The 57,197-nt window shown below is 50.1% G+C and carries 57 protein-coding genes, 2 riboswitches and 1 other annotated feature (2 of these 60 only partly in view); of the genes, 44 read left to right on the forward strand and 13 right to left on the reverse strand.

The window, feature by feature from the left end:
* Positions 1-227, reverse strand: the 5' portion of a protein-coding gene (locus M1Q06_RS02285) for an alpha/beta hydrolase (protein ID WP_434401331.1). 517 nt of this gene lie to the left of the window's left edge; the window shows 227 of its 744 coding nt (coding positions 1-227); its start codon is at positions 225-227; its stop codon lies beyond the left edge, outside the window.
* A gap of 122 nt (positions 228-349) precedes the next feature.
* Here M1Q06_RS02285 and M1Q06_RS02290 point away from each other — a divergent pair, with 122 nt between their 5' ends.
* The 10 genes from M1Q06_RS02290 (at position 350) to M1Q06_RS02335 (ending at position 9,426) form a co-directional block, all read left to right on the forward strand.
* Positions 350-748 carry a PaaI family thioesterase gene (locus M1Q06_RS02290; RefSeq protein ID WP_121300874.1) on the forward strand — a complete coding sequence of 133 codons (399 nt, stop codon included), beginning with the start codon at positions 350-352 and terminating at the stop codon, positions 746-748.
* Positions 749-896: 148 nt separating this feature from the next.
* Positions 897-1,376 carry a MarR family winged helix-turn-helix transcriptional regulator gene (locus tag M1Q06_RS02295; protein ID WP_434401333.1) on the forward strand — a complete coding sequence of 160 codons (480 nt, stop codon included), beginning with the start codon at positions 897-899 and terminating at the stop codon, positions 1,374-1,376.
* Complete coding sequence (locus M1Q06_RS02300) at positions 1,373-2,356, forward strand: ring-cleaving dioxygenase (protein WP_434401335.1); 984 nt, start codon at positions 1,373-1,375, stop codon at positions 2,354-2,356. The genes M1Q06_RS02295 and M1Q06_RS02300 overlap by 4 nt, the downstream gene beginning before the upstream one ends.
* A gap of 149 nt (positions 2,357-2,505) precedes the next feature.
* Positions 2,506-2,805: a TIGR04104 family putative zinc finger protein gene (locus M1Q06_RS02305; RefSeq protein WP_434401337.1), complete on the forward strand. Its 300-nt coding sequence runs from the start codon at positions 2,506-2,508 to the stop codon at positions 2,803-2,805.
* Between the two features lie 112 nt (positions 2,806-2,917).
* A riboswitch (FMN riboswitch) is annotated at positions 2,918-3,048 on the forward strand.
* Positions 3,049-3,155: 107 nt separating this feature from the next.
* Positions 3,156-3,286: riboswitch (FMN riboswitch) on the forward strand.
* 99 nt (positions 3,287-3,385) lie between these two features.
* On the forward strand, positions 3,386-4,468 hold the full coding sequence (gene ribD / locus M1Q06_RS02310; protein WP_434401339.1) for a bifunctional diaminohydroxyphosphoribosylaminopyrimidine deaminase/5-amino-6-(5-phosphoribosylamino)uracil reductase RibD: 1,083 nt from the start codon (positions 3,386-3,388) through the stop codon (positions 4,466-4,468).
* A gap of 5 nt (positions 4,469-4,473) precedes the next feature.
* The gene (ribE, locus tag M1Q06_RS02315) at positions 4,474-5,109 is read left to right on the forward strand and encodes a riboflavin synthase (RefSeq protein ID WP_058381886.1); all 636 of its coding nucleotides are present in this window, start codon (positions 4,474-4,476) and stop codon (positions 5,107-5,109) included.
* Positions 5,110-5,121: 12 nt separating this feature from the next.
* A complete protein-coding gene (locus tag M1Q06_RS02320; RefSeq protein ID WP_121300879.1) occupies positions 5,122-6,312 on the forward strand; it encodes a bifunctional 3,4-dihydroxy-2-butanone-4-phosphate synthase/GTP cyclohydrolase II in 1,191 nt (396 codons plus the stop codon).
* 12 nt (positions 6,313-6,324) lie between these two features.
* Entirely contained in the window at positions 6,325-6,792 is a 468-nt protein-coding gene (ribH, locus tag M1Q06_RS02325; RefSeq protein WP_101189424.1) for a 6,7-dimethyl-8-ribityllumazine synthase, read from the forward strand.
* 611 nt (positions 6,793-7,403) lie between these two features.
* Positions 7,404-7,682, forward strand: coding sequence for a DUF4212 domain-containing protein (locus tag M1Q06_RS02330; RefSeq protein WP_058381882.1), 279 nt, complete (start codon positions 7,404-7,406; stop codon positions 7,680-7,682).
* A gap of 64 nt (positions 7,683-7,746) precedes the next feature.
* Entirely contained in the window at positions 7,747-9,426 is a 1,680-nt protein-coding gene (locus M1Q06_RS02335; protein ID WP_135449367.1) for a sodium:solute symporter family protein, read from the forward strand.
* 401 nt (positions 9,427-9,827) lie between these two features.
* On the opposite strand, the gene M1Q06_RS02340 is transcribed toward M1Q06_RS02335, so the two are convergent.
* Together M1Q06_RS02340 and M1Q06_RS02345 are read right to left on the reverse strand one after the other, a co-directional pair.
* A complete protein-coding gene (locus M1Q06_RS02340; protein WP_434401342.1) occupies positions 9,828-10,874 on the reverse strand; it encodes a glycosyltransferase in 1,047 nt (348 codons plus the stop codon).
* A 159-nt stretch (positions 10,875-11,033) separates the two neighbouring features.
* Positions 11,034-11,591, reverse strand: a complete 558-nt coding sequence (locus M1Q06_RS02345; protein ID WP_434401344.1) for a M15 family metallopeptidase — start codon at positions 11,589-11,591, stop codon at positions 11,034-11,036.
* Positions 11,592-11,694: 103 nt separating this feature from the next.
* On the opposite strand from M1Q06_RS02345, the gene nfsA reads away from it, so the two are divergent.
* Together nfsA and M1Q06_RS02355 are read left to right on the forward strand one after the other, a co-directional pair.
* Positions 11,695-12,426: an oxygen-insensitive NADPH nitroreductase gene (nfsA, locus tag M1Q06_RS02350; protein ID WP_058381878.1), complete on the forward strand. Its 732-nt coding sequence runs from the start codon at positions 11,695-11,697 to the stop codon at positions 12,424-12,426.
* Between the two features lie 47 nt (positions 12,427-12,473).
* Positions 12,474-13,088, forward strand: coding sequence for an NAD(P)-dependent oxidoreductase (locus M1Q06_RS02355; RefSeq protein WP_434401346.1), 615 nt, complete (start codon positions 12,474-12,476; stop codon positions 13,086-13,088).
* 49 nt (positions 13,089-13,137) lie between these two features.
* On the opposite strand, the gene M1Q06_RS02360 is transcribed toward M1Q06_RS02355, so the two are convergent.
* On the reverse strand, positions 13,138-14,079 hold the full coding sequence (locus M1Q06_RS02360; protein WP_121300886.1) for an ABC transporter permease: 942 nt from the start codon (positions 14,077-14,079) through the stop codon (positions 13,138-13,140).
* A complete protein-coding gene (locus tag M1Q06_RS02365; protein WP_434401348.1) occupies positions 14,057-14,980 on the reverse strand; it encodes an ABC transporter ATP-binding protein in 924 nt (307 codons plus the stop codon). Before M1Q06_RS02365 ends, M1Q06_RS02360 begins: the two co-directional genes overlap by 23 nt.
* A 146-nt stretch (positions 14,981-15,126) precedes the next feature.
* On the opposite strand from M1Q06_RS02365, the gene M1Q06_RS02370 reads away from it, so the two are divergent.
* Positions 15,127-15,546, forward strand: coding sequence for a hypothetical protein (locus M1Q06_RS02370; protein WP_434401351.1), 420 nt, complete (start codon positions 15,127-15,129; stop codon positions 15,544-15,546).
* An 826-nt stretch (positions 15,547-16,372) separates the two neighbouring features.
* Here the strand turns inward: M1Q06_RS02370 and M1Q06_RS02375 are convergent.
* Entirely contained in the window at positions 16,373-16,627 is a 255-nt protein-coding gene (locus M1Q06_RS02375; RefSeq protein WP_058381873.1) for a hypothetical protein, read from the reverse strand.
* Positions 16,624-17,781 (reverse strand): class I SAM-dependent methyltransferase, encoded by a 1,158-nt coding sequence (locus tag M1Q06_RS02380; RefSeq protein WP_434401355.1) that lies wholly within the window; start codon positions 17,779-17,781, stop codon positions 16,624-16,626. The genes M1Q06_RS02375 and M1Q06_RS02380 overlap by 4 nt, the downstream gene beginning before the upstream one ends.
* Positions 17,782-17,931: 150 nt before the next feature.
* On the opposite strand from M1Q06_RS02380, the gene M1Q06_RS02385 reads away from it, so the two are divergent.
* From M1Q06_RS02385 to cydC, 5 genes are all read left to right on the forward strand, one after another.
* Positions 17,932-19,572, forward strand: coding sequence for an AMP-binding protein (locus tag M1Q06_RS02385; protein WP_434401357.1), 1,641 nt, complete (start codon positions 17,932-17,934; stop codon positions 19,570-19,572).
* Positions 19,573-19,772: 200 nt separating this feature from the next.
* Positions 19,773-20,387: an NAD(P)H:quinone oxidoreductase gene (wrbA, locus tag M1Q06_RS02390; RefSeq protein WP_121300891.1), complete on the forward strand. Its 615-nt coding sequence runs from the start codon at positions 19,773-19,775 to the stop codon at positions 20,385-20,387.
* An 81-nt stretch (positions 20,388-20,468) separates the two neighbouring features.
* Positions 20,469-21,191: a hypothetical protein gene (locus M1Q06_RS02395; protein ID WP_434401359.1), complete on the forward strand. Its 723-nt coding sequence runs from the start codon at positions 20,469-20,471 to the stop codon at positions 21,189-21,191.
* A 452-nt stretch (positions 21,192-21,643) separates the two neighbouring features.
* Complete coding sequence (cydD, locus tag M1Q06_RS02400; RefSeq protein ID WP_434401362.1) at positions 21,644-23,374, forward strand: thiol reductant ABC exporter subunit CydD; 1,731 nt, start codon at positions 21,644-21,646, stop codon at positions 23,372-23,374.
* A complete protein-coding gene (gene cydC, locus M1Q06_RS02405; protein WP_434401364.1) occupies positions 23,362-25,065 on the forward strand; it encodes a thiol reductant ABC exporter subunit CydC in 1,704 nt (567 codons plus the stop codon). Before cydD ends, cydC begins: the two co-directional genes overlap by 13 nt.
* Positions 25,066-25,098: 33 nt before the next feature.
* On the opposite strand, the gene M1Q06_RS02410 is transcribed toward cydC, so the two are convergent.
* On the reverse strand, positions 25,099-25,350 hold the full coding sequence (locus M1Q06_RS02410; protein WP_101189439.1) for a hypothetical protein: 252 nt from the start codon (positions 25,348-25,350) through the stop codon (positions 25,099-25,101).
* A 210-nt stretch (positions 25,351-25,560) separates the two neighbouring features.
* On the opposite strand from M1Q06_RS02410, the gene M1Q06_RS02415 reads away from it, so the two are divergent.
* The 3 genes from M1Q06_RS02415 (at position 25,561) to M1Q06_RS02425 (ending at position 28,452) form a co-directional block, all read left to right on the forward strand.
* Entirely contained in the window at positions 25,561-26,580 is a 1,020-nt protein-coding gene (locus M1Q06_RS02415; RefSeq protein ID WP_121300895.1) for a fatty acid desaturase, read from the forward strand.
* 145 nt (positions 26,581-26,725) lie between these two features.
* On the forward strand, positions 26,726-27,865 hold the full coding sequence (locus tag M1Q06_RS02420) for a sensor histidine kinase (RefSeq protein WP_434401368.1): 1,140 nt from the start codon (positions 26,726-26,728) through the stop codon (positions 27,863-27,865).
* Complete coding sequence (locus tag M1Q06_RS02425; RefSeq protein ID WP_058381863.1) at positions 27,862-28,452, forward strand: response regulator transcription factor; 591 nt, start codon at positions 27,862-27,864, stop codon at positions 28,450-28,452. Before M1Q06_RS02420 ends, M1Q06_RS02425 begins: the two co-directional genes overlap by 4 nt.
* A 56-nt stretch (positions 28,453-28,508) precedes the next feature.
* Here the strand turns inward: M1Q06_RS02425 and M1Q06_RS02430 are convergent, their stop codons facing one another.
* Positions 28,509-28,871 (reverse strand): DUF2188 domain-containing protein, encoded by a 363-nt coding sequence (locus tag M1Q06_RS02430; protein WP_121300897.1) that lies wholly within the window; start codon positions 28,869-28,871, stop codon positions 28,509-28,511.
* A 109-nt stretch (positions 28,872-28,980) separates the two neighbouring features.
* On the opposite strand from M1Q06_RS02430, the gene putP reads away from it, so the two are divergent.
* Positions 28,981-30,504 (forward strand): sodium/proline symporter PutP, encoded by a 1,524-nt coding sequence (gene putP / locus M1Q06_RS02435; RefSeq protein WP_434401370.1) that lies wholly within the window; start codon positions 28,981-28,983, stop codon positions 30,502-30,504.
* An 88-nt stretch (positions 30,505-30,592) separates the two neighbouring features.
* Here the strand turns inward: putP and M1Q06_RS02440 are convergent, their stop codons facing one another.
* Positions 30,593-31,018, reverse strand: a complete 426-nt coding sequence (locus M1Q06_RS02440; protein ID WP_434401372.1) for a VOC family protein — start codon at positions 31,016-31,018, stop codon at positions 30,593-30,595.
* A 210-nt stretch (positions 31,019-31,228) separates the two neighbouring features.
* Positions 31,229-32,779 (reverse strand): BCCT family transporter, encoded by a 1,551-nt coding sequence (locus tag M1Q06_RS02445; protein ID WP_121300900.1) that lies wholly within the window; start codon positions 32,777-32,779, stop codon positions 31,229-31,231.
* A 203-nt stretch (positions 32,780-32,982) separates the two neighbouring features.
* On the opposite strand from M1Q06_RS02445, the gene M1Q06_RS02450 reads away from it, so the two are divergent.
* The 7 genes from M1Q06_RS02450 to M1Q06_RS02480 all read left to right on the forward strand — a co-directional run bounded on the left by M1Q06_RS02450 (position 32,983) and on the right by M1Q06_RS02480 (position 40,266).
* Positions 32,983-33,696, forward strand: coding sequence for a VOC family protein (locus M1Q06_RS02450; RefSeq protein ID WP_434401374.1), 714 nt, complete (start codon positions 32,983-32,985; stop codon positions 33,694-33,696).
* A 99-nt stretch (positions 33,697-33,795) separates the two neighbouring features.
* Positions 33,796-35,067, forward strand: coding sequence for a GTPase HflX (gene hflX / locus M1Q06_RS02455; protein ID WP_434401376.1), 1,272 nt, complete (start codon positions 33,796-33,798; stop codon positions 35,065-35,067).
* A 180-nt stretch (positions 35,068-35,247) separates the two neighbouring features.
* Positions 35,248-36,123: a DUF6612 family protein gene (locus M1Q06_RS02460; RefSeq protein ID WP_434401378.1), complete on the forward strand. Its 876-nt coding sequence runs from the start codon at positions 35,248-35,250 to the stop codon at positions 36,121-36,123.
* Between the two features lie 710 nt (positions 36,124-36,833).
* Positions 36,834-37,784 carry an ABC transporter permease gene (locus M1Q06_RS02465; protein ID WP_434401380.1) on the forward strand — a complete coding sequence of 317 codons (951 nt, stop codon included), beginning with the start codon at positions 36,834-36,836 and terminating at the stop codon, positions 37,782-37,784.
* Positions 37,777-38,727, forward strand: a complete 951-nt coding sequence (locus M1Q06_RS02470; RefSeq protein WP_434401382.1) for an iron chelate uptake ABC transporter family permease subunit — start codon at positions 37,777-37,779, stop codon at positions 38,725-38,727. The genes M1Q06_RS02465 and M1Q06_RS02470 overlap by 8 nt, the downstream gene beginning before the upstream one ends.
* On the forward strand, positions 38,724-39,485 hold the full coding sequence (locus tag M1Q06_RS02475; protein WP_058381852.1) for an iron ABC transporter ATP-binding protein: 762 nt from the start codon (positions 38,724-38,726) through the stop codon (positions 39,483-39,485). The genes M1Q06_RS02470 and M1Q06_RS02475 overlap by 4 nt, the downstream gene beginning before the upstream one ends.
* Positions 39,486-39,618: 133 nt before the next feature.
* Entirely contained in the window at positions 39,619-40,266 is a 648-nt protein-coding gene (locus tag M1Q06_RS02480) for a phosphatase PAP2 family protein (RefSeq protein ID WP_434401385.1), read from the forward strand.
* Positions 40,267-40,353: 87 nt separating this feature from the next.
* Here M1Q06_RS02480 and M1Q06_RS02485 read toward each other — a convergent pair whose 3' ends face one another.
* Both M1Q06_RS02485 and M1Q06_RS02490 read right to left on the reverse strand, forming a co-directional pair.
* Positions 40,354-41,637 (reverse strand): ammonium transporter, encoded by a 1,284-nt coding sequence (locus tag M1Q06_RS02485; protein WP_434401387.1) that lies wholly within the window; start codon positions 41,635-41,637, stop codon positions 40,354-40,356.
* Between the two features lie 12 nt (positions 41,638-41,649).
* Positions 41,650-41,991 carry a P-II family nitrogen regulator gene (locus M1Q06_RS02490; protein WP_101189453.1) on the reverse strand — a complete coding sequence of 114 codons (342 nt, stop codon included), beginning with the start codon at positions 41,989-41,991 and terminating at the stop codon, positions 41,650-41,652.
* 194 nt (positions 41,992-42,185) lie between these two features.
* On the opposite strand from M1Q06_RS02490, the gene M1Q06_RS02495 reads away from it, so the two are divergent.
* The 15 genes from M1Q06_RS02495 to trpB form a co-directional block, all read left to right on the forward strand.
* On the forward strand, positions 42,186-42,836 hold the full coding sequence (locus M1Q06_RS02495; protein WP_121300908.1) for a uracil-DNA glycosylase: 651 nt from the start codon (positions 42,186-42,188) through the stop codon (positions 42,834-42,836).
* A gap of 92 nt (positions 42,837-42,928) precedes the next feature.
* On the forward strand, positions 42,929-43,738 hold the full coding sequence (zupT, locus tag M1Q06_RS02500; RefSeq protein WP_121300909.1) for a zinc transporter ZupT: 810 nt from the start codon (positions 42,929-42,931) through the stop codon (positions 43,736-43,738).
* A gap of 53 nt (positions 43,739-43,791) precedes the next feature.
* A complete protein-coding gene (locus M1Q06_RS02505; RefSeq protein WP_434401390.1) occupies positions 43,792-44,736 on the forward strand; it encodes a DUF4003 family protein in 945 nt (314 codons plus the stop codon).
* A gap of 98 nt (positions 44,737-44,834) precedes the next feature.
* Entirely contained in the window at positions 44,835-46,052 is a 1,218-nt protein-coding gene (locus M1Q06_RS02510; RefSeq protein ID WP_121300911.1) for an MFS transporter, read from the forward strand.
* A 119-nt stretch (positions 46,053-46,171) separates the two neighbouring features.
* Positions 46,172-47,014 (forward strand): GNAT family N-acetyltransferase, encoded by an 843-nt coding sequence (locus M1Q06_RS02515; protein ID WP_434401393.1) that lies wholly within the window; start codon positions 46,172-46,174, stop codon positions 47,012-47,014.
* A 53-nt stretch (positions 47,015-47,067) separates the two neighbouring features.
* Positions 47,068-48,036 (forward strand): ABC transporter ATP-binding protein, encoded by a 969-nt coding sequence (locus M1Q06_RS02520; RefSeq protein ID WP_121300913.1) that lies wholly within the window; start codon positions 47,068-47,070, stop codon positions 48,034-48,036.
* Positions 48,033-48,671 carry an ABC transporter permease gene (locus tag M1Q06_RS02525; protein WP_434401395.1) on the forward strand — a complete coding sequence of 213 codons (639 nt, stop codon included), beginning with the start codon at positions 48,033-48,035 and terminating at the stop codon, positions 48,669-48,671. The genes M1Q06_RS02520 and M1Q06_RS02525 overlap by 4 nt, the downstream gene beginning before the upstream one ends.
* An 82-nt stretch (positions 48,672-48,753) precedes the next feature.
* On the forward strand, positions 48,754-49,647 hold the full coding sequence (locus M1Q06_RS02530; protein ID WP_434401397.1) for a glycine betaine ABC transporter substrate-binding protein: 894 nt from the start codon (positions 48,754-48,756) through the stop codon (positions 49,645-49,647).
* 175 nt (positions 49,648-49,822) lie between these two features.
* Entirely contained in the window at positions 49,823-50,974 is a 1,152-nt protein-coding gene (locus M1Q06_RS02535) for a thiolase family protein (RefSeq protein WP_434401399.1), read from the forward strand.
* A 33-nt stretch (positions 50,975-51,007) separates the two neighbouring features.
* Positions 51,008-51,778, forward strand: coding sequence for an SDR family NAD(P)-dependent oxidoreductase (locus M1Q06_RS02540; protein ID WP_121300916.1), 771 nt, complete (start codon positions 51,008-51,010; stop codon positions 51,776-51,778).
* A 22-nt stretch (positions 51,779-51,800) separates the two neighbouring features.
* Positions 51,801-52,949, forward strand: a complete 1,149-nt coding sequence (locus tag M1Q06_RS02545; RefSeq protein WP_434401401.1) for an acyl-CoA dehydrogenase family protein — start codon at positions 51,801-51,803, stop codon at positions 52,947-52,949.
* Positions 52,950-53,933 (forward strand): CaiB/BaiF CoA transferase family protein, encoded by a 984-nt coding sequence (locus tag M1Q06_RS02550; RefSeq protein WP_434401403.1) that lies wholly within the window; start codon positions 52,950-52,952, stop codon positions 53,931-53,933.
* Between the two features lie 144 nt (positions 53,934-54,077).
* Positions 54,078-54,307 (forward strand) — a binding site (T-box leader).
* A 62-nt stretch (positions 54,308-54,369) separates the two neighbouring features.
* Positions 54,370-55,362, forward strand: coding sequence for an anthranilate phosphoribosyltransferase (gene trpD / locus M1Q06_RS02555; RefSeq protein ID WP_121300919.1), 993 nt, complete (start codon positions 54,370-54,372; stop codon positions 55,360-55,362).
* Positions 55,359-56,132, forward strand: a complete 774-nt coding sequence (trpC, locus tag M1Q06_RS02560; protein ID WP_434401405.1) for an indole-3-glycerol phosphate synthase TrpC — start codon at positions 55,359-55,361, stop codon at positions 56,130-56,132. Before trpD ends, trpC begins: the two co-directional genes overlap by 4 nt.
* Positions 56,129-57,197: the 5' portion of a tryptophan synthase subunit beta gene (trpB, locus tag M1Q06_RS02565; RefSeq protein ID WP_434401407.1), read on the forward strand. It continues 740 nt past the right edge of the window; 1,069 of the gene's 1,809 nt are visible here — the first part of the coding sequence; the start codon lies at positions 56,129-56,131; the stop codon falls past the right edge of the window. Before trpC ends, trpB begins: the two co-directional genes overlap by 4 nt.

The raw sequence follows: 57,197 nt of genomic DNA on the forward strand, positions 1-57,197 counted from the left end.
GAAGCGATCCAGTCCTGATACGTGCTGGTTTCCATATCTTCATAATGCGTCCCATGCCCTTTAAGGCGCGGGGCATAGACGCTATATCCTTCGTTCGCGAAAGCCTCAGCAAGCGGGCGCATGCTTTGAGTCGTGCCGGTAAAGCCGTGGGATACGAGAATTCCTGTTTTCCCGCCTTGTGAAATGAACGGCTCTGCGCCGGGAAGAACATCAAAATCGTGTGTCATCCAAAAACCTCCTTTTAGGTAGTCCTTAAGTATTCGTTGCTTTTTGGGAAAGTCCTGCCCATTCAACTGCCTCAAAAAGGAATGCTATACTAATGGAAGAATAATCAACTGGGGGAGATCGCGTGCAAAAAGTACAGGAATATACGCAATTGATCGAGCAGTTCGAGAACGGCCCTTATTTCCAAATGCTCGGTTTTGAAATCGACCGGGTAGAGTATGGCAAGGCGTCCATGCGTTTGAAGAAAAAACCTGAAAATGACAATATGCAAAATATGCTGCACGGCGGCGCGATCATGTCGGGAATCGATATCGTCATGGGGCTTGCCTCGCGCTCGCTCGGAAGCGATGCGGTTTCGACGATTCAAATGGAAGTTCGTTTCATCAAAAGCTTGGCGGAGGGAACGGCCATTTTCCACGCTGAAATGCTGCATCAGACGAACAGTACAGCGGTCCTCACAGGACGCGTTGTCAGTGATCAAGATGAATTATTGGCCTATAGCACAGGCACGTTCAAATTATAAATTGTGATCGCTCCTATTCGCTTATAGCGAATAGGAGTTTTTTGATTGGCTGCAATTGGAAGCCGTTCTCTTGACCCACCAGCGGCGGCTTGTTATAATTACTTTTAATTAAAGATATTTTAATTCGAAGTAAAGAGGTGAAATATAAATGGAGTTCTCCAACCAGAACCTGAAAGCTGTAACGGTTTTGATTCGCGCTGCGGATGCGGTCCATGATGCCATTAAACGCGACGTGGCGGGATACGGCTTAAATGCGACGGAATTCTCGGTGCTCGAACTGCTCTATCACCAAGGCCGGCAACCGATACAGGCAATCGGCAAGAGAGTGTTGATTGCGAGCAGCAGCATCACTTATGTAGTCGATAAGCTGGAGCAAAAAGGCTATGTCGAACGGGAAGCGTGCAAAGAAGACCGGCGCGTGACTTATGCCCTTTTGACTGACGACGGCCAGGAATTGATGAAGCGCATTTTCCCTGAACATGAACGGCAGATGGATAAAGTATTTGCCGGGCTTGAGCAAGAGGAAGTAGCGGAGTTGATCGAGAAACTGAAAAAAGTGGGCTACGAAGCACAAGAAAGTATTGAACCGAAAGATGGAATAGTAAAAGACAAGGAGCGGTATGCATGAACGAATTGAAAGGGATCCACCATGTAACGGCGATTACGAGCAGCGCCGAGAAGAATTATGAATTTTTCACGTATGTATTGGGGATGAGATTGGTTAAGAAAACGGTGAACCAAGATGATATCCAAACCTATCACTTGTTTTTCGCTGACGATAAAGGCTCAGCCGGGACGGATATGACTTTCTTTGATTTTCCTGGAATCCCGAAAGGCTCTCATGGCACGAACGAAATTTACAAGACGGCTTTCCGTGTGCCGACGGACGAAGCGCTTAGCTATTGGGAAAAACGTTTTGACAAATATGAAGTAAAGCACAATGCAATAACCGAACAATTCGGCGTGAAAACTTTGTCGTTTTCCGACTTCGATGACCAGCAGTATATGCTCGTATCGGACGAGAACAATGAGGGCGTACAGGCCGGCACGCCGTGGCAGCAGGGTCCGGTCCCGCTTGAATTTGCCATCACTGGGCTTGGCCCGATCCATATCCGCATCGGGCAATTCGATTACTTGAAGGAAGTATTGGAAAAAGCGATGCATATGCGTGAGATTGCTGACGAAGGGCCGTTTCATCTATTCGAGATGGGCGAAGGCGGAAACGGTGCACAAGTGATCGTCGAGCATAATGCAGACTTGCCGTCCGGCCAGCAAGGTTTCGGAACGGTGCATCACGCCGCCTTCCGCGTGGCGGACCGCGAAGCGTTGAATGAATGGATCGGCCATATGCAGGAAATCGGCTTCTCGACTTCCGGATACGTCGATCGCTTCTTCTTCGAATCATTGTATGCACGGGTCGCACCTGGTTTATTGTTTGAATGGGCAACGGATGGCCCGGGCTTCATGGGCGATGAGCCATATGAAACGCTTGGGGAGAAGCTTTCTTTGCCGCCGTTTTTAGAGCCGAAGCGTGAACAGATCGAAAGCATGGTGCGCCCGATTGATACGGAGCGCAGCACGAAGGATATCGAAAAAGAATACCTATAAGGAAAATTCGGCACTGCTCACAATGGGCAGTGCTTTTTTGCAGGTAGGAGGAAAGAATGTCCAAAAAACTGAAATAATGGGACGGTTTTGGGAACTTATCCCACTTATGTACGTAAGTATAGATAGTACAAGGAAAGGGGAGAACGGCGATGCCGAAATGCCAAAATTGCGGAACGACATGGACATGGGGGCAGACCGTCTGCCGATTGTTCACACTCGGGGATAGCTTAACTTGCCCCTCTTGCCGGCAAGAACAATTCATGACGATGGAATCGCGGAAAAAGACCAGCTTGTTCGTTTTTGCCGCTCCGCTCATCATGTTCATTTCGGTCGCTTTCGGCATCGATCCGTTCGTTTCCCTCGCCTTATTCCTGGTTTCCTTTTTAATGATCATGGGCATTTACCCATTCTTTATCGAATTGACAGACGAGCGCGGGCCGATGTGGTAACTAGTAAAAACCCGAGTTTCTTTCTAGGGATTGAGTTGGCTTCGCGCAAAAATTGAGATTCTTTTCTGGACAGCCCCCGGAGCTTGCGCTAAACTTACAGATAATCATCTATAGCGTTCTTCGGGGTCGGGTGAAATTCCCAATCGACGGTAACGGAGCAATCCGAAGCCCGTGAGCCTTTCGGGGCAGGATTTGGTGCAAGTCCAAAGCCGACAGTTAAAGTCTGGATGGGAGAAGAACCGTCAAACAGCCTACTAGCAATCGCTAAGGCTTCTTTGATATGCACTTTCAAGGCCCCTTTCTTTTACGAAAGGGGCCTTTTTTGCATACTGTGGATGATCAACTGAATAGTATTCCTTCGGGGTCGGGTGAAATTCCCAATCGACGGTAACGGAGTAATCCGAAGCCCGTGAGCCTTTCGGGGCAGGATTTGGTGCAAGTCCAAAGCCGACAGTTAAAGTCTGGATGGGAGAAGGAAGAACACGGAAATTATAGAGTTTTCTATAGTTCTATTTCCTATTGTCTTCTAACCCATTGGCTAATCAATGGGTTTTTATTTTGTTCTGAAAGGTGTGATCAAGTGGACGATCAGCAAATCATGAAGCACGCACTGGAGTTGGCGCGATCAGCTGCCGGGCAGACTTCCCCCAACCCTCTTGTCGGGTCGGTGATCGTCAAAGATGGCCGCATCATCGGCATGGGCGCGCATCTGAAAGCGGGACAGGCGCATGCAGAAATTCATGCGCTGAATATGGCAGGCAATGAAGCACGAGGCGCAGATATATATGTGACGCTGGAGCCTTGCAGCCATCATGGCCGGACAGGGCCTTGCGCAGACGCGATCATAAAAGCCGGCATCCGCCGTGTCGTCGTCGCTGTGCTTGACCCGAATCCGCTCGTTTCGGGCCAAGGCATCCAAAAGCTTGAAAATGCCGGGGTTATTGTAGAGACCGGTGTCTGCGAGCAGGAAGCTGCGGAGCTGAACCGGATGTTTTTCACCTTTATCCGCAAAAAGCGGCCGTTCGTCACATTGAAGCACGCCATTACGCTAGACGGCAAAATCGCTGTATACGGCGGCCGTTCTGAAAAAATTACAGGGCCTGAAGTGCAGCGCGACGTCCACGAACTGCGCTTGCTGCACGACGCCATCCTGGTTGGCACGCAGACCATTGCACTCGACAACCCCCGTTTGACCAATCGGTTTGCTGACTCCCCGAAGCAGCCGATCCGCGTCATTTTGGATCGCCAGCTGCGCATCCCATTAGAGAGCCATGTCATTCAAGTACCTGATGCCCCTACTTGGATTATCGTCGGATCAAGAGCCGATATCGACAGCCGCTGCGCATTTCCTGAGCATGTCCGAATTCTGCAACTGGATACGCCGGATGTGGAAATCGCCGCTGCACTGGAATTGCTGGCCGAGCAAAAGGTGTTGTCTGTCCTTGTGGAAGGCGGGCAAAAAATCAATACTGCTTTTTTGAAAAGCGGTTTGGTGGATGAAGTTGCTACGTATATTGCACCGATTATTCTCGGCGGCGAAGGAACCGTTTCCGTCTTCGGCGACCTGCAAACCAGTTCTGCGTCAAACGGCATTCGCTTGGAGACACAAAAGGTGGAGCACCTCGGAACGGATCTGAAGATCATCTCCACCTTAAAGGAGTGACACAAATGTTTACAGGAATTATAGAAGAAAAGGGGCAACTCGCGGGGATCAAGCGCGGCGCGTCCAGCATGGAAATGACGATCCGTGCAAATGTTGTCTTAGAAGAAACAAAAATCGGCGACAGCATTTCAGTCGAAGGGGTCTGTTTGACCGTGACTTCCTTATCAAGCGGCCGTTTCACGGTGGATGTCATGCCGGAAACCTTCCACGGCACGACCCTTTCTTCACTTAGTACATCCAGTGCCGTCAATCTGGAACGTGCCATGGCGGCGAATGGCCGTTTCGGCGGGCATCTTGTCGCGGGCCATATCGATGGGGTCGGCAAGATCTTGCGCAAGCGCCCACAGGAAAATGCCATGTATATCGATATAGCGGCGCCTCCTGAATTGCTTGCGCAGTCGATCGTTAAAGGATCCGTCGCAATTGACGGCATCAGCTTAACGATTTTCGAACTCAGCGAAAATCATTTGACCGTTTCGCTCATCCCGCATACGGCGGGAGAAACAACTTTGGGCAGCAAAAAAGTAGGCGATTCGGTCAATCTCGAGACCGATATGTTCGGAAAGTACGTGCAGCGTTTTATGGAGCATGCGCCAAAACAACCGATGAACGCCGATTATTTGCGGCGCCACGGATTTTAAAGGAGCAAACCGATGCTAAATACAATTGAAGAAGCAGTAAAGGATTTGCAGGCAGGAAAAGTCATTATTCTAGTAGATGACGAATCAAGGGAAAACGAAGGGGATTTTGTGTGCCTCGCAGAACATGCGACGCCTGAAAACATCAATTTCATGGCAACGCATGGCAGGGGGCTTATCTGCACGCCGGTCTCGCCGGATATCGCATTACGGCTGAAACTCGACCAAATGGTCAGCCATAATACTGACCATCACGAAACGGCATTTACCGTCAGCATCGACCATAAAGATGCCAAGACGGGAATCAGCGCCTTTGAACGGTCGGACACCATTTTGCAGATGCTCAATACAAAAGCTGTGCCGCAGGATTTCAAACGGCCGGGGCACGTCTTCCCGCTTGTCGCAAAATCGGGCGGCGTATTCCAGCGCCAAGGACATACAGAGGCGTCAGTCGACTTGGCGCGTCTTAGCGGCAGCGAACCGGCAGCGGTCATTTGTGAAATCATGAATGTTGACGGCACAATGTCACGCATGCCGGAACTGGAAAAGCTGGCAGATGAATTCAATTTGAAACTTATTACCATCGAGGATCTCTATGCGTACCGCGCGGAGAAAGACCCGATTCTCAAGCGGGAATCGAGTGTCCATATGCCGACCGACTTCGGTGAATTCCGCATGGTGGGTTATTCCAACCGCCTGGATACAGAAGAGCATGTCGCCATCGTCAAAGGCAATCCCGAGTCGGTGGAAGCACCGATTGTGCGCATTCATTCAGAGTGTTTGACCGGTGATATTTTCCACTCGCGCCGCTGTGATTGCGGGGCGCAGCTTGCAAAATCGCTTGAATTGATCGAACAGGCAGGTGCGGGCATCGTCCTCTATATGAGACAGGAAGGGCGCGGCATCGGCTTGTTGAACAAGCTGAAAGCGTATGAGCTGCAAGAACAGGGCTTGGATACGGTCGAAGCTAATGAACAGCTCGGCTTCCCTGCGGAAATGCGCGATTATACATTGTGTGCTTTGATGCTGAAAGACCTGGGCGTGTCGCGCGTCCGGCTGTTGACTAACAATCCAGCCAAGACAGCTGCGCTTATCGAATACGGCATCGAAGTGGAAGAACGGCTGGCGCTCGTCATCCCGCCAACTGAAGACAATACGCAATACATGAAAACGAAAAAACAACGGATGCATCATCTAATCGACTAAGGAGTGTTCATAATGGAAACAGTTTACGAAGCAAATTTGATCGGATCGGATTTAAAAATAGGGATCGTTACAGGCAGATTCAATGATTTCATCACCTCGCGCTTGTTGGACGGCGCCGTCGACGGCTTGGTGCGCCACGGCGTAAATAAGGAAAACATCGACACTGCGTGGGTACCGGGGGCATTTGAATTGCCGCTGGTCGCGAAGAAAATGGCGGAAACAAAAAAATACGATGCGGTTATCGCACTCGGTACCGTGATCCGCGGTTCGACGACCCATTACGATTACGTCTGCAGCGAAGCGGCAAAAGGCATTGCGCAAGCCGGCATGTCGACAGGCGTTCCGGTCATTTTCGGCGTGTTGACGACGGAAACGATTGAACAGGCGATTGAACGCGCTGGCACGAAAGCTGGAAACAAAGGCTACGAAGCGGCAGTTTCTGCAGTTGAAATGGGCAATTTGATGAAAGCATTCGACTGATCCAAAAGAGCTGAAAACAGGTTTTTGATTGGCGGAATGGGCCAGATATTTTCTGGGCATCCATCATTTCACACAAGTGAATAATTAACATGAGCCTGCATTCTTTTATGAATGCAGGCTCATTTATTGGTGGCATTTATCTTGATACAACAACATACTGTTGGAATTTCAGCCTATACTACTTTGAGTTCAAAAGATATTTTATTTGAATCTTATTATAATAATGCATTGACAATTAACAGAAGTTTTAGAATAATGAAAAAAGATAACATCTATTATCCTTAAAATGGAAAGGGAGGGGGAAGGGCGAATCATCACTTATGATAGGCCGTCCGTAGGCTTATTTGTTAGCGTTTTCAAAAAAGGAGTGAGTCGATGATCTGGGTTCTTACATTGAGCCTTATCACCATCGTGTCCGTAGTCGCTGGGTTAAAAAGACGGAAGGTCGTCTATTTTTTCCTTCCATTTGCATCGCTATTTGCATTCATGCTCGTCAAGGTCATAATGGTGCCACTCCCATTCCTGGATACGGTCCGTTTCATTTTCCAGTTGAGGGGGTGAACTTCGCAATAGAGGAATTCGGCTTCTAAACCGGCAAAGGGGTGGGTAATTTGAGGAAGATCGATAAAAAACAAGCAGATGCGTATTTCCGGACTCGTACCACGTTGGTCACCATCTATTTACTGATCGGGTTTTCGGCATCTTTCGGGGTCGTCATGTTCGCGGAGGAATTGTCGGGCTTCAGCGTCAATGGAATGCCTTTCCATTATTTCATGGGAGCGCAAGGGGCAGTGTTGACTTTCATCATCTTGCTTTTCGTTAACGCCATCGTCAATGACCGGATCGACAAAAAATTCGGTTTGGATCAAGACTTGGAAGACAAGAAATAGCAAAGGGCTTCCGACTAACTGAAAGCGATGGATAAAATTGCATAATCGACAAGGGGGAGAAGCAGTGGATTCACAATTTCTCGTATCACTTGTATTGATCCTGGCAACATTCGGCTTGTACATCGGCATCGCCGTCTATAATATGGCCAGGCAAACATCCGACTTTTATGTAGCCGGGCGTAATGTTCCTGCAGTGTTCAACGGGATGGCGATCGGCGCCGACTGGATGAGTGCCGCGTCGTTCATCGGGATGGCCGGAACGGTCATGTTGCTCGGATATGACGGCCTTGCCTATATCATGGGTTGGACAGGCGGATATTTGCTTTTGACTTTCCTATTGGCGCCGCAGCTCCGGAAATCCGGGCGCTACACGGTGCCGGAGTTTATCGGCGACCGTTATAGCAGCAGTACCGCACGTTTGATCGCGGCAGTTGCGACCATCATCATCAGTTTTACATATTCTATTGGGCAGCTCTCGGGATCCGGCGTCGTCATCGGCCGGCTGTTGGAAGTGCCGACAGCCGTCGGTACAATCATCGGTGTCGTCTTGATCGCTTTCTACTCGGCACTTGGCGGGATGAAAGGGATTACGTGGACGCAGGTGGCGCAATACTTGGTCTTGATCATCGCCTATTTAATTCCTGTCATTTTCATGTCGTTACAATTGACAAGCAATCCGATTCCTTGGCTGTCTTACGGGCAGATCATCGGGGAACTCCAGCAGCTCGATCAGCAGCTTGGCGTTTCTGAATACGTTGTGCCGTTTACGGAAGCGACCAAATGGCAGTTTTTGGCACTCATGTTTACATTAATGGCCGGAACAGCCGGGTTGCCTCACGTTATCGTGCGTTTCTACACCGTTTCTACAATGAAAGCAGCCCGTTGGAGCGGGGCGTGGGCATTATTGTTCATCGGTTTGCTTTACTTGTCGGCACCGGCTTATGCCGCATTTTCACGTTTTATCTTGATGACTCAAGTGGCGGGCTCTTCAATTGCTGATTTACCGGCTTGGACGGCTTCGTGGGTGAACACAGGCTCGTTGTCGGTTGCTGATACAAACGGCGATGGCATCCTCCAGTGGGAAGAAATCGTCATCAGCAATGATATCGTGGTCATGGCAACGCCTGAAATCGCCAATCTCGGTGTCTTTGTCATCGGGTTGATGGCCGCCGGCGCAATGGCCGCGGCACTATCGACAGCGGGTGGGCTGATGATTGCCATTTCAGCCGCTCTCTCCCAGGATATCTATTACCGTTCAATTAACCCGAAAGCGACGGAAAGCCAGCGACTGCTCGTCGGCCGTTCATCGATCATCATCGCGACTGTTGCAGCCGGCATCGTGGCGCTGAATCCACCAGGCGCGATTACGCAGATCGTGGCATGGGCATTTGCGCTTGCATCCGGAACGTTCTTCCCGGCACTGATTCTCGGTGTGTGGTGGAGACGGGCAAACGGGCCGGGCGTCATTGCCGGCATGCTGGTCGGGTTGACGGTCACCTTGACGTATATTTTCGCTGCTAAATTCGGCGGCTTTACGATTCTCGGCATTATCGATACAGGCGCCGGGGTCTTCGGGGCAACGGCGGCGATCTTGACGATCATCATCGTTTCATTGGCGACGAAGCCGCCATCGAAAGAAACGCAGGAAGAAGTTCTGGACTTGCGCTATCCAGAAGGCATGACATATAAAGACGGTGAAGTATGGCGCACCGACCCGGTCGAAACCAAACGTCCGGAGCATTGAAAAAAGAGCGGAAGCCCGGGCTTCCGCTCTTTTCATAGTGTTGAATAAGTCTAGGATCCACTAAACTTTTAAAAACGTGATTGCGTTTTGACATTTAAAAATCAATGACCTATCTAAGTATTTGGAGAAGCGTTCGCTCGTAACCCCTTCTGCTCAATAATGCTGCGCATTACTTTCGCAAAGATAATGTCTCCCGTAGGTCGACCTTATCTTTCCTGTGGATCAGCGAGACCACCGAGACCCCGCAGGAACGTAGTGACGAGGAGGCTTGGGCGCGAGCCCACGGAAAGCGAGCGATAAGCTTCGGAAAATACGATTTCTTAACTTTCTCGATAAGTAGAAAAGAGCGGAAGCCCAAGCCTCCGCTCTTTTCTACGTGCGCCAAATGGAAGTGACGGTCTTTATTCTTTCCGGAAAACCCAAGCACGTTGGGCCACGAAGCCGAAGATGAACAGCACCGTATCGACCATCACTTTCAAGATCACTTCTCCGCGGCCGAGCCATTCTGCATACAAGAAGTGGACCGATGCGGCGGAAGCGCCCATGATGAAAGCCGCCAATATATAATAGCGCAGCAAGGATTGTTTGGAGCCCTGCTTAAAGACTTTATTACGGTTGATATAGTAGTTGAACAGGGAAGACAGGATGCGTGCCGCCACCGTGGCGATGATGATGAACATTTCCGGGGATTCGTCGCGCAAGAGCTGGACGAACAGCCAGAACAAAGCGATATCGAGCCCAAATGAGGCTAAGCCTGAGAGGCCATAAAATATAAAGATCTTGTATATATGGTAGGAGTCTCGGAGCGGATGGAAATGGGACGACTTATTCTCGTCCAAGTAAACCGTTTCAATCGTCACTTCCACCACTGGGATATAATTCTTTTTCAAAGCTGCGAGCATATTCATTTCATATTCAAAGCGTTCGCCCAGTACATCCAGAAGCCTCGGCAGGAATTTCACGGGAATCCCGCGCAGGCCCGTCTGTGTGTCCGTTAAATCTGCGCCGGTCGACAATCGGAACAAAAGGCGAGTGAAACGATTGCCGAAGCGGCTGCGGAAGGGGATATTGGGTTGAGAAAAGTCCCGAGCCCCCAGCACCACATGGTTCGGCGATGCTTCAAGTTCATTTGCGATTTTGACCATGTCCGATACCATATGCTGGCCGTCTGCGTCGGCTGTGATGATGGCTTCGATCGGCAGTTGATGATTGAGGATATAATGAAAAACTGTCTTCAATGCGCGCCCTTTTCCCTGATTGACCGCATGAGTCAATAAAGTCACTTCCTGCAGTTTTTCCAGCTCCTCAAAAAAGCCTTCATAGGCGGGGCCGCTGCCGTCATTCACGACGATAATCCGGGAAAAGCCGGCAGAGATCGCTTCTTCGATTGTAAGTTTGCATGGCTCTTCCGGTTTATAAGCCGGAATGACGATGGCGAATTGTTTCACAGGCAACCTCTTTCCATTTCTGACACCCAGAAATAAGGTACTGGCATATGTTTCTATCTCTATATAATGATACTACCCCAATTCCGGTTCTTTAGTCTTGCTCTTCAGGAATCTTGTAGCGATTTTAAATAAGGATCAATTCTTAATCAGGCATAGGGCTTAATCGGCAACGACATCTTCAGGGCGATAGCCGTCTTGCAACTGGCGGATCGATAAACCGAAGTCCATTTGAAGATGGGGATAATCTTTGAAGCGTTGCCAGTCGCCGCCCCATTCGAAGCCGAGCTCTTTGGCGATGTCCGCTACTTCAAACCAGTCGGAACGCCCGTTTTCGTTGCCGTCGCGCTCGATGTCCCAAACGACTGAGCCGTCAGGCAAGCGCAGCGCGAAATCGATGGCCAGCCCGTAATTATGGTAGGACTCGCCACCTTCTGCATAAGTGACGACGTTCCCGCCCCGCGAGCGGCCTTGGGCATGGATCTCGTTCTGCTCTTCAACGGAACGGAAACCGTCGGTGATGAGGATATCGATGCCGGTTTCTTCAGCTTGAGCGATGAGCTGGTCGCGCTTAGATTCGACGATCGGGTGCAGTCCAGTCGGCAGCGGCCGATCAGCGCGTTCGTTGCGCTCTTCAATTTCGCGTTCGATCCAAATGAACAAAAATGCACCGAGGATAAGCAAGAATAGCAAAGAAAAGACGGTGCGGAATGTTTTCAAATAATTTCACCTCGTAACATGATTGTAGCAAAAATCCTTAAGCAAGTATCCGGCAGGAGTTTTTGGTACGATAAGAGAAACAGAATTTTTGGAGGGATACATAATGGTCATTGAATTAATGAAATCACATGCATCGGTCCGCGACTATAAAGACCAGCCACTAACGCGCGCGCAAGTCCATGAATTGGTCGAAGCGGCTCAATATGCGGCAACGTCCCACTTCGTGCAAGCTTATTCCATCGTTTGGGTGACGGATGAAGACAAGCGCAAACGCCTTGGTGAGCTGTCCAAAAACCCGAAACAGATGGAAGGGGCAGGAGCTGTGTTCTTAATGTGCGCAGACTACAACCGGTTGGGGCACGCCGCGAAACTGCAGGGCGAAGACATTGTCTTCGACCAGGCGGAGAACTTGTTGGTCGCGGTCACGGACGTCGGGTTGCTCGCGCAGAACTTGGCACTTGCCGCTGAATCCAAAGGCTATGGCATCTGCTATATCGGTGGAGTGCGCAACAATATGGAAGAAATCAGCAAACTTGTTGGTTTGCCAGAAGGCGTTTTCCCGGTCTACGGCTTAACGGTCGGCGTTCCGAACGAAGCCAACGAAGTGAAGCCGCGTCTTCCTGTAGAAGCTGTGCTTCATGAAAATGAATACGACGAAGCGAAATACGCAGAAATTTTGCCGGCATATGATGAAACGATCATGGCCTATTATGCTGCACGTTCAAACAATCAAAAAACTGCGAAATGGAGCGAGCAGATGGCGACGTTCTTGAACAAGCCGCATCGCCCCGATTTGAAGGATGTCTTGGCGAAACGCGGATATCTATTCAAATAAGAAGTGCATTCATCAATAACTGGAATGATTGAGGAGGCTGAGAAGCAATGAAAATCGCTTTATTTGGAGCAACGGGAAGAGTCGGCAGATATGTCTTGAACATGGCGCTTCGCGACGGCCATGAAGTGAAAGCGCTGGTTCGGAGAGCAGACCTTGAACCCCATGCGAATCTGGATATGATCGTCGGAAATGTCCGCAATGAAGAGGACATTCGCCAGACCTTGCAAGGGGCGGATGCCGTGATTAGCGCAATCGGCACCGATCGCACGACTACCTTATCGGATGCGACGCCGCTGATCGTGAAAGCGATGGAAGCAGAAGGCATACGGCGCATCATCACCATCGGGACCGCCGGTATTTTGAACAGCCGCTTGAGCCCGGGGCTGCTCCGTTATCAGGGCGGCGATTCCAAGCGCCAACTGACCTTTGCGGCGGAAGAACATGAAAAAGCCTATAAATCACTGGAACAAAGTGAGTTGGACTGGACAATCGTATGCCCAACGTATTTACCGGACGGCGAACCGAAAGGCTATTTCCGTTTTGAAGAAAACTATCTGCCTGAAGACGGCAAAGAAATCACGGCCGGTGATACGGCATTATTCGCCTATGAGCAATTGGATTCGGATGATTTCCTGAAAAGCCGCGTCGGCATTGCATATTGAATGACAAAACCCCTTGAACTATGAAAAGTTCAAGGGGTTTTTGCATGCATCAGGCAGTAACGTCACGTTTTGAGAATGTCCAATAACTGATCACCATAAAGACCAGGAAATAAACAGTCAAAACGATGAGCGACATGGCCATCGTGATATCTGGGATGGGCATGAAGCCAGTATAGAATTGCGTCAAATCGGTATGCGTAAACAAATAATATTTGACGATTTCAAAGCGCTGCAACAAGAAGACGAGTTGCACGCCGACAAACATCAAGAAAATCGATACGCCGATCGCAAGCGAACTGGAGCGGAAAACCGTCCCGAGCATGAATGCGAACGTACCAATCATCCATGTGCTCGCCAAGCTAAGCACGGATAGTTTCAATGCTTCAGCCCAGTAAGAGCCTTCCACCACTTCCGATCCGTTCCACACCAGGAATGCGCCGTCTCCAACTCCAAAGAAAATCCAGCTGAACAAAGCGATTGATACGAAAGTAAGAATGGCAAATAATAAGGCAAACAACATCGTTGTAATGTATTTGGATGTCAGTATTTTCCATCGTTTAACCGGGCGCGTCAACAGCATCTTGATCGTTCCTTGTGAGAACTCGGAAGCAACGATTCCCGCGCCGACGATGACCGTAAACAATGTCACGAGTGATAGCATCATATGGCCATCCAGCACTTGCTGCTGCAGACTTTCGACTTTGAACGGCTCGGCGTCATTGGCCAAGCGGTATTCTGCGATGGCGGCCTGGCCTTCGTAATAATCTTGTTGGGCAGGGCCAATATCCGGATTCTGCAATTGATCCTCGGCTGAAGCCAAGTTCATCATTTCCATCTCCTGCCAATCCATCTCTGGAGCCGGGGAGGTGGATTCGATCCATTTGGTGATGCCGGCATTTGCCAATAAGATGACGATCAATAGAACTGCCATGATCCATGTCGCTTTTTTACTCCATAATTTCATCCATTCATTTTGTATGAGCTTGAGCAATTTCGCCGCCTCCAGTCATTTCTAGGAATTGATCTTCTAAAGTCGTGCGGTGCGGTTGGACAGCGTATAAATCGACACCTGCAGCAGTGAGAAGTTTGATGGCGCCCGGGATGTGCTCCGGTTCTGTATCGATCAAATAGCCATTTTCATGCGGGTGCACCGTGAAGCCGATTTCTTCGAGCACTTGCTTCGCCTGTTCGGCCGGCTTGGCTTCTATGTAATAGCGGGATTGCTGGTGTTCGTTAACATTTTTGATGTCGATCAATTCACCGTTCTGGATAATGGCGATGCGGTCGCACAATAATTCGATCTCTGACAATAGATGGCTGGAGACGAAAATGGCGACATCGTTCTCACGTGCCACTTTGCGCAAATACATGCGGAATTCGCGAATGCCTGCAGGGTCGAGGCCATTTGTCGGCTCATCCAAAATCAAAAACTCTGGATTGTTGAGGAGTGCTTGTGCAAGGCCAAGGCGTTGGCGCATGCCGAGTGAATACGAACCGACTTTTTCCTTGATGCGGTTTTGCATCCCGACTTGCTGGATCACTTCGTCGATGCGGGCTTTTGTCACACCTTTATGCATACGCGCGAAATGCACCAGGTTTTTGTAGCCGGACATGAATTTATACATCTCCGGATTTTCGACAATGACGCCGACTTTTTCGATGCTTCTTTCAAAATCGGTGCGGATCGATTTACCGCCAATCAGGATATCGCCTTGCGTCGGCTTCATCAATCCGACCATCATGCGGATCGTCGTCGTCTTACCTGCCCCGTTCGGCCCAAGAAACCCGGTAATTTCCCCTTTATGGAGATCCAAGTTCAAGTTTTTGATGATCTGCTTTTTGCCGATCGTCTTTGAGAGCTTGCGAATCTCAACAATTTTCTCATTGCTCATATGAGCCACCTCTTTCCGTTTTGCTTCCTTCAGTACTAACGATTCATTTCCCGGAAAGTTTCAGTTTTCTGGAAATCCGGCAGGCTTAACTATCGCCTCAGCGGGAATAAACCAATTAACAACGAATATATGGAGGGTTTGGCTTTATGAATGAATTGCAGGAAAAAGAACAAGTGCTCATGGCATATTATGCACAGTACTATAAAGGTGCATCTTTGGAGGAAATCCAAGAGCTCGACCGCCGCTTGTCGCAAGGCATCGGGGAAGAGCAGTATAAAAAGGCGATGGCCGAATTGAAAGAACAAGGACTGGTCCATGGCTTGGAAGCTGTCGAGGAAAGAAATCAAGACGGCGTAGACTCCCCGATGGCGACAAACGAAGGCATGCTCTATATCAATGATGTCCTCAATCTCCAATCGGATGCGGTAGAAGACCACCAGCTCGATTATTTGGCGAAGCATCTGGAAACCAGCCACCTGGAACTGACGCTGGATCCGGTGAAGGGCTATATTGAGTCGGTCGTCAAAGAACAGGCAGATGAAAAGCCGAATGACAACATGCCTTGAATAGTTGAAAGCCGCTTCTTGAAAAAAAGATGCGGCTTTTTTGTGTGAAAAATAGTTTGTAATAATAACTGCGCGTTGGAAATAGATTCGGGTCAACTGGTTGATGTAGAAAGAAGGAAGTACAAAGAGGGGAGCGGAAAAGCTTTCGCTTACGACTGCGTTACAGGAGGCTGCTTGAGGCTCACAGGATGCGAGTCATGCAGCTGATGCGACAAGAACTGTTAGATAGAAAGAAGAGATTTGAAAAGCTTCCGCTTTTCGACTACGTTGCAGGGGGCTGCTTGCCGTGGGGCGGGTGTTGAGCCAACGTGCCCAAAAGCGCGGCACGTTTGTCTCGCCAGCCCGCGCGGTCCCACAGGCGTCAGCCCCCTTCCACTGCGTCTCTAGTTTTAGAGTGGTGGATAAGCACTTCAGTCTATTTAATTTAGGCGTAGAATAGCGTCAGACTTTATAGCTCGCGTCGCCTTGAACAAGGGTGATGTAATTGGCAATTCTAATCCCATAGTAAGTTGTTTGGTTTAAGCACCTATTTTTCAAATCCTAAGTCACGGGAAGCGATTCCCCCACTAGCCGGCAACTCCATACACAAGCAGATCTACTTAAACAGTCAGCTTGCAATGAAATCTCTCAGCTGCCGGCGTCAAGGGTGAGCCGAAGCAGTAAGACAGGCGTTCTTCCTGGCTTGCTGTGAGAGGCCAACCCAAAGCCGGGCGGCGACTAGTAGATGAAGCTTAAATCAACATCAGCAACAATTCCACAAGCAAACTTATTCTCACAAAAAAAGAAACCAATGCTGAGCATTGATTCCTTCCACACATATCTGAAGTTAAAGCCCGAGCACGAAGAATGCCAGGAAGATGGTGACAATGACCAAAGTGTTGGTGATCAGCGATGTCCGTTTGCTGACGGGTTCATCAAGTGCCGGGAAGCGCTCGACCAAGCGGATGCCCCCGTAAATCAGCACCATCAACAACGCTAAAGTCAAAATGAGCGGCATATCGTAGACGCGCACGTCGATAAAGCGGATAAAGATGACCGAGAAAGCAAGGATCATGCCGTTGACTAAATTTTTTCGTTTCATATGAGCTCCTTCAATTCGTTTTCAAGAAACGGTTTGGCGTTTAACAGTTTGGTGAATTCCCGGTAGCGTTCCAATTGTCCCGCTGCCGGTTTTTTATTCGTGCGGTAAGCGCGGATCAAAATGTTTTTCGGCGTATGCTCCATATCGATGAACTCCATCAATTGGGTTTCATAGCCAACCAAAGAAAGCAGTTCCGCGCGGATCGAATCGGTCGCAAGCGCACTGAAGCGTTCTTTGATCAATCCATGCTGCAGCATGACCTCGAGCGGAGACGATTGAATCTGGCTGTTGAGTTCGTGTTGGCAGCACGGCACGCTCAAAATGACGCCGGCGTTCCATTTAACGGCGCGTGCGAGCGCCATATCAGTTGCCACGTCGCATGCATGAAGCGTGACGACCATATCGACTGCGGTGTCTTGGTCGTAATCGTTGATATCGCCGACGAGGAATTCCAGCTGCTGGTAGTCGAGGTCGCGGGCGATGTTCTGGCATTCCTCGATGACGCTTTTTTTCAGGTCCAGTCCGGTGACACGCAAGTCGAGTCCTTTTTCGACGCGCAAATAATGATACAGCGCGAAGGTCAGGTAGGATTTGCCGGAGCCGAAATCGAGTATGCGGATCGGGCGGTCTTTCGGCAAATGCTCGAGTGCATCGTCGATGAATTCGATAAAGCGGTTGATCTGGCGGAATTTATCGTATTTCTGTTTCTTGACTTTACCATCCGGTGACTGGACGCCGAGGCGCACAAGAAACGGGTACGGCTTGCCATCCTCTAGCAGATAATCTTTCTTGCGGTTGTGGGACAGATCGGCGGCAGCGCGTGCATCGGCTTCAGATTTATAGCTGACTTTGAATTTTTTGGTCAATTGGATCTGGACTTTTTCGTCGGTGAACTGGAACAAGCCTTGGCGAAATTCGGTGAATAATTGTTCGAGTTCGGTGACTGCCTGTGCGATTGTCAGGTTTTGATGTTTCAAGATCTGTTCATATTGATATTCGAACTGGATGCGGTAGCCTTCTTTCAGTTCGACCGGTTTCAATTTGATGCGCTTCAAGTCATTTGATTTTTGGCGCGGCTGGCTGATGGTGGCCGTGACGAGTGCGTGGCTGTGCAGTTTTTCTGCAAGTTGGGCGTGCATAGTTTGGAGTTCCATGGAAAATCCCTTCCGTCTTTATGATAGCCTCATTTTAGCACGGCTGGCAGTCTGGGGCGACTTCATGGGCTGGAAATGGCGCTTTCCTTTTATTTGGAATTTTGCGATAATAAAACAGATGAAATCGTTTTCAACAAGGGGGACGAAGAAATGGCAATTCTCGATCAAACAGTAGGGGAAATTGTACGGGAGCAGGCGAAAAAATTTCCGCAGACGGAAGCGTATGTGTATCCAGAACGCGGCATCCGCAAAACCTATGCCGAATTTGACCAAGAGACCGATACGCTAGCGAAAGCGTTCATGGGCCTTGGCATAGAAAAAGGCGAACATATCGCCATTTGGTCCGACAATAAACGCGAGTGGCTGCTTAGCCAATACGCTACAGGCAAGATGGGCGGCGTGCTGGTCACTGTCAACACAAGCTATCAGGCGAATGAGCTCGAGTACCTATTAAAACAATCGGATTCAACAACTTTGATTCTGGGGGAAGAATTTAAAGGCACCAATTATATCGAAGTATTGAATCAAGTGTGTCCCGAATTAAAGCAAGCAGAAAAGGGGCAGCTCGATTCATCCAAGCTGCCGCATCTAAAGCGTGTCATCGTCATGAGCGAAAACAGCTATCCGGGCATCTACACATGGAGCGAGTTTGAAGCATTTGCAGAAAAGGTAGCGGATGAGCAGCTCGAACAGCGCTTCCGTTCGATGGAGCCGGATGAAGTCATCAATATTCAATACACATCTGGGACGACCGGATTCCCGAAAGGCGTCATGCTGACGCATCGTAACGTCGTCAACAACGGGCGCCTCGTCGGCGATATGATGAATTTGGATGAAACCGACCGGCTGTGCATTCCGGTGCCGTTTTTCCATTGCTTCGGCTGCGTGCTCGGAACTTTGGCGGCAGTAACACATGCCACGACAATGGTCATCGCAGAGCAATTCGAGCCGAAGCGCGTCTTGCAGATGGTGCAAGATGAGAAATGCACCGCGCTTCACGGGGTGCCGACGATGTTCATTGCCGAACTCAACCATCCCGAATTCGAGTCGTTCGATACTTCGACATTGCGCACTGGCATCATGGCCGGCTCGACGTGCCCGATCGAAGTGATGAAGAAAGTCATCAGCGATATGGGGGCGAGTGAAATCACTATCGCTTATGGGCAGACCGAATCATCGCCGGTCATCACGCAGACCGGCAAAGACGATGCCATCGAAAAACGCGTCGCCACTGTCGGAAAGCCGCATGACGATGTCGAAGTGAAAATTATCGACCCCGTGACCGGCGAACAAGTCGTCAAAGGCATGCCGGGCGAATTGTGCACGAGAGGCTATTTGATCATGAAAGGCTATTACAAAAACGAAGAAGCCACGAAAGAAGCGATCGATTCTGATGGCTGGCTGCATACGGGCGACATTGCGGTTGAAGACGAAGATGGTTATATCTCGATCACGGGCCGCATCAAGGACATGGTCATCCGCGGAGGGGAAAATATCTACCCGCGTGAAATTGAGGAATTTCTCTATCAGCACCCGTCCGTCCAAGATGTTCAAGTCGTCGGGGTGCCGGACCCAAAGTATGGGGAAGAGCTGATGGCTTGGGTCATCTTGAAAGAAGGGGAAGAACTCAAGCCGGATGAACTGCGCACTTATTGCAAAGGGAAAATCGCCCATCATAAAATTCCGCGCTATATTGAATTCATCGAAGAATATCCGATGACCGCTTCCGGAAAGATCCAGAAGTTCAAGTTGCGTGAAATGTCTGAGGAAATCGCTGAGAAGGTCCAATAAACAAGAAGAAGCAACCAGATGGAAATTTTTCATCTGGTTTTCTGTTGCGTATAGTTGGCTAGTTCTTCTTCACTTGCGAGACATTCAGAAAAGAAAGTTTAATGTCTTTCTAAATAGGGCACACTAGTAACAGAAGTTATCTTGAATATAGGATAATTCGTGCAAGCCACGGACCAAATTGATAAAGGAGAGGTTATGGAATGAGCAACGTAAACTTGGCAATCATTTACTACAGTTCAACAGGAACCAATTATCAAATGGCGCAATGGGCAGAAGCGGCTGCGAAAGAAGCGGGTGCAGAAGTAAAAGTGGCAAAAGTGAAAGAGAATGCGCCGATGGGGGCGATTGAATCGAACCCAGCCTGGAAAGAGCATTACGAAGCGACGCAGAATGTGCCGGAAGCCGACAACGATTTGCTTGAATGGGCAGACGCGATCATCTTCAGCGTGCCGACGCGCTTTGGCCATGTATCTTCACAAGTGCAACAATTCTTCGATACAACCGGCGGCTTATGGGCGCAAGGGAAGCTTGCGAACAAGGTCGTTAGCGCCATGTCTTCTGCGCAAAATCCTCATGGCGGACAAGAAGCTACAGTTCTCGCTGTCTATACAACGATGCATCATTGGGGCGCAATCATTGCGGCTCCGGGTTATACGGACCAATCCTTGTTCAAAGCAGGGGGCAACCCTTATGGAACGAGCGTCAGCGTCGACCAGGACGGCAATATGGTGGAAGACGTAAAAGATGCTGTGGCGCACCAGGCAAAACGCACAGTACAAGTGGCTGGATGGGTTAAAAACGGCTTGAACGGGTAACTAAAAACTACACGCCAAAAAGGCGAATGCTGGCAGACGGGCGAATGCGCCCGTCTGCTTTTTCAGTCGAGGAGGGGTAGTTTGGTATGGCTTAGCTTGCTGTTTATAATGGGATTTGTCGTCATCCATCTATTTTCGAAAAACATGAATTTCCTGAAAGCCGTACCGCGCAGCCGATTCTTATCGATTGCCGGCGGCATTTCTGTCGCCTATGTATTTTTGCACTTATTGCCTGAGTTAGGCGAATTCCAAGAAGAGGTCCACGAGGAATTCGGCGGCCCGGGGGAAGGTTTTCTGAGCAACCATATTTACTTAGCTGCGATGGCCGGGCTGGTCATTTTTTACGGCTTGGAGCAAATGGTCAAAAACTCGAAGCGCCGGACTGCAGAAGGCAAGTCTTCTTCAGGCGTATTCTGGATTCATATCGGTTCCTTTGCTATGTACAACGGGGTCATTGGCTATTTGATGATGCGCGAGGAATATGAAGGCGTGGTTGGGATGGCCTTGTTTTTCATTGCGCTCGGCGTCCATTTCATCACCAATGACAAGGGCCTCCGGGAAGCACATAAAGGCGAATATGACCGGTACGGCAGATGGCTTCTCGCTGGAGCAATCGTGGCCGGTTGGGTCATCGGGTGGATGACGGAAGTGCATGAATTGGTCATTGCATTTCTCATGGCCTTGATTGCGGGCGGCGTTATTCTAAACGTGTTGAAAGAAGAATTGCCCGAAGAGCGGGAAAGTAGTCTGGGTGCTTTTGTAATAGGACTGGCCGTATACTCTGTGTTGCTATTGTTCATTTGAATAAAAAATGATGCCATTTATAAAAAAGGGGAATAATCTTTAGGATATCGGGTAGAGTATTAGGTAATGAATCACGTGCGCAATCCTCGCGTTAGTGTCGAAAGGTGATGTTTATGCCATGATCACGAAAGAGGAAGAGGCAGTCTTTGAATATGAACTTCAGAAATTGACGGCAGAGTGCCAGGAATGCCTGGATACTTCTTTAAAGAGAAAGATCCAAGATGATGCCTTGTGGTTACAGGCCATCGTTTTCCCAAGCTCCGGAAGAAAGCCGTGAAGTGAGCGAATATCCGATATTCCAGCCACGCAGCCTTGCTGCGTGGCTTTTCTTTGTGAAATGTGAACCGTTTTGTAACAATTTCCCGGGAAATGGCTCTGAGGGCGTGCGTCCCCAAAGGAATCTACTTGTTGCTCCTTTATAATAGGGGTAAGTGAAAGAAAGGGCGATGGGAATGGGAAGTTTGAAGCAAATGGCCTACAGCCAGAACAATCGCATACGGTTGTTGTTTCTAGCCTCATTGGCAAAAGGGCTTGCGATGATCGGGCAGGCTTTGTTTTTTGTATGGGTAGCTGATTCAGTATTTCTGAAATCCGCTTCTTTTGAAGACGTACTGCCGTTATTGGCTGCGCTGCTGGCGGTCATTTTGCTGCGGGCTGGCGCAAGTTATGCGATCGGCCGGCTCGGCATCACGCTGTCTGTGGAAGCAAGACGCCGTCTGCGCCGGGAATTGATTGCTTCGTATAAGGAAAATCCATTGCAGGGGTCGATTGCCGGACAGTCGGGGCGGAAAGTCGGCTTGCTGCTCGAAGCCGTCGATGACACGGATGGTTATTTCAGCAAATATATTCCCCAGATGATCCAAAGTTATACAATTCCGCTGATGCTCCTCGGGGTGATTTTTTATTTGAACTGGACGACCGGGCTGATTATCTTGATTACAGCGCCGTTCATCCCTTTGTTCATGGCGATTGTCGGCAAAAGAACGAAACAAAAAGCGGATGAGAAAGTTGAACAATTGGCTGGATTTTCAGGCGCTTTTCTCGATGTGCTGCAAGGTTTGACAACTTTGCGCTTGTTCGGCCAGGCGAAGCGGCAAAGCGACACCATTCGGGACAATAGCTTGAAGTTTCGCGATTCGACGATGGACGTCTTGAAATCGGCTTTCCTGTCTTCTTTGACGCTCGAATACATTTCCATGCTGAGCATCGGGATCGTGGCGCTCGAAATCGGTTTGCGCCTTGTCGTCTTCGATAGCATCACGTTTTTCCCGGCTTTCCTCGTCATGCTGCTCGTGCCGGATTTCTTCAATTTATTGAAGGAGTTTGGCAGCGCTTTTCATACGGCGAGAGGCAGTGCGGCATCTGCTGAGCTGTTGACAGAAGAATTGGCGAAAAACCATCAACCGGTTGAGTGGGGGGAATCCCCAGTCAATGCACCGATTGAGTTGGCAGTAGAGCAAGTCGGCTTTCAGTACGGAGAAGGGTTCCAACTCGAACCGGCAAGTTTCAAGCTCGAAGCGGGAACATCTACCGCGCTGGTCGGGGCAAGTGGCTCCGGAAAAAGCACCTTGATGAATGTTGTAGCGGGGTTATTGCCGGCCACCAGCGGGCGCTTGCTGATCAACGGCCTCCCGCAAGAACAAGTGAGCGAAGATGAATGGTTCGGGCAATTGAGCTATATTACGCAAGATCCTTATTTATTTGCAGGGACAATTAAAGAAAATATCGAACTCGGGTCGAATCAAGCCGTGGCGAAACAAGAGTTGATTGCGGCGGCTCAGAAAGCGGGCATCCTGGAATTGGTCGAATCGCTTCCTGAAGGATTCGACACGGTGATCGGCGAAGCGGGGCGTGGATTGTCCGGCGGCGAAAAGCAGCGGCTCGTTTTAGCGCGTGCATTTCTCAAGAAGCCGTCGTTATTGTTTTTTGATGAACCGACAGCAGGGCTCGACCTTCATACAGAGCAAGTGCTGCAAAGGGCCATCGAAGAGCTGTCGAAAGAAGCTACCGTCATCACGATTGCACACCGTCTGCATACGATCCGGAACGCATCACGCATTATCGTCTTGGACGCAGGGAAGGTGGAAGCCATCGGCACGCACGAAGAGCTAATGGATAGCTTCAGCCCTTACCGTTCCATGATTGAGGCGCAGCAAGGAGGCAAACAGGCATGGGTGAATTAAAAACGGTTTTTTGGCTGACGCTAAAAGAAAAACGCGATGTTGCCCTTGCCGTAATGTTCGGCTTTCTGGCGGGGCTTGCCGGCGTTGCGCTTCTTGGTGCAAGCGGCTATTTGATTTCCAAAGCGGCGTTGACTGCCCAAATGACCACTTTGGTCGTTATGGCAGCATCGCTTAAATTATTCGGCTTTGCAGCCGCCATTACCCGTTACGCGGAACGGCTGTTTTCACACCGCGCGACGTTTACGATGCTCGGCCATTTGCGTGGGAATTTTTTTGAACGATTGGCACCGCTCGCACCGGGTATTTTCCAGCGCCATCAGAGCGGGGATCTGTTGTCTCGTATCGTCGGTGACGTGGAAAGTTTGCAGAATTTCCTACTGCGCGTATTGTATCCGCCGATTGTCGTAGGCATGGTCTTGGTGGCCACAGTGTTTTTCACTTCGTTTTATTCGCTGCCCATGGCCTTGATCGTCTTGGCAGGCGCAATTTTCGTGGTCGTCATCCTACCCGCGTTCTTCGCTCTCCGGAGACGGAAGAAAACGCATGCGACAGGGAAAACCCGCGGAGAGTTTGCGGCAGCATCGGCGGAATTTCTCTACGGATTCAAGGATTTGAAAATCCATTTGGCACTCGATCAAAAAAGTGCGGAATTGCAGGAAACCGCACACCGTTACGAACAGGCCCAGCAAAACGAGGGGCTTGAGGAAAACCGGGTTCAGTCCGTGAATGCGCTTGTGGCTTTTCTGGCTTCGTTTTTCGTTTTGGCGACTGGGGCGTATTTCGTGTCCATCGGGGAATTGTCCGGTCTGTATTTGGCGATGCTTGTCATGGTATCGCTTGGGGCATTTGAAAATGTCGGCCCGCTTGCGGCACTTCCGGCGTATTATGAAGAAAGCCGGATCGCTGCGCGCAGGCTTGACGAAGTGGTGGATGAAGAGCCGGATAACAGCACCGGTACGATGCCAGAGGGGCCGGTGGATGTTCAGGCCGACCGCCTCAGCTACCACTATCCGAATGACAGCCGTTTGTCACTTGATGAAGTCAGTTTCCAGTTGCCGCAAGAATCCAAAACAGCGATTGTCGGACCAAGCGGTTCAGGCAAGTCGACCTTATTGCAGCTATTGCTGAAAGTGGCAGTACCCGAGGATGGCGAAATCCGTTTCGGAAATGAAGCGCTTAGTGGCATGCGCCCAGAAAACGTATGGGAGCGCATGAACATTGTGCTTCAGGAGAACCATTTCTTTTCAGGGTCAATTGAGAGCAATTTACGCATTGCGAATGAGCAGGCGGACACAGAACAATTGCACGAAGCACTCGAACTCGTACGCTTGGGGCATTTGGAGCTGTCTGCACCGGTTTACGAAAAGGGACGCAATTTATCCGGTGGTGAAAAGCAGCGCCTTGCGATGGCTCGTGCGTTTCTGAAAGGCGAACGGCTATGGCTGCTGGACGAACCGTTTTCATCGGTCGACGGCGTAACGGCCCAATCCATCTACAGCGAGCTGTTCACCCGTCACCCACAGGATACGTTTGTCATCATCAGCCACGATTTATCGGGGCTTGAAAACATGGACCGCATCCTGGTGTTGGAAAACGGACGCTTGATCGAACAAGGCAATTACCAGGAATTAATGGAGCGCCGCGGTTATTTCTATGGCCTCAAGAAAATAGAAGAGCAAGTTTTCGTCTAGGTTGGCCGGAAACACAGCAAACAAAAGACGCGTCTATGCAGACGCGTCTTTTTGCCGTTCGGCTATGAGTGGTTGATGCTTCAAGGCGTCGTCGAGTTTCATTTGTTCAAGTTCCAGCCGCAGCTTCTGCGTTTCGATGACGTAATTGTCATGCTTGAGCTTTTCGAGTTCCACTTCCGTCTCCAGCGCACGCTGGTGCATTTTCTTCTTTTTGGTCAAATAGTCCGTCCAGATAGCGACGAGGGGAATGGAAAAGATCATGATGACAGCTACCAGTCCTGTCATAGTGTTCACCTCTATTCAGATTATTCTGCATATAATTCAGTATACACGTTTTTCTTGATTTTAGAAAGTTATGGAAAAAGCAAAAACCATGACAGGTGTCATACTCAGAAACAGACGTTTATGTCTTATGAAGAAGGGGGCAGGAGCGTAATATGATGGTTAACAAGTACACCGATGGGCACGACGCCCATTCTAGGAGGAAGACAAGATATGAGCAAAGAAAAGACAGCGCAATTACGTAAGTTTGTCGCCCCTTTCGAAAAAGCAGATGTTAAAGCAAGTGTTCAACAAATGATTAACACAATACCCCCATTTTTCATTCTTTGGTTTTTAGCTTATCTCGCACTGGATGTTTCCGTTTGGCTGACAGTAGGGATTTCCGTTATCGCAGCTGGATTTGTCGTCCGTATGTTCATCATTTTCCATGACTGCACACACGGATCGTTCTTCAAAAATAAAAAAGCGAACGCAATCGTCGGAACGATTACCGGCATATTGACACTTTTCGCTTATGAAAAATGGAAACGCGAGCACGCCATCCACCACGCATCGAGCGGCAACCTCGACAAGCGCGGAGTCGGCGATATCTGGGTCATGACAATCGACGAGTATGTAGAAGCTTCCAAATGGGAACGCTTCAAGTATCGTATGTACCGTAACCCTCTCGTAATGTTTGGGTTAGGGCCGTTATTCCTAGTCTTGATTTCAAGCCGCTTCAACCGTAAGGATGCACGGAAGAAAGAACGCAACAACACGTACTTAATCAATGCTTCACTAGTGGTCCTTTACACAATCATGATCTTGGCGATCGGCTGGCAGGCATTCGTGCTGATCCAAGGCACAATCATGTTTACAGCTGGGGCACTTGGCATTTGGTTGTTCTACATTCAGCACACGTTCGAAGATTCTTATTTCGAAGACGAAAGCGAATGGGATTACGTGAAAGCAGCAATCGAAGGCAGCTCGTATTATGAATTGCCGAAAGTACTGCAATGGGTGACTGGCAACATCGGTTTCCACCATGTCCATCACTTGAGCCCGCGCGTCCCGAACTACAACTTGGAGAAAGCACATGTTTCCACGCCGCCATTGCAAAAAGCGACGACGGTCAACTTGAAGACAAGCTTTCAATCCTTGAAGTACAAAGTGTACGATGAAGAAAACAAGAGATTTGTTACATTCGGTGCCATCAAGCATTTGCTTGGCGAATCCCGGACAGCACAGCAATAAAGTGGAACTGTTCTTGCCTTAACCTAGAGGCAAGAACAGTTTTTTCTTTGCGGAAAAGCTTGTTTGCGGCGGGTAAACTGCGCAGGTTTTCTCTTTGTCTTCGAGCTTTGGTATGATGAGAGCAAAGAAACTTTAGGAGGCAGTTATGCAAAACTGGTATCAAATTTTTCCCCGCAATACGTGGTTGAGCATTTATGCATGGACGATCTTTTGCATTTTGCCGTTCTTTTTCATTTTCCGTTCATCTTCCCCAACTGAAATTGCAGCAGGCATCATTCTGCTGGTGGCGTTTTTCATCGCTTACCGCTTGTCGTTCAGTTCACATTCGTTTCTCGTGTACTTATGGGTAAGCGTCGAGATGATCATCAATGTCGCGATGATCTTTCTATTCGGATACGTCTACCTGTCGATTTTTCTGGCATTCTTCATTGGCAATATCCGCAGCAAAGTCGGCTTTTTCATCATTTACGGCTTGCATATCGGAACAACGCTCGCCGCGATCATCTACGGTTTATTGGCCGATTTCAATCTGTATATCACGCAATTGCCGTTCATCATTTTAAGCGTTCTCGGTGTTATCTTATTGCCATTCAATACCTATAACCGGCACAAACGCGAAAAGCTTGAAGGAGCGCTGGAAGATGCCAATAAGCGGATTTCGCAGCTGGTGCTGATTGAGGAGCGCGAACGGATAGCGCGCGATCTTCACGATACACTCGGCCAGAAATTGTCATTAATTGGCTTGAAAAGTGACTTGGCGGGGAAACTATTGAGTAAAGACCCGGAACGTGCCGCAGCTGAAATCCAGGATGTCCGCCAGACCGCACGCACCGCTTTGAAGGAAGTGAGGGAACTGGTGACGGATATGCGCGGTACGAAACTTGAAGACGAATTATTGCGCATCCAACAGATTCTCCGGGCCGCGGACATCGATTTCGTCTTTTACGGCAATGCCAAACTCAACAACACGCCGCTCTTAATGGAGCATGTGCTGAGCATGTGCTTGAAGGAAGCGGTCACCAATGTCGTGAAACATAGTGCAGCGTCCCGCTGTACGGTGCTGATCAAGCAGACGCCGAATGAAATCCTCGTGCAAGTGCAAGACGATGGCGTCGGCTTTCCAGAAGGTAATCCACTTGTTCAAGGGAATGGGCTTGCGGGAATGCGCGAGCGCCTGGACTTTGTCAATGGGCAAGTCGATATTGAAGTAATGGACGGCACAACTTTGAATATCCGGGTGCCGAATGTCATTCTTTATCAAGATATGGAGGCGAGAAATTCATGATTCGAATTGTACTGGCAGAAGACCAGCGCATGATGCTTGGCGCGCTCGGGTCGTTACTGGATCTGGAAGACGATTTGGAAGTGGTCGGCATGGCGTCGAATGGGGAAGAGGCAATCCGCTTAGTCGAGGAGCTGAACCCCGACGTTTGCATCATGGATATTGAAATGCCGGTCAAGAGTGGTTTGGACGCGGCAGAAGCCTTGAAAGACCACCCGTGTAAAACCATTATCCTGACAACTTTCGCGCGTTCAGGCTATTTCGAACGGGCACGAAAAGCGGGTGTCAGTGGTTATCTCTTGAAAGACAGTCCGAGCGAAGAGCTGGGGACATCGATTCGCACCATTATGGACGGCCGGCGGATTTATGCACCCGAACTCGTCGACCTCGCGTATGCGGGCAGCAATCCACTCACTGAACGCGAGCGGCAAGTGATGGAGTTGATCACGGAAGGGCGCAGCACGAAAGAAATCGCCAAAGAGCTGTTCATCACAACAGGGACAGTGCGCAATTACATTTCCACGATTCTTGATAAACTCGAAGCGAGCAATCGGATTGAAGCCATTGCGCGTTATCGTGAGAAAAGCTGAACGAAAAACAGCAGGACAAGGAAAGCGTCGGCTTTCCTTGTCTTGCTGTTTTGGTTTTAATCGTATAGTTTTTCCTGTAGCGAGTCATCTTCTCCGTAGACGTGGAGCTCCCCGTTATTGCGGTTAACGTAGCGCTTCGCTTCGCCCATCAAGTCATCCTTCGTTTCTTCAATGAGGATGGCTTTTTTGCTGTCTTTCTTCTTCAGTTGCCAGCCTTCTGAATGCTTGCGGATTTCATAAATCGGGCCTCCGCTGTCTCCTTGTACGGTGTCACGTGCCTGGTCCAAAGCAATTGGAATGGCGCGCCCTTCCTCGTAGCCATCCCGTAAAAGAGCATTGGCGATTTCAATCGCTTTATTGCGGACATCTTCATCCAAATTTTTGAAGGAATCCGGGTAATCATTCTTATTCCACGGCATATTTATCGCCTCCTTGCCTCTCTATCCCCATTTAAATAGGAAATAAAACGCAAAGCCCCCTTTTCATATAAACTCATTATGTTAAAGTGTTTAATAAGGAGGAGATGTCATGACAGATACAACTTATCAAATCATAGCCTTACTCGTGTACCTCGCGGCTATGCTATTCATTGGCTGGTATGCGTATAAGAAGACAGCCGACTTATCCGATTACATGCTCGGAGGAAGGGGACTCGGTCCATCCGTTGCGGCTCTCAGCGCCGGTGCATCGGATATGTCCGGATGGCTCTTGCTCGGATTGCCGGGGGCGATTTACGTCGGCGGTCTCGTGGAAGTATGGATTGCCATCGGTTTAACGATCGGTGCGTTTCTGAACTGGTTCTTTGTTGCGCCTCGTCTGCGAATCTACTCATTTGTCACCAGTGATTCCATCACCATTCCTAGCTTCTTAGAAAATCGTTTAAAAGACCGTTCGCGCCTATTGCGGATTGTCGCTGGTATTATCATTTTGATTTTCTTCACATTCTACGTTTCATCCGGAATGGTAGCTTCTGGCTTATTCTTCCAGAGCTCATTCGGAATGGATTACCATCTGGGCCTCATAATCGGTTCGGTGGTAGTCGTCGCTTATACTTTATTCGGCGGGTTCCTCGCCGTCAGCTACACGGACTTTGTGCAAGGGATCATGATGTTCCTGTCGCTTATTGCAGTACCGGTCGTCGGGATTTTCGTTACCGGCGGATTTGGTGAAACGGCAGCAAGCATTCGGGAAGTCGACCCGAACATGTTGAGCCTTGTATCCGGCGCTTCCACCATTGGCGTCATTTCTGCCGCAGCGTGGGGCCTTGGTTACTTCGGCCAGCCGCATATCATCGTCCGTTTTATGGCTATCAAAACTTTAGGGGAAGTTCGGACTGCCCGCCGCATCGGCATGGGCTGGATGATCTTGAGCCTTATCGGTGCCACGGGTACGGCTTTGGTCGGGATTGCTTATTTCCAGCAAAACCCTGAATCCACTCTTGTGGATCCGGAAGCGGTCTTCTTGGACATGAGCCAAGTGCTCTTCCACCCGCTAGTGGCAGGTTTCGTTTTGGCTGCAGTTTTGGCAGCGATCATGAGTACGATTTCGTCTCAATTGCTCGTCAGCTCGTCAGCATTGATCGAAGATTTGTATAAAATTGCCTTTAAGAAAGAATCAAGCGCTAAAGGCTATGTGACGCTTGGCCGTATCGCTGTAGCAGCCATCGCGGTCATCGCTGCAGCGCTTGCGTGGGAGCAGAACAATACCATCCTTGGATTGGTCGCTTATGCATGGGCTGGATTCGGTGCCGCTTTCGGACCGATCATCTTGCTGTCCCTATTCTGGCGTAAACTTACTTCTAAAGGCGCGCTCGCCGGTATGATTGTCGGTGCTATCACTGTCATCATCTGGGACTTGGTTGGTACAGCTCCTGATGAAGCGGGGGCTACTGATCTAACGAACTTCATTGGCAGCGTCTATGAAATCATTCCAGGCTTCATCCTCAGCTGGTTGGCAACTTGGATTGTCAGCTTGGTGACTTACAAGCCAAATGCTGAAATTGATGCAGAATTCGATGAAACAGTTCGCTTGATTCAAGAAGACAAGAAATAATCTACGGAAATAGGCTATCCTCATTGTGAGAGGATAGCCTATTTTTAATGCCTGCGCATGGTCAGCGATTAAGGGGGAATCTGCCCGTTCATTGCCGGCCGTCGTCATGGTTGAACATCCAGACAACGCCGTATTTATCTTCTACTATGCCGTACCCGAGACTCCAAAACGTTTCTTGCAACTCCATTTGAACTTTTCCGTCTTGTCCAAGTTGGTTGAATTCCTCCGTCATTTTCTCCAAATCATCCGATAGCACGGTTACATTGATGTTTTTTCCGATTGAGACCGGTGCTTCTGACATGGCATCTGAAAACATGACGGCGCTTCCATGGATGTCCAAGCTTGCATGCATGATCCGGTTTTTCATCACTTCGGGCATTTCTTGCCCAGGCTCTGAAGGCATATCCCCGAAGCGGGAGAGCTCCGCGGGCTCTGTAGCGAATACTTTTGCATAATAGGCTACGGCTTCTTCGCAATTGCCATTGAAAATCATATAGACGTTGACGGTCATCATGAAAACTCCTTTCTATAAAATAGGTAAAATACGAACAAACATTCCCTTTTATTTTATTATAGACCCTTAATGAAGAATGTAAAGTTATATTAACTCAATAATCGGTTTTTTTAGCTAGCTCGCTGAACGTGAGTATCATCAGCTTATCCAATGAAAAACTGCCTTAAAAGCTCTGAATCTTGAGCTTTTAAGGCAGTGATGGTTTTGCGCTTACTTATTCTGTTGTTTTCTCGCTTCGCGTTCCAAGCGTCGGAAGCGGCGCAATTCGGATTTGCGGATCGGCGGCGACTCCCCACGGATGATTTTGGTGAATGACCAAAGCATCAGAAGCAAGAGCACCGTAAACGGCAAGGCCGATATGAGTGAAGCGGTCTGCAAGGCGCTAAGCCCGCCAGCGTAAAGCAGAACAGCTGCGATCGCTGACATCAAAACGCCCCAGATGACTTTGAATAAAGTCGGCGGGTTCAAGCTGCCGAAGCTGGTCATGGTCGCTAAGATGTATGTAGCGGAGTCGGCTGATGTCACCAGGAAAGTGAAGATCAGCAGAATCGCCAATACGGACATGATAGTCGATAGTGGAAGTACGTCAAAGGTTTGGAACAAGGCAGAAGTCAAATCGACATTGACTGCTTCCGCGATGCCCGATTGTTCGTTCAGGTCGTACCATAAAGCTGTACCGCCAAAGACGGCGATCCATACACAAGCGATGGCTGGTGGAATGACCAAAACGCCGAAGACGAATTCGCGGATGGTACGCCCGCGTGAAACCCGTGCAACGAACGCCCCGACAAATGGTGACCAGGCAGTTGCCCAAGCCCAGTAGAAGATGGTCCATCCAAGAACCCATTCTCCACCTGTATAAGGCTCCATGCGCAGGCTATACTGAACGAAATTAGTGATATAATCGCCGATTGCGAGTGTAAATGTATCCATGATAAAGACTGTCGGGCCGGCAAAGAAGACGAACACCATTAAGACAAGTGCCAAGCCTAAGTTTAAATTACTCAAATAGGCGATCCCTTTGTGAAGCCCTGTAGAAGAAGATAGGGTATAGGCAGCGAACATGACGCCGATAATCGCCAATTGGATCGGAAAGGCGTTGTCGATACCGAATACAGCGTTCAAGCCGCCATTCATTTGCAAGACGCCGAGACCAAGTGAAGTCGCGATTCCCATGACAGTTGCAATGACTGCGAGTGAATCAATCGTGTGCTTGACTACTGGTTTTGAACCTAAGACCGGCTCGAGTGCGGTCGAGACAAGGCCAGGCTTTTTGCGTCTGAACTGCAAGAAGCCGATGACCAAACCGACGATGGCAAAGACAGACCATTGGCTGATGCCCCAGTGGAAGAACGAATAGCCCATCGCAATGCGTGCTGCTTCTTCCGTCTGCCCTTCCGTACCGAACGGTGTCGTAAAGAAATGGCTCATCGGTTCCGCGACGCCCCAGAAGACGAGCCCTGCACCGAAGCCGGCTGAGAACAGCATGCCGATCCAAGTGAAGAACGGGAATTCCGGGCGGTCGGAGTCGGCTCCGAGCCGAATGCTGCCATATTTGCTAATGGCAATGATGATTAGGAAAAGGGTGATGATGAAGACAGCTAGTAAGTAGAACCAACCGAAGTTAAGAGTGGTGAAGTTAAATAAAGTGCCGGCAACTTCGCCGAAACGAATCGGCATGAATGCCCCGGCAATGACCAACAGCAGGATCACGGCTGTCGATATGATAAACACGGGGTTTTTCAATAATTTTTTATCCATGATGACCTCCTTTGAAATATGGTAATTATCTTTTCCTATACCCTACCCTATCGAAAATGATGCCTAAAAACCACCCATTTCGCGGAAAAATCAGAATTGACAGGGGAAAAGTGACCATATACACAGCAAATTGACAACGCTAGAGGGTATTATATTTATATAGAAGAAAACGATTAATAGGCAAAGAAAAGGAGTGATAGCAAATGAAATTGGATCACATCGTCCATTTTACCCACACCAATCCAGAAGCCAGCAGCAAGTTTTGGAACGAAAAAGGTTTCCATGCAATTACAGGAGGCAGCCATAAAAACTGGGGAACGCAAAACGCCCTCATGTACGGGCCGGATTATTATGTCGAGTGGCTGACAATTGAAGATGAAAGCGTTGCAGAACGTTCCGGGCATCCGCTTGTCGAGCATTTGCGCCATGACCAGAGAGGTTTTGGCACGGTTTGCCTGCGTTCTGATAACCTGGACCTTTTGGCAAAACAAATCGAAGGGCGGGGGTTCCGGACGATTGGCCCAATGGATGCTGAGCGGCTGACTGAAACAGGCGAAACCATCCGCTGGCGTTTGCTCTTTATCGATGAGCCAATTTCGTCAGATTTGCCGCTGCCGTTCTTTATTGAATGGGAAGAGCCGGACGAGGCGCGTTTTGCTGGCTTGAAACAAAAAGGCGCCATCACGGAGCTTAATGAAGGCCTGCGCTTGGAGGCGCTTGTTTTCTCAGTGGAAAATCCAGCGCAAAGTGAAGCGCGATGGAGCAGTTTGTTCGGGGGAGGCATAGACTTGGAAAATTGCCATCTTGTGTTTGAGGCAGGCAAAGGAAAAGAGCGGCTGCGTGAAGTGCGTTTCGAATCGGCCGAGCAGGAAATCGTTTTTGAAGATGGCCACTATCAGGCGCCGCGTTTCGGATAGGGGCGGGCGTGGTACTGTGGTAGGATAGAAAGAAACTTCAAATTGATAAAGACAAGGGACCGGGTGGAATCGAGGTTCTGCCGAAGGAGGCAACCGTAGATGGAACAATTGATTGAAAAAGCGATTATCGTGGGTGTCCAATTGCAAAAAGATACCCATTTTGAATACAGCATGGAAGAATTGCGGAATTTGGCGGAAGCGCTCGGCGTCGAAGTCGTGGGCGAACTGCACCAGAACTTGGACCGCGTAAATCCTGCCCACTATATCGGCACGGGGAAAGTCGATGAAGCGAAAGTGTTATACGAAGAAGCAGGCGCCAATCTGATTATCTTCAATGACGAGCTCTCGCCGTCCCAGATCCGCAACCTTGAGGAAGAGCTGGAATGCAAAGTGATCGACCGGACGATGCTTATCCTGGACATCTTCTCGAGGCGCGCCCGTACACGCGAAGCACAAGTGCAAGTGGAATTAGCGCAATTGCAGTATATGCTGCCGCGTCTCGTCGGCTTGCGCGCGTCGCTCGGCCGCCAAGGCGGTGCCAGCAGTGGCGGGCTCGCCAACCGCGGCGCCGGGGAAACCAAGCTGGAGCTTGACCGCCGGAAAATCGAAGACCAAATCACCAAGCTTAGACGGGAACTCGACCAAGTAAAAGAACAGCGCACGACACAGCGCAAGCAGCGGCTGAAAAAAGGCATGCCGGTCGTCTCGCTGGTCGGATATACCAACGCCGGCAAGTCGACGATCATGAACAGTTTACTGTCGAAGACGGGGCAGGATGTAGACAAGCAGGTATTTGAGAAAGACATGTTGTTCGCGACTTTGGATACGTCCATCCGCCAAATCCGGCTAGAAGACAATAAGACCTTTTTGCTATCCGATACCGTCGGGTTTGTCAGCCGCTTGCCGCACCATCTAGTCAAAGCATTCCGCTCGACACTGGAAGAAGCGCGCAATGCGGACCTACTGCTTCACGTTGTAGATGTCTCGAACGATGAGCATGATTATATGATGGAAGTGACCGATGCGACGCTGCAGGATGTGGGCGTGGAGAACGTCCCGACTTTATATGTCTATAATAAATCGGACCTTGCTGGTGTCGTGTATCCAAGAAAGAGCGCAGATGCTGTGTGGATATCCGCCAAAGAAGGGGTGGGACTCGATGAACTGGTCGAAAGCATCCGTGACCGGCTCTTTGCGAACCATGTCATGTGCCGGATGGAAATTCCGTTCGGGCGCGGGGATGTCGTCGCGTATTTGAACGACCATGCGAGCATCAAAGAAACCGAATACGGTGAAGAAGGCACGTTGATTACCGTTGAATTGAGCCGTGCGGATTATGACCGCTACGAACAATTCGTTGTCGGTAAATAATCAAGCCATATTGCAAATAGACGAAAATAGGAAAAAGCCGGGGGGATTCTCCGGCTTTTTCCTGTGGAAATTCCATATTCGAAAGGTTCGGCAATTAATCGGCTATAAATTGGGTAAACTGTGAGTAAAGGCAGAATGCTGTATAATGGACGACAAGTCTTTATAAGGAGAGTGAACGCCATGAGGAAATGGGTGGCAGTCATAGGAACGGGCGCCGCTGTCATCGGTCTTGGCGCATGCAGTAATGCGCAAGCACCGACGACTGAAGAAGAGAGCGGGAATCCTGCGCAAGAAGCTCCGGAAGAAACGAAGAGCGCTTCGGAAGTTTACGCAGAAGCGGTAGAAGCTTCGCAGCAAGTAGAAAGCTTGCGCGCGCAGTCGAACACCGAACAACAGATGAAGATGCAGCCGGATGGCATGGAAATCAACATGACGGTGGATTCTGAAATGGAAATGACCTACGAGCCTTTAGCATTTCATCAAACAGGCGAAACCAGCATTGTCTCGGATGATATCGACAATACCAACCCGATGCTTACGGAAATGTATATGACAGAAAAGGGCTTATACATGCACGAGACATCCGTCGATATGTGGCTGAAGATGCCGGAAGAAATGCACGAAAACATGCAGTCGATTGCCGGACAGCAATCAGCTGACCCTGCGCGCCAATTAGACGAACTCGGTGATTTCGAAGAGGATTTCGTGCTGGAAGAAACGGATGAAGCCTATATCCTGACGCTCGATGCCTCGGGAGAAGAGTTCCAGGAACTGACGGACGAACAATTGGAGAAAACACTGGGCCAGATGGAAATCGAAGCCCCTCTATCTCCAGAAGACCTGGAAGTGCATTCCGTGAATTACGTCATCACGCTGGATAAAGAAACCTATTTAGCGGACCGCATGGAAGTCGATATGGAACTTGATGTCGACGTGAGGGGCGAAATGATGGCAATCGAGTCGCAGATGCAAGTGGACTACAGCGACTACAATGCCATCGAGCCGATTGAAATTCCACCGGAAGTATTGGAACAAGCACAGGAAATCGAATATTGATAATTGAAAGCAGAGGGAAGTTCCCTCTGCTTTTTTGTGCGCTGAAACACGTGCATAGCAGAGAATCCAGAAGCGTCGTCCGATGCCCGTACACACCCTGATTCCCAACCCAAGAAGCGATTCCCCCACTAGCCGGAAACTGCTTAAAGAAGCAGATCTAGCTAAACAACCTACAAACAATGAAATGTCTCAGCCGACCTGCGTCAAGGGTGAGCCGAAGCATCAAGACAGGCGTTCTTCCTGGCTTGTTGCAAGAGGCCAACCCAAAGCAGGCCGGCGACTCCGTAAGCGACACCCAACCAAACTAACGGTTTGCACATCCAAATTCCCAACCCAAGAAGTGATTCCCCAACTAGCCGGAAACTGCTTAAAGAAGCAGACCCGGCTAAACACACTTCAATCAATGAAATCTCTCAGCCGATCTGTGTCAAGGGTGAGCCGAAACAATGAGACAAGCGCTCTTTTTGGCTCATTGTGAAAGGCCAACCCAAAGCAGGGCGGCGACTCCACAAACGACGCCCTGCTCAAGCAAGTCGGTCACCAAATTTGAAAAACAAGTGAACATTTCAAAGCGCCTACAGTCTTAATGACAATAGTTCTCAATTACCCCTTGACGCTATTTTTTATACTGCTATACTAAAAAACAGTTAGTCATTGATAATCATTATCATTCTCAATTGGCAATAGCACTAGATAGGGAGCGGCATTACATGAAAAAACGTATTTTAATACCCATATTGATCCTTCTGTCGTTCATCTCCCTGTTTGTCGGAGTCAGCAGCATCAGCCCGGTTGACCTCCTTGATTTTCAATCAGAAGAAACACAGATTTTCCTCGTCAGCCGTTTTCCGCGCTTAGTCGCGATTTTACTTGCGGGGGCCGGCATGAGCATGGCAGGGCTCATCATGCAGCAATTGAGCCGCAATAAATTCGTCTCGCCAACAACTGCCGGAACGCTCGATGCAACGCGCCTTGGGATTCTTGTTTCGATGCTATTGTTTGCGAACGCTTCGATGATCGAGAAAATGGCTGTGGCGTTCTTGTTCGCACTCGCCGGCACTTTCTTATTCATGCAAATTCTCAACCGCATCAAATTCAAGGACGCCATCTTCATTCCGCTCATTGGCTTGATGTTCGGCAATATCTTGTCATCGATCACTACGTTTTTTGCCTACCGGGCAGACGTCATCCAGAACATGTCGGCTTGGCTGCAGGGCGATTTTTCAATGGTCATGAAAGGCAGCTATGAACTTCTTTACATAAGTGTACCGGTCTTCATCATCGCCTATATGTACGCCAACCGCTTTACGGTCGCCGGGATGGGTGAGGATTTCTCGAAAAACTTGGGGCTGAAATACCGCAGCGTTGTCAACATTGGTTTGACCTTGGTGGCGCTTATTACGGCGACTGTGGTTTTGACCGTCGGCATGATTCCGTTTCTCGGCTTGATCATCCCGAATATCGTCTCCATCTTCAAAGGGGACCATCTCCAGAAAACCTTGCCGCATACCGCGATGCTTGGCGCCATCTTCCTATTGGTTTGTGACATTCTCGGGCGCGTCTTGATTTATCCGTACGAGATCACGATCAGCCTGATGGTGGGCGTTATCGGAAGCTTTATCTTCCTGATCATGTTGTTTAGGAGGAAGGCGTATGCGTGATGTACATAAACTATGGATTTTGATTGCGCTTGCCGCGGCGGCATGTGGTTTGTATTTATTCGATAATTTAAATGGTAGCTTCGATTACGCGCTGCCAAGAAGAGGCGTGAAAGTCTTCGCGATGGTACTGACGGGTGTGGCGATTGCTTATGCGACGGTGGTATTCCAGACGATCACGCATAACCGCATTTTGACCCCAAGCATCATGGGCTTGGATTCGCTCTATATGCTGCTACAGACGGTCTTGATTTTCTTCTTGGGCTCGGGACATATCACGATCATCAACAAGCAAGTGAATTTCTTATTGTCGATTGCTGTCATGGTCATCTTCGCTTTATTGTTCTATAAATTGCTGTTCAAGAAAGACAACCAGCCGATTTACTTCTTATTATTGATTGGCATCATTCTCGGGACATTTTTCGGTAGCGTCTCGACGTTCCTGCAGGTGCTGATCGACCCGAATGAATTCCAGATTGTCCAGGACCGGATGTTCGCGAGTTTCAATAATGTGAATGCCGATCTGGTCTGGCTCTCGCTATTGTTCATTGTCGTCTTGATCGGTTTGGCTTGGCGTCATAATGCATCGCTTGACGTCCTGTCTTTGGGGCGTGATACGGCGGTGAATCTGGGTGTTGGCTATGACGCGCTCGTCAAGAAGATGCTCGTGCTTTCTGCCGTATTGATCGCCATTGCGACGGCACTGGTCGGGCCGATCACGTTCTTCGGCTTGATCGTCGCCAATCTGTCCTATCAATTTTTCAGATCCTATAAACATTCAGTTATCATTGCCGGTGCGAGCATTATCAGTATCGTGGCGCTGGTCGGCGGGCAATGGGTCGTCGAACATGTCTTCACGTTCAATACGACGCTCAGCGTCATCATCAATTTTGTCGGCGGCGTCTATTTCATCTATTTGCTATTAAAGGAGAGTCGGTCTAAATGATCCAAGTCCGTGAACTGACGAAATTATATGGAAAGAAACAAGTCGTGGAAAATGTCTCCGTCGATATTCGGCGAGGGCAGATCACTTCCTTTATCGGGCCAAACGGAGCGGGGAAATCGACGCTCTTGTCGATGGTCAGCCGGCTGTTGGACGCAGACACTGGAGAAGTGTTAATCGATAAGACCAACACGAAGCAGATGAAGTCCAACGAATTCTCGAAACGTGTCTCCATCTTGAAGCAATCGAATTTCATGAACGTGCGCTTGACGATCCGCGAATTGGTGTCGTTCGGCCGCTTTCCTTATTCCAGGGGCCGCTTGAACGCGGAAGATGAGCAGATGGTCGATCAGGCGATTGAATACATGGATCTTGGGGATATGGAGGATTCGTATTTGGATGAACTGTCAGGCGGGCAGCGGCAGCGGGCGTTTATCGCCATGGTTATCGCGCAAGACACGGATTACGTGCTGCTTGATGAACCGCTCAATAATTTGGACATGAAGCATTCCGTACAGATCATGAAGATTTTGCGCCGCTTGGTCGATGAGCTCGGCAAAACGGTCATCATCGTCCTTCATGACATCAACTTCGCATCGGTCTATTCCGACCGCATCGTCGCATTGAAAAATGGCCGTGTCGTCAAAGATGGGCCAACAGAAGAGATCATCCAATCGGATGCGTTAAAGGAAATCTACGATATGGACATTCCGATTCAACAAATGAATAATTGCCGGATTTGCGTGTATTTCAATTCCTGATAGTGGAAGTTAGTGGCTGCGAAAACAAGGAAATCCAGAACCCGTGTGGAAGTGTACTCCATGCGGGTTTTTTATTGGTTGCGGATGGTTTTCCAAAATGCCCTATGGATGCGGCAAGGAAGAAGGTGCAAGTATGAAGCGAATCTTTTATCCGTTGGCGATGGCGACACTACTCGGGTTTTTCGGTATCCTTTACTATTATCAGCAAGAACCGGTCCGCGAACTGGATGAACGGGCCGCTGCGTTGTTCGGGGGAATGGGGTGGCTTGAGGCCATGGCATTCATCGGGGAGAAGTGGATGATCTTTACTGTAAGCTTTCTGCTACTGGTCTTTCTGTGGGCATTTCGCCATAACTACCGGGGCATGTTTTTCGTTTTGTTGGCGGTAGGCGCAGGGAATGCATTGAATCAATTGCTGCAGCAATGGTTCGGGCGCCCGATGCCGGAATTTCCCGAAGAAGTGGCGTCCTATAGCTTCCCATCCGATCATGCGATGGTCGGCTTGTTGTATTTGTTTACGCTGGCCTATTTCCTTGGCGAAAGGGTCGCCGCAAAATCGGTTCGTCTGCTGATCTGGCTGGGCGCTGCATTGCTGACGGTGCTCACTGCCTTATCGCAAGTGGCGAGCGGCACGCATTACCTGTCGGATGTGGTGGCTGGGCTGTTTCTTGGCTATACCTTATTCGTCTTGGTGGCCATCTGGTATGAAATGAGGGAGCGGCATTTCCGTAAGCGCAAGGATATGCGCGTTGGTGAGCGGGAAGGTATTGAGGAGCGTTAAATTAGTGCAATAAAAAACGAACGGAGAATTTTCTCCGTTCGTTTTTCTATTTAAGAACCCCCAAGTTTTTCGTTCTATCTCTCTGTTTTATACTTTGCCTGAAGCTGGCCGTTCTTCGCCGAGCTGGTTCAGGCGGTCTGCGAAATTATCCGCTCTACCGGATGAACCGCGCAGCACGTCCTGCATTGAATAGGCTTGTGATCCGTGTTCTGCGAAGTCCAAGCCGGTTTCTTCCTCTTCGGCCGTTACACGCAGCGGTGTCACAATGCTGATCAATAGAAGGACGGCACCGGTGGCCAAGGATGCCCAAGCGATGACGGCCAGTACGCCGACTGCTTGGATGCCGAGAATTTCAGCTCCTCCTCCGTAAAGCAATCCGCCGTTAACATCGAAGAATCCAATCGCGAGAGTTCCCCAAATCCCTGCAATCCCGTGAACCGATACAGCCCCCACTGGATCGTCCACGCGAATTTTCGTATCCAAGAGATGGACGGCTTCCGTCATGATGATGCCGGCGATCAAACCGATCAAGATGGCGCCGAGGAACGAGACGTTGGCAGCGCCGGCAGTGATGCCGACAAGCCCTGCAAGTGCACCGTTCATCGTCAATGTACCGTCAATGCGGCCGTAGCGGAAGCGGGTGTAAAGCGCCGTAGCTAAAACACCGGCGGATGCTGCGAGCAAGGTGTTGGCAATGACGGGCGGGACGAGAGCAGGATCTGCTGCGAGCGTGCTTCCCCCGTTAAAGCCAAACCAGCCAAGCCATAGGATGAATACGCCGAGCGCGCCGAGCGGCAAGCTGTGGCCAGGAATCGTATTGACGGTTTTACCGGAATACTTCCCAAGGCGCGGCCCGATTTTCCAAGCCGCGATAAAGGCAGCGACGGCACCCGTCAAGTGGACCACTGTGGACCCGGCGAAGTCGATAAAGCCGATTTCAGATAACCAGCCGCCTCCCCATACCCAGTGGCCGACAATCGGGTAGATGATGGCTGTCATGGCAACGGTAAGCAAGATATAAGCGGTCAAGTGCATGCGTTCTGCGACAGCACCCGAGATGATCGTGGCACATGTAGCGGCGAAGACTGCCTGGAACACGAAGAATCCGATATCCGTGACACCTGATAAAGCGAATCCTTCCGTACCGATCAAGCCGAACGATGATGGCCCGAACATCAATGCATAGCCGACAATGAAATAAAGGATGGATCCAAGTGAAATGGTGATCATGTTTTTCATCAAAATATTAAGGGTATTTTTAGAGCGAGTGAATCCTGTTTCAACCATGGCGAATCCGGCGTGCATGAAAAAGACGAGCATGGCACCGAGCATGACCCACAGCATATCGACTGAACTTTGTACAGCTTCCATAATGATCTCCCCTTATCCAATCGCGACAGTGCCGCGTTCTTTTGTTCTGATGCGGATGGCTTCTTCTACAGGAAGGATGAAGATTTTCCCGTCTCCGACTTCACCGGTGGAGGCATAGTCAAGCAGAGCTTGGATGATGTCCTCGACTTTTTCGTCCGAGACGACCATTTCCAATTTTAGTTTCGGGGAAAATTCCATTCGGTAGGCATTCCCGCGGAACAAGCCGACACGCCCTTCCTGTTTGCCGATTCCCGCGATTTCAGTGACGGTCAGCCCATCGATTCCTTCAAGAGCCAATGCTTGCCGGACATCAGCGAAAACAGAAGGGCGAATGATAGTCTCAATCTTTTTCATGCTTCTTCCTCCTCGTGTTAGGTTTTCTAACATGTGACTCGTGTTAGGTTTGTTAACATATTAATCAATATTTTCTGACAATGCAAGTTTTATTTTTAGTTTATGTTAGGTTTTATAACGTGGAAACGATTTCAAATGGCGGTAATAAAGAGAATTTTATATTTTTAATTTATTTAAAAGAAAAGGTGATAAATATGTATAGAATTTCACAAGAGCTGGCTGAATTGGGGAAAGAGCGCATTGCGGATTTTCCGGTAGAAGGCTTTGTTTGGGGAAGCGGCCCGGAGTCTCCGGCGTTGATGCTGGTCGGAGAAGCGCCAGGCGAGAACGAAGTGGAGACGGGTATTCCGTTTACGGGGCGCGCTGGAAAAGAATTGATGGCTTCATTGGAAGGGATCGGACTTGAGAGGGAAGATGTCTATATCACCAGCGCTGTCAGAAGCCGCCCGTATAAATGGGGAGAAAAACGCACCCGGAGCGGTGAAGTGGTGAAGCGTAAATACAACCGGGCCCCGAATAAAAAAGAAATTATCGCTCACGCCCCGATCCTTGATGAAGAAATTCGTGCGGTAAAGCCTCCGTTGATTGTGACGCTCGGCAATATAGGCCTGCAGCGGCTCGTTGGGCGTGAAGCAAAGATTATGCAATTGCATGGGATTTTGATGGAAACGCCGATCCTGTATTGGGATGAAGATAGCGGCGCGTTTTTGGAAACGCAGGAGAGCTATCACATTTTTCCGACCTTCCATCCGGCGAGCGTGTTCTATAATCCGGCAGTCCGCGAACACAAGGATGCCGATTGGGAAAAACTTGGGCGATTGCTGCGTAATGAAGTGAATGAATAATGGGAAATCTTTCTTCGTTGAAAAAAGTTGCGCAAAGGAAACTTCTGGAGTAGAATAGCTTTATTCACTACTACTGGAAGGAAGTTGGCTTTATGGACAGTACGGTTTTATTCGCGCTTGGCTTGACGCTGTTCGCGGGGCTGGCAACCGGGATCGGCAGTTTGATCGCGTTTTTTGCTTCGCGCACCAATACGAAGTTCTTGTCAGTGTCACTCGGTTTCTCGGCTGGGGTCATGATTTATGTCTCCATGATCGAGATTTTCTTTAAAGCGAAAGATTCGCTAACGGCTGCCCAAGGAGAAACCGCGGGATACTGGCTGACGCTCGTTGGATTTTTCGGCGGCATGGTCTTCATGGCAGTGCTTGACCGGATACTGCCGCAAATGGGAAATCCCCATGAAGTGCGAACTGTAGAAGATATGGACGAGGGCCCGACCAATGATGAATACGCTCGCCTCCGCAAAATGGGGATATTCACGGCGTTGGCCATCGCCATCCATAATTTCCCGGAAGGCATCGCGACGTTTATGTCAGCGATCCAGGATCCTGCGCTGGGCATCGCCATTGCAATCGCGGTGGCGATCCACAACATCCCAGAGGGCATTGCGGTATCGGTACCGATCTATTACGCGACAGGCAGCCGCAAGAAAGCATTTCAATACAGTTTTCTCTCGGGGGTATCTGAACCGGTTGGCGCAATTGCCGCTTGGTTGTTCCTAATGCCTTTTTTGAGTGATACTTTGTTTGGCATTATCTTCGCCGGCGTTGCCGGAATCATGGTGTTCATCTCATTGGATGAATTATTGCCGGCAGCGAAGCGTTATGACGAAGCCCATTTATCGATTTATGGATTGGTTGCGGGGATGGCGGTCATGGCACTCAGCCTCGTCCTTCTTGCGTAACTTGAAACTTCACGCTTTCTTGACCGTATAAATGGTCAAGGAGGCGTTTTTCAATGGAAGTCAAAAAGATAGAAGAAACTTACGGCCAAGTCTCGAAAGCGCTCGGGTGGGCGACAGACAAACAAGTGTCGCTCGCCGTCACGATGATGTATTTGAGCCGAGGGAGTGAATTCGATGCGGATGCACATCTCGAAGTGTCCCAGCTCATCAAAAAGAAAGAAGGATTCACTTCGCCGCTGCGTGCGCATCTTCACCATATTGCGACGGCATATCTGGTGCTCGGTGATGAGCCGGCGGAAGATGGATTGGCCGAGCTTAATGCCAATCAGCGGGCGCTGAACAACAGCAAGTTCTGGAAGAGCGCCTATACTTACCTTGCGGGCTTAATGATGGATTCGCCTGAACAAGCGGGGCGTACGAGAGAGTTGTATGATGCGATGAAAGCCTACCACCCATTCCTCACTTCGAGCGAAGACATTCCGTACGTCGCTTTGCTTTCGAATCGGGAAGGCGACGTCCGGGAACGCGCGGAAACGATGAACCGCTATTATAAAGAATTGCGGACGCAAGGGTTTTCAGCCGGCAACCACCTGCAATGGCTGAGCCAGGTCATGACCTTCGATTCGCCAGCGTTTCAGCCGGAAGTAGCGGGGCGCGTCGTTGCGATTCGTGATTTTTTGAAAGCGGAAAACATTAAAGTGCGCGGAGAGCATTACCCGATGCTTGGTTTTTTAGCTATCGCGAATGCGGACGGGCAGGCGCTGGCTGCTGTCGTGGAAATGGCCCGCGCGCTGGATGCGTCGAAATTGTTCCGCTGGTATGGCGGATGGGTTTTGCCATCTGCGGTCCAATTGACGATGGCAGAATCGGTAGAGCTGCGTGAAAGCGAAGCAGAGGTATTTTCGTCTTTCGTGGAAATGCTTATGCAAGCGCAGCAGGCAGCGATGATGCTCGGCATGAGCGCGGTAATCGCTTCTTCCCATAATTCCGGGAGCTGATTGCGAAGCTCTCAGACATCCCTTGTCACTTGAAGCCTGTAACGGTATAGTTAGGGTGTAAACAATAACAGACAAGTGTCAAGACAAGGGGAAAGAACATGACAACTGCCACAGAAAAAAACACAAAATCCATATCACAACGCAAGCTATTAGGCGTAGCGGGGCTCGGCTGGCTATTCGATGCGATGGACGTCGGGATCCTGGCGTTCATTATTGCTGCACTTCATGAAGATTGGGGCCTCACTTCCCAGCAGATGGGCTGGATTGGTGGCGTCAATTCCATCGGCATGGCCGTCGGGGCGTTCGTTTTCGGCATTTACGCCGACCGGGTCGGCCGCAAGAAAATCTTCATCATCACCTTATTGCTGTTCTCGCTGGCGAGTGGCATCTCAGCATTCACCACAACGCTCGCCGCTTTCCTGATTCTGCGTTTCTTCGTCGGGATGGGGCTTGGCGGAGAATTGCCGGTCGCCTCGACTTTGGTATCGGAAAGCGTCCCGGCAAAAGACCGCGGGCGGGTAGTGGTGCTGCTGGAGAGTTTCTGGGCTGCGGGCTGGCTGGTGGCTGCGATCATTTCGTACTTCATCATTCCCGCATACGGCTGGCGGGTCGCGCTGTTGCTGACGGCATTGCCTGCGTTTTATGCCTTATACTTGCGCCTCAATTTGCCGGATTCGCCGCAATTCACGGCGAAAAAAGATGTGCTGCGCTCCGTTTCGACCAATATTCGTGACGTATGGTCAAAAACGTATCGGCGCCCGACGATGATGCTATGGATCGTCTGGTTTACGGTCGTCTTCTCATATTACGGGATGTTCCTATGGTTGCCGAGTGTCATGGTAATGAAAGGATTCCCGCTCATTCAAAGTTTCCAATATGTATTGATCATGACGCTCGCGCAATTGCCGGGGTATTTCTCGGCGGCTTGGCTCATTGAACGTGCCGGCCGGAAGTTCGTGCTAGTGACGTATTTGATCGGGACGGCTGCTTCCGCTTTGGCTTTCGGCAACGCAGATACCGTCACGACACTCTTGATATCGGGTGCCTTCCTGTCGTTCTTCAACCTCGGGGCTTGGGGAGCGCTCTACGCATACTCTCCTGAGCAGTATCCGACGGTCATCCGTGCGACAGGCACAGGCATGGCGGCGTCGTTCGGCCGGATCGGCGGCATTCTCGGCCCGATTCTGGTTGGTTCGATGCTGACGGCGGGATTCGGCATCAATGTCATTTTTGCGATTTTCTGCGTTTCGATCTTAATCGGCGCATTGGCGGTCGCTTTCCTTGGGACCGAAACGAAACAGATGGAATTGGAATGATGAAACGCGGACCGAATGAGGTCCGCGTTTTCGTTTTCTCCAAAGTGAAAAGAGGGAATGAGCCAAAAATAGCTAATAAGTAATGAAGAAATGAATTTAATGGAAACGAGTGTGGAGATATGGAATGGAAATGGTACCAGGAGATTGGCAAATATATGGAAAAAGCAAGGCCGCTACTTGAAAAAAGGGAAGACCTACACAGTTTATTTCTCGGCGTGCTTGGCCAAATTGAACAAGGGCGTTATGAAACCTTCTATTTAGGGCTCGCGGAAGACGGGCAAGGCGTTGCGGCGCTGGCTTTGATGACGCCTCCCCATCCGTTGCAATTGATCGTCTGTCGAGAAGACGTGAATGTGGAAGCGTTGGTAGCGAATGAATTCCGCAATGCGAAAATCGAAATTTTCGGCGTCATTGGGGATAAAGGAACCGCTGAAAGATTTGCGGATGCGTGGGGAGGGCTTTCAGAAATTGCGATGGACCAAGGGTTATACCGGATCGACGCCGTGCGGAAGAAACTTGCGAAAAGCCCGGGCAGCTGGCGTGTGGCGAACCGGCTTGATGCACCCTTGCTCGTCGATTGGTATCAATTATTCGGTGAAGATACCGGCATCGGCAATCCGTCGCAAGAGGAGGCGGAAGAAAAAATAGCTGACTTCATTTCACGTAAAGAAGTGTTTCTCTGGGAAGACGGGGGGCGTGCGGTGTCCTGTATGAAAAAAGCGCGGCCTTCCAAGCATGGCATCACCGTATCATTTGTTTTTACGCCCAAAGAGTTGCGAAAAAAAGGCTACGCGCGTACGCTCGTTGCGGAAGTTACGGAAGAGCTGCTCAATGAGTATGATTTTGCTATGCTTTATACAGACTTGGCGAATGGCACTTCCAACAAGGTTTACCAGGAAATCGGCTATGAACAAATCGCCAATCCGGTGCACTTGAAATTTGGGCAGCCACAACGGGAGTAAAGCCCTGTGTATAAGGGTATAGAAAAACGACCAATTGAAAGGGGGCGAAGCGAATGATCCGCTTTGACAAGGTCACAAAACGATTTCCGGACGGTACGGAAGCGTTGAAGGACGTTACGCTCGATTTGCCCGCGCGCCAGCTGACCGCCATCATCGGCCCCAGTGGATGCGGAAAAACGACCTTGATGAAAATGGTGAATAAGCTCGAAAATCCGACAGCGGGCGCCATATACATAGACGATGAGCCAATCACCGGCATGGACGAGGTGAAGTTAAGGCGGTCGATCGGTTACGTCATTCAGCGCATCGGCTTGTTTCCTCATATGACCATCGCTGACAATGTCTCGTTAGTTCCGAAATTACTGAACTGGCCAGCCGATAAAACCGACGAACGCTCGAAAGAACTGCTGCAATTAGTCGGATTGGACCCTGCTGTTTTCATGGATCGCTATCCATTGGAATTGAGCGGTGGCCAGCAGCAACGTGTCGGCGTCGTCCGTGCATTAGCGGGTGATCCGAATATCGTGCTGATGGATGAGCCGTTTTCGGCGCTCGACCCGATCAGCCGTGAACAATTGCAGGATGAGCTGCGCCATTTGCAGCAGGAAATTCATAAAACGATCATTTTCGTCACCCACGACATGGACGAGGCCTTGAAAATCGCCGATACGATTGTCGTGATGAAGGATGGGCAAGTCGAACAGATCGGGACGCCGCAACAATTGATCGATGAACCCGCCAATGAATTTGTGCGGAACTTTATCGGTACTGAACGCATTAACCAGAAACGTTCATTTGGAGACCGGCGTTTGAAGGAATTCGTGTTCCTCTTCGATAAGGACTGGGCAGGAGAAGCTGAAGAGGTGGAAGCCAAATTGTCGGTCAGCGATGCGCATCAGCTATTGGAACAAAGCGGCAAACCGCGCTTGGCTATAATCGATGAAGGAACATTAGTCGGCTTTGCCGGAGAGCGTGAATTGCTGAGGGCTGCCCTCTATGATGAGAAGGAGGCGACTGCATGAATGCATTTTTCGATACACTGGTAAGCCGTCAGGACATGATCCAAGATGCCTTTATCGAACATATTTATTTATCTTTCGTCGCTGTGGCGATCGGCATTGCAATCGCTTTGCCTACGGGTGTTATGATCGCCCGCTACCGGCGCTTTGCCGAACCGATTATCGGAGTTACCGCGGTGTTCCAAACGATACCAAGTCTAGCTTTATTTGGATTTCTTGTGCCGATTCTTGGCATCGGTTCACCGACCGCGTTAATTGCGCTGATTATTTATGCGCTATTGCCGATTTTGCGCAATACTTACGCCGGCATTATCGGGGTCGATGGATCCACGATTGAAGCAGGGCGCGGAATGGGCATGACAAGAACACAAATCCTGCGCCAGATTGAATTGCCGTTGGCGCTGCCGTTTATCATGGCCGGTATCCGTACCGCAACGGTATTGACAGTCGGCATCGCGACGCTCGCGACTTTTGTCGGAGCAGGCGGCCTTGGCGACATCATCTACCGGGGGCTGCAATCGTATAATAATTCGCTGGTGCTTGCCGGTGCATTGCCGGTTGCCTTATTGGCGATCGGATTTGATTTAATTTTGAAATGGATTGAAAAACGCGCCACGCCTAAAGGCTTGAAAACCTAATTTTAACGCCTGCGATTTGAAGTGGAGCAGCAAACTGAATGAGCAAACAGGCTCGAACCGGGCCGAAAAGGGGGAAACAACAATGAAAAAAACAGCATTTGGCGTATTGCTTGGCACATCTGCGATTCTTGCTGCCTGCAGCGGCGGCGCAGAGTCGGAACCAATCGTCATCGGGGGCAAGCCGTGGACAGAACAATACATCCTGCCGCATATTCTCGGGCAGTATATCGAAGCGAACTCGGACTATAGCGTGGAGTACGAAGAAGGGCTAGGGGAAGTGTCGATCTTGACGCCGGCACTCGAGCAAGGCGATATCGACCTGTACGTTGAATACACCGGAACCGGCCTGAAAGATGTATTGAAACGCGAGTCGACACCAGGACAGTCTTCGGAGGAAGTATTGGAAGAAGTGCGTGCAGGATATGAAGAAGAACTCGACGCTACATGGCTCGAACCACTCGGGTTTGAAAATGGCTATACCTTGGCGTACGCCAAAGATTACGAAGCGGAAACCTATTCAGACCTTGCGGAAATCTCCCAATCCGAAGACATGAGCTTCGGGGCGCCCCACCCGTTTTATGAGCGCCAAGGAGACGGCTATGATGATATGGTAGCCACTTATCCATTCGAGTTTTCAGCAACTGAAAGTTTCGACCCGGCCATTATGTATGAAGCGGTGCAGAATGGTGACGTCGATGTCATCCCGGCGTTCACCACCGACAGCCGCATTGACTTGTTCGACCTGAAGACGACGGAAGATGACCAGTCGTTCTTCCCGAAATACGATGCTGTACCGGTCGTCCGGATGGAAACGCTCGAAGAATATCCAGAACTTGAGGACTTGTTAAATGAGCTGGCCGGACAAATCACGGAAGAAGAGATGCTCGCGATGAACTCGCGTGTAGACGTGGATCAGGAGATTCCGAGCGAAGTAGCGCGTGACTTCCTCGTTGAAAAAGGCTTGATCGAAGAATGATGAAAACCTCTGCAGCATATAGCTGCAGAGTTTTTTTGTTTGCGCGGAATTTCTCTTCGCGGTTTTTCGTGTAGTAATCCCTGGAGGATTCTTGTACAATAAATGAAGGTGAGTGAATAGTCATTCAATTCAGTTTAATTATATGGAAGCGATTTCAAAATGGGAGTGATCAGGAATGAAAGAAGTAGTCATCGTTGAAGGTGTCCGGTCGCCAGTCGGCCGGCGCAAAGGCCAATTCCGGGAGATGCGACCGGACGAACTGGCAGCTGTCGTGATAGAAGAATTGGTGAACCGCGCCGGCGTTGATAAAGGCATGGTGGAAGACGTCATTCTCGGCTGCGTTTCTCAATCGGGTGAGCAAGGCGGCAATATCGCCAGAACGGCGGCATTGATTGCCGGATTCCCGGACTTTGTGCCGGGCGTTACCATCGACCGCCAATGCGGATCGAGTCAGCAAGCTGTTCATTTCGGTGCGCAGGCGATTCTTTCCGGCGATATGGACATTGTTATTGCGGGCGGTGTGGAAAGCATGACGCGCGTCCCGATGTTCTCCAATATGCAAGGGGCGAAGCCGAGTAAAAAACTGACCGATCAATACGAAATCATCAATCAAGGGCTTTCAGCAGAACGCATTGCTGAAAAATGGGGGTTCAGCCGCGAGCAACTGGATGCTTATGCAGTGAAGAGCCACGAACGTGCGCAGCACGCGATCGATGCAGGGCTTTACGACAAGGAAATCGTCTCAATTGATGTATTGGATGAACAAGGTGATTTCCAGAAAGTGACGATAGACGAAGGGCCAAGGCCTGGAACGACCGAAGACGTGCTCGCAGGCTTAAAGCCGGCATTCGATGAACAAGGCGTCATCACAGCAGGCAACGCCAGTCAAATGAGTGACGGGGCATCCGCTGTTTTATTGATGTCAAAAGAAAAAGCGCAGGAACTTGGCTTAAAACCGAAAGCGCGTATACTTGCCCGCACGGTTGTTGGATCGGATCCGACTTTGATGCTGACGGGGCCCATCGCCGCGACGAAAAAAGTGCTGGAGAAAGCCGGTCTGTCAATCGAAGATATGGACCGCTATGAAGTGAATGAAGCATTTGCACCTGTTCCGCTCGCGTGGCTATCGGATATCGGGGGAGATCCGGACAAGCTCAATGTCAACGGTGGCGCCATTGCACTGGGTCATCCTTTAGGCGCGACCGGCACGAAATTATTAGTATCGCTTGTGCATGAACTGGAACGCTCTAATAGCCGCTACGGCTTGCTGGCGATTTGCGAAGGCATGGGAATGGCCAATGCAACGATCATTGAACGAATCAATTAACTAGATAAAGACACAGCCAAAGGGAAGAATGGAATGGATTTTTCTAAAGTGAAAGCCATCGTCACGGGCGGTGCATCGGGCCTTGGCGAAGCGACAGTACGCCATATCGCAGAAAACGGCGGACGCGCCGTGATCTTTGATTTGAACGAAGAGCGTGCGCAACAGGTGATGGCTGATTTTGGTGAAGGGCAAGTCAGTTATTTCGGGACGGATGTAACAAACGCACTGCAAGTAGAAGAAAATGTAAGAATGGCGGTCGGTCAGCTTGGCCATGTCAATCTCCTGGTCAATTGCGCAGGCATCGGCACACCCGGAAAAGTCGTGTCGAAAGGGCAGCCGCTTGCGCTCGAGCGTTTCGAACAAGTCATCCAAGTCAATTTGATTGGCAGTTTCAATGTATTGCGCGCCGTTGCAGCGGCTATGCAAAATAATGAGCCGAATGAAAATGGCGAACGCGGAGTCATCATTTCGACTGCATCCGTCGCGGCATTTGAAGGACAGATCGGGCAAGCGGCCTATAGCGCATCAAAAGGCGGCATCGTCTCGATGACCTTGCCGATTGCGCGTGAATTCGCGCGTGACGGCATCCGCGTCATGGCAATTGCGCCGGGTCTCATGAAAACACCGATGTTCGACGGCTTGCCGGAATCCGCCATCGCTTCGCTTTCTGCGACAGTGCCATTTCCGGCGCGTCTCGGACACCCTGCTGAATATGCGAAACTGGTCGCAAGCATTGTGGAAAATCCATTATTGAATGGCGAAGTGATCCGCTTGGACGGCGCGATCCGCATGCAGCCGAAATAAAGTGAAAAGGGGAATGGGAAAAATGGCAAGATACCGTTTTGAAGAAGAAGAGCATACGATGTTCCGCAAATCCTTGCGCAAGTTTTTGGAAAAAGAAGCGGTGCCGCATTATGAACAATGGGAAAAAGACCGCCTGATCCCGAAGTCGTTCTGGAGACAGCTCGGCGATATGGGCTTTTTATGCCCTCAAGTCGAAGAGCAGTACGGCGGGCTGGGCCTTGATTTCCGCTACGGCGTCATTATCGGTGAAGAAATGGAGCGAGTGGGGGCGAGCTTGACGGGAGTCGGGCTCCATAATGATATTACAGTGCCTTATATTGAAGCATATGGAACAGAACAGCAGAAACAGGGTTGGCTGCCGGGCTGCATCAGCGGTGAGTATATTACCGCAATTGCGATGACAGAACCAGGCGCTGGGTCGGACCTCGCCAATATTTCGGCCACGGCTGTTAAAGACGGCGATCATTATATCGTCAACGGCCAGAAAACCTTTATTACCAACGGCATCAATTCGACGCATGTATTGGTGGTCGTCAAGACCGACTTGAAAGCGGAACCGAAGCATAAAGGCATTTCGCTCTTGATGGTCGAAGAAGGGACGCCAGGGTTTACGAAAGGGCGCAAGCTCGATAAAGTCGGGCTTCATGCGCAGGATACGTCCGAGCTGTATTTCGAGGATTGCAAAGTCCCGGCTGCCAACCTGGTCGGCGAAGAAAACAAAGGCTTTACATACTTGATGCAAAAATTGCAGCAGGAGCGGCTCGTCGTGGCATTGGCCGCTCAAATCGCATCGGAAGATATGCTGGAGATGACGATGGATTATGTGAAATCCCGCAAAGCATTCGGCAAGCCGATCAGCGCATTCCAGAACACTCAATTCAAACTGGTGGAAATGGCGACCGAAATCGAACTTGGCAAAGCGTTTCTCGAATCCTTAATTGAAGAGCATATGGCCGGAAAAGACGTCGTCTCGAAAGTGTCGATGGCAAAATACTGGCTGACGGATACGGCGAAGAAAATATCGGGTGAATGCATGCAATTGCATGGCGGCTACGGCTATATGGAAGAATACAAGATCGCCCGGCGCTACCGCGACATTCCAGTTGCTGCGATTTATGCAGGTTCGAACGAAATCATGAAAACCATCATCGCCAAAAGGATGGGGCTCTAAATGGAAAAGGCGCTGACAGGCGTCCGTATCCTGGATGTGACGTATTACGTTCCTGGACCGTTTGCCAGCATGCGGCTCGCCGAACTCGGTGCAGACGTCATCAAAATCGAGCCTTCCACAGGTGATCCGTCGCGCAGGATGGGCGGCGGCCTTGTGCATAGCGCGCATAATGCCGGTAAACAAATCGTCCATCTGGACTTAAAATCCGAAAGCGGCAAACGAGAGATGCTCGAGCTCGTGCGTTCTGCTGACGCTCTCATCGAAACTTTCCGTCCGGGAGTCATGAAAAAGTTGGGGCTGGATTATGAAAGCGTCCAAGAGCATAAAGGCGATATCGTCTATTGTTCGCTATCGGGGTATGGGCAAGCAGGCGAGCTTGCGCATCTTGGCAGCCATGACCTGAATTACCTTGCGCTTTCGGGTGCCTTGGACCAACTTCGCGATAAAGTCGGCCGGCCGGTGCATCCGACCAATACGCTCGCCGATTATACCGGGGGCTTGCTTGCATCTGAACAGATTCTCGCCGCGTTGATCCGGAAGTTCCGGACGGGCGAGGGAGCTTATCTGGATATTGCGCTTGCAGAAGTGATGGCGGAGTTTCTGCCGAATCACGATGCGTACACGAAAGCGGGCTTGTCGGATCACGGCGTTCCGGAAATCGGCGGCGGCCGCATCAGCTACGCGATTTATGAAACAAAAGACGGGCGCTTTGTGACGCTCGGTGCTTTGGAAGAAAAGTTCTGGCGCAATTTCTGTGAACTGGCGGGACGTCCCGACTGGCTGTCTTGGGGAGAGTGCGCCCCGGGCACGTCGGAGCACGGGCAAGTCGAGGCGTTTTTCAAATCGAAGAACTGGGAAGAGTGGTATGGGTTGTCGCTCGTTCATGACTGCTGCCTGGCACCGGTCTTGACGGCGGATGAGCGCCATCGCCATCCTTTTTTCCTTGGCCGGGCGCCTGGCGTGAAAACCAGCAAAGTGCGCTGAACCGAAACGATTGACTGGTGCGTGTAGAGAAGTTGGAGTTTGTCACTTGACAGAATATACAAAACCTTTTAGTATGAAGGACAACTTGTTGGTAGCGGCAAGTCTATTCGAGAGAAGAGTTAGCAGAGACGAGAACAGAAGAGTTGTAAATCGAGGAATGAGACGAGTAGGCAGTGGCGTCTATTTAGAGAGTCAGCGGGTGGTGGAAGCTGATTAGAAGCGCTGTGCGAATGGACTTATGAGAGCCAGCCGGAAAGCGGAAGCGAGTATGGCGGACGTATCCCTGCGTTAAAGGGAAAGGCTTAAGAAGCCTGTTTGAGTGAGTGCAAAATGCATTAATGCGTGGTGGTACCGCGGTTAAAACCGTCCCCGCAACCGGAATAGACCCCGGTTGCGGGGATTTTTGCATTTAAAAACGAGACGAGGAGAGATTGAGATGAGCAGAGCAGAGAATATGAATGAACATACAATGAAACAGCGAGCATTGGAATTATTGGAAGGGCGCATAGATCGCCAGCAGATGAAAAAATTTTTGAAGGAATTGCACGAAAAAGGCGAGACGGCTGATGAATTGGTCGGCATGGTCCTGGCGATGCGAGAGAAAGCAGTGAAGCTTCCTGAAATGGCAGGCGAGCTGGTGGATGTTTGCGGCACAGGCGGCGACAAATCCTTTAGCTTCAATATCAGCACATTGACGGCTTTCGTGTTGGCGGGCTGCGGCATGAGCGTCGCAAAGCATGGCAACCGAAGCGTCTCCAGCAAAACGGGCAGTTCTGATTTATTGGAGGAGATCGGAATTTCCACTCAATTGGCTGTAGAGGAACTGCCGGCACTCGTCGAACAGACAGGCATCGCCTTTTTGTTCGCGCCGGCGATCCATCCGGCACTTGGTGGCTTGCGCGAAGTGCGCAAGGAAATCGGCACGCCGACCATCTTCAACTTGGTCGGCCCGCTGGCGAATCCTTTGCCGATCGCCATCCAAATGAGCGGCGTCTACCGCCCGGACATGATGGAACCGATGGCAGATGCCTTGATGCGTCTTGGCAGAAAGCGCGGGGCGATTGTCCATGGGGCAGGCGGGCTGGATGAATTATCTCTTGCCGGAACCAACCAATTGATCGTCTTTGACGAACAAGGCAAACGCAGCATGACGGTCCACCCACATGAAGTCGGGCTGGAAACGGCGCCGATCGAGGCGATTCGTGGAGGCGATTCGAAGCGCAATGCTGAAATCTTCAAAGAAGTTATCGAAGGGAATCCTAGTGCTTATTTGGATACGGTAGCATTGAACGCGGGAACGGTGCTTTATGTGAGCGGCCGTGCAGCAAGCATTTCAGAAGGCGTGCATCAGGCGAGAAAATCAATCATTTCAGGCGAAACGGCGCGTGTGTATGAATTGCACCGCCTAGCATCGGGGGTGCTCGTATGACCATATTGGACAAAATCATGGAAACCAAGCGGCAGGAAATCACTGCTTATGAAAACAGTTATCCCAAAACAGAGCGCTATCCGGACAAACCGAAACTTATCGACAGCTTGAGGAAAAGCCGCGGAGTCATTTCGGAAATCAAGCGCGCATCTCCGTCAAAAGGCGCCATCCGCATGGAAGTGGATGTCGTGGAACAGGCCCGCCAATATGAGGGGGCCGGTGCAGCCGCCATTTCCGTATTGACGGATGAGCAATATTTTAAAGGATCCATTGAAGATTTGAAGAAAGTGGCGCGCGCGGTTTCGGTTCCGGTGTTGTGCAAAGATTTTATGGTCAGCGAAATCCAGATCGAACGGGCGCAAGCGGCTGGAGCAACGATCATTCTATTGATCGTCGCAGCGCTTAAAGATACGGAGCTCGAGCGATTATTCCACTATGCGGATTCACTCGGCTTGGAAATCCTCGTGGAAGTGCATGATGCAGGAGAGCTGGAAAAAGCCGTCGCGCTCGGTGCGCAATTGATCGGCGTCAATAACCGCAATTTAAAGACTTTTGAAGTGTCGTTGGAGCGGACGGCGGAATTGGCTGAGAAATTTGCGTTCGACAACGGCTCGGTGCTGATCAGTGAGAGTGGCATGAACGATACGGCGGATGCGCACAAAGCTTACGAACTCGGCGCACAAGGGGTATTGGTCGGGGAAGCGTTGATGCGTTCAGAAAATCCGGCAGCCTGGATTCGCCAGGCCACAGGACAGGAGGCAGCGCAATGACACGTGTTAAAATCTGTGGATTGATGGAAGAGCAACATGTTAAAGCCGCATCACAAGCGGATGCAATCGGATTTGTCTTTGCCCCAAGCAAGCGGCGCGTATCGATCGAACGGGCGCAAGAGTTATCGCGTCTCGCGAATAATGATATGCAGCGGATCGGCGTATTCGTCAACGCCTCATACGAAGAAATCGAAAATGCCGTTAAGGCGGTGCCGTTAACGATGGTGCAATTGCATGGCGATGAACCGGATGAATTAATACAGCGCATCGAAGTGCCGGTCATTCAAGCGTTCTCGATCCGTACACCGGACGATGTAGAAAAGCTGAACAACTCGATTGCAGATTATATATTGGTCGATGCACCAGGCACCGACTACCGAGGAGGCAGCGGGCATGTGTTTGATTGGAGCCTGCTGGAAAATGTAGATTTGGACCATAGCCGTCTTATTTTAGCGGGCGGATTGAATAGAGACAACGTGCAAGCGGCCATCAGCCAAACTGCTCCGTTCATGGTCGATGTGTCGAGTGGCGTAGAAACGGATGGCCGAAAAGATGAAGTGAAAATCCAGCAATTCATACTACAGGCAAAGGGTGATTCGATGGAGAGAACACAAGAAAAGACAATAGACCCGGTAGGATTTTTCGGTCGCTACGGCGGCCAGTTTGTTCCGGAAACTTTGATGAAAGCAGTCAAAGAGCTGGAAGCGGCTTATGAAGACGCCAAGAATGACGCGGAGTTCCAAAAGGAATATCATCATTACTTAAAGGAATATGTCGGGCGCGAACAGCCGCTGACTTTTGCGGCACGCATGACCGAAGCGTGGGGCGGGCCGAAAATTTATTTGAAGCGCGAAGATTTGAACCATACCGGCGCCCATAAGGTGAACAATGCCATTGGCCAAGCACTGCTTGCACAGCGTATGGGCAAGCGTAAAATCGTCGCTGAAACAGGAGCCGGCCAGCATGGAGTGGCGACAGCTACGATCTGTGCCTTGTTCGATTTGGATTGCGTCGTATTCATGGGGGAAGAAGACATCAAACGGCAGCAGCTCAATGTGTTCCGCA

It is taken from the genome of Planococcus sp. 11815 (genome assembly GCF_051096385.1).
GTDB classification, from domain to species: Bacteria; Bacillota; Bacilli; order Bacillales_A; family Planococcaceae; genus Planococcus; species Planococcus citreus.

What these genes read in the sequence shown, in the direction of transcription:
- M1Q06_RS02295 (WP_434401333.1), top strand. Translation starts at nt 897, where the DNA reads ATGGAGTTCTCCAACCAGAACCTGAAAGCTGTAACGGTTTTGATTCGC.
- M1Q06_RS02300 (WP_434401335.1), top strand. Translation starts at nt 1,373, where the DNA reads ATGAACGAATTGAAAGGGATCCACCATGTAACGGCGATTACGAGCAGC.
- M1Q06_RS02305 (WP_434401337.1), top strand. Translation starts at nt 2,506, where the DNA reads ATGCCGAAATGCCAAAATTGCGGAACGACATGGACATGGGGGCAGACC.
- ribE (WP_058381886.1), top strand. Translation starts at nt 4,474, where the DNA reads ATGTTTACAGGAATTATAGAAGAAAAGGGGCAACTCGCGGGGATCAAG.
- M1Q06_RS02320 (WP_121300879.1), top strand. Translation starts at nt 5,122, where the DNA reads ATGCTAAATACAATTGAAGAAGCAGTAAAGGATTTGCAGGCAGGAAAA.
- ribH (WP_101189424.1), top strand. Translation starts at nt 6,325, where the DNA reads ATGGAAACAGTTTACGAAGCAAATTTGATCGGATCGGATTTAAAAATA.
- nfsA (WP_058381878.1), top strand. Translation starts at nt 11,695, where the DNA reads ATGGTCATTGAATTAATGAAATCACATGCATCGGTCCGCGACTATAAA.
- M1Q06_RS02355 (WP_434401346.1), top strand. Translation starts at nt 12,474, where the DNA reads ATGAAAATCGCTTTATTTGGAGCAACGGGAAGAGTCGGCAGATATGTC.
- M1Q06_RS02365 (WP_434401348.1), bottom strand. Translation starts at nt 14,980, where the DNA reads ATGAGCAATGAGAAAATTGTTGAGATTCGCAAGCTCTCAAAGACGATC.
- M1Q06_RS02370 (WP_434401351.1), top strand. Translation starts at nt 15,127, where the DNA reads ATGAATGAATTGCAGGAAAAAGAACAAGTGCTCATGGCATATTATGCA.
- M1Q06_RS02375 (WP_058381873.1), bottom strand. Translation starts at nt 16,627, where the DNA reads ATGAAACGAAAAAATTTAGTCAACGGCATGATCCTTGCTTTCTCGGTC.
- M1Q06_RS02380 (WP_434401355.1), bottom strand. Translation starts at nt 17,781, where the DNA reads ATGGAACTCCAAACTATGCACGCCCAACTTGCAGAAAAACTGCACAGC.
- M1Q06_RS02385 (WP_434401357.1), top strand. Translation starts at nt 17,932, where the DNA reads ATGGCAATTCTCGATCAAACAGTAGGGGAAATTGTACGGGAGCAGGCG.
- wrbA (WP_121300891.1), top strand. Translation starts at nt 19,773, where the DNA reads ATGAGCAACGTAAACTTGGCAATCATTTACTACAGTTCAACAGGAACC.
- cydD (WP_434401362.1), top strand. Translation starts at nt 21,644, where the DNA reads ATGGGAAGTTTGAAGCAAATGGCCTACAGCCAGAACAATCGCATACGG.
- cydC (WP_434401364.1), top strand. Translation starts at nt 23,362, where the DNA reads ATGGGTGAATTAAAAACGGTTTTTTGGCTGACGCTAAAAGAAAAACGC.
- M1Q06_RS02410 (WP_101189439.1), bottom strand. Translation starts at nt 25,350, where the DNA reads ATGACAGGACTGGTAGCTGTCATCATGATCTTTTCCATTCCCCTCGTC.
- M1Q06_RS02415 (WP_121300895.1), top strand. Translation starts at nt 25,561, where the DNA reads ATGAGCAAAGAAAAGACAGCGCAATTACGTAAGTTTGTCGCCCCTTTC.
- M1Q06_RS02420 (WP_434401368.1), top strand. Translation starts at nt 26,726, where the DNA reads ATGCAAAACTGGTATCAAATTTTTCCCCGCAATACGTGGTTGAGCATT.
- M1Q06_RS02425 (WP_058381863.1), top strand. Translation starts at nt 27,862, where the DNA reads ATGATTCGAATTGTACTGGCAGAAGACCAGCGCATGATGCTTGGCGCG.
- M1Q06_RS02430 (WP_121300897.1), bottom strand. Translation starts at nt 28,871, where the DNA reads ATGCCGTGGAATAAGAATGATTACCCGGATTCCTTCAAAAATTTGGAT.
- putP (WP_434401370.1), top strand. Translation starts at nt 28,981, where the DNA reads ATGACAGATACAACTTATCAAATCATAGCCTTACTCGTGTACCTCGCG.
- M1Q06_RS02440 (WP_434401372.1), bottom strand. Translation starts at nt 31,018, where the DNA reads ATGATGACCGTCAACGTCTATATGATTTTCAATGGCAATTGCGAAGAA.
- M1Q06_RS02445 (WP_121300900.1), bottom strand. Translation starts at nt 32,779, where the DNA reads ATGGATAAAAAATTATTGAAAAACCCCGTGTTTATCATATCGACAGCC.
- M1Q06_RS02450 (WP_434401374.1), top strand. Translation starts at nt 32,983, where the DNA reads ATGAAATTGGATCACATCGTCCATTTTACCCACACCAATCCAGAAGCC.
- hflX (WP_434401376.1), top strand. Translation starts at nt 33,796, where the DNA reads ATGGAACAATTGATTGAAAAAGCGATTATCGTGGGTGTCCAATTGCAA.
- M1Q06_RS02460 (WP_434401378.1), top strand. Translation starts at nt 35,248, where the DNA reads ATGAGGAAATGGGTGGCAGTCATAGGAACGGGCGCCGCTGTCATCGGT.
- M1Q06_RS02465 (WP_434401380.1), top strand. Translation starts at nt 36,834, where the DNA reads ATGAAAAAACGTATTTTAATACCCATATTGATCCTTCTGTCGTTCATC.
- M1Q06_RS02470 (WP_434401382.1), top strand. Translation starts at nt 37,777, where the DNA reads ATGCGTGATGTACATAAACTATGGATTTTGATTGCGCTTGCCGCGGCG.
- M1Q06_RS02475 (WP_058381852.1), top strand. Translation starts at nt 38,724, where the DNA reads ATGATCCAAGTCCGTGAACTGACGAAATTATATGGAAAGAAACAAGTC.
- M1Q06_RS02480 (WP_434401385.1), top strand. Translation starts at nt 39,619, where the DNA reads ATGAAGCGAATCTTTTATCCGTTGGCGATGGCGACACTACTCGGGTTT.
- M1Q06_RS02485 (WP_434401387.1), bottom strand. Translation starts at nt 41,637, where the DNA reads ATGGAAGCTGTACAAAGTTCAGTCGATATGCTGTGGGTCATGCTCGGT.
- M1Q06_RS02490 (WP_101189453.1), bottom strand. Translation starts at nt 41,991, where the DNA reads ATGAAAAAGATTGAGACTATCATTCGCCCTTCTGTTTTCGCTGATGTC.
- M1Q06_RS02495 (WP_121300908.1), top strand. Translation starts at nt 42,186, where the DNA reads ATGTATAGAATTTCACAAGAGCTGGCTGAATTGGGGAAAGAGCGCATT.
- zupT (WP_121300909.1), top strand. Translation starts at nt 42,929, where the DNA reads ATGGACAGTACGGTTTTATTCGCGCTTGGCTTGACGCTGTTCGCGGGG.
- M1Q06_RS02505 (WP_434401390.1), top strand. Translation starts at nt 43,792, where the DNA reads ATGGAAGTCAAAAAGATAGAAGAAACTTACGGCCAAGTCTCGAAAGCG.
- M1Q06_RS02510 (WP_121300911.1), top strand. Translation starts at nt 44,835, where the DNA reads ATGACAACTGCCACAGAAAAAAACACAAAATCCATATCACAACGCAAG.
- M1Q06_RS02515 (WP_434401393.1), top strand. Translation starts at nt 46,172, where the DNA reads ATGGAATGGAAATGGTACCAGGAGATTGGCAAATATATGGAAAAAGCA.
- M1Q06_RS02520 (WP_121300913.1), top strand. Translation starts at nt 47,068, where the DNA reads ATGATCCGCTTTGACAAGGTCACAAAACGATTTCCGGACGGTACGGAA.
- M1Q06_RS02525 (WP_434401395.1), top strand. Translation starts at nt 48,033, where the DNA reads ATGAATGCATTTTTCGATACACTGGTAAGCCGTCAGGACATGATCCAA.
- M1Q06_RS02530 (WP_434401397.1), top strand. Translation starts at nt 48,754, where the DNA reads ATGAAAAAAACAGCATTTGGCGTATTGCTTGGCACATCTGCGATTCTT.
- M1Q06_RS02535 (WP_434401399.1), top strand. Translation starts at nt 49,823, where the DNA reads ATGAAAGAAGTAGTCATCGTTGAAGGTGTCCGGTCGCCAGTCGGCCGG.
- M1Q06_RS02540 (WP_121300916.1), top strand. Translation starts at nt 51,008, where the DNA reads ATGGATTTTTCTAAAGTGAAAGCCATCGTCACGGGCGGTGCATCGGGC.
- M1Q06_RS02545 (WP_434401401.1), top strand. Translation starts at nt 51,801, where the DNA reads ATGGCAAGATACCGTTTTGAAGAAGAAGAGCATACGATGTTCCGCAAA.
- M1Q06_RS02550 (WP_434401403.1), top strand. Translation starts at nt 52,950, where the DNA reads ATGGAAAAGGCGCTGACAGGCGTCCGTATCCTGGATGTGACGTATTAC.
- trpD (WP_121300919.1), top strand. Translation starts at nt 54,370, where the DNA reads ATGAGCAGAGCAGAGAATATGAATGAACATACAATGAAACAGCGAGCA.
- trpC (WP_434401405.1), top strand. Translation starts at nt 55,359, where the DNA reads ATGACCATATTGGACAAAATCATGGAAACCAAGCGGCAGGAAATCACT.